Source organism: Falsiroseomonas sp. (assembly GCF_051860665.1).
In the GTDB taxonomy this organism is placed as follows: domain Bacteria; phylum Pseudomonadota; class Alphaproteobacteria; order Acetobacterales; family Acetobacteraceae; genus Falsiroseomonas.
Genome location: NZ_JBHYDM010000029.1, coordinates 13,452 through 59,396, shown reverse-complemented (window position 1 = coordinate 59,396; position 45,945 = coordinate 13,452). Strand labels below are relative to the sequence as shown.

Here is a 45,945-nt window from a genome sequence, read left to right as displayed (position 1 = left end):
GATGAGGGCCTGCGCTTCGCGATCCGCGAAGGCGGCCGCACCGTCGGCGCCGGCGTCGTCGCCAAGATCGTCAAGTAGGCGGGCCGCCGCTTCGGTCCGGGCGGGGCGGGGCGCTGGCGCGTCCCGCCCCTTTCGCGTTTCAGGGGAGGGTCACGATGTCGCAGCAGGGCGTGGAACTGGCGAGCTTCGGGCGGCGCCTGGCGGCGCAGCTGCTCGACCTGCTCTGGCTGCTGCCGCTCTCGGTGCTGCTCGGCACGCTGGGGGCGCTGGCCAATGGCGGCGAGCTCTCGGTGGCCGGGGAGGCGATGGCCAATGTCATCGGCGCCCTGGTGGTGCTGATCTTCTGGGTGGACCGCCAGGGCACCCCCGGCAAGCTGGCGCTGGGGCTGCGAATCGTCGATGCCGAGACCGGCGCGCCGCCGCCCTTCGGCCGGCTGGTGCTGCGCTATATCGGCTATCTTCTTTCGGCCCTGCCGCTGTGCCTCGGCTATCTCTGGATGCTCTGGGACCCTCGGCGGCAGGCCTGGCACGACAAGATGGGGCGCACCCTGGTGGTGCGGCTGCCGCAGGCTGCGGGCGGCCGCTGAATTCTCGTCGCCGCAGCATCTCGACAGGCTCCGCCGGCTGGGATAGAGGACCCCGCTCGCGCGGAGCCGTAGGGGCGTAGCTCAATTGGCTAGAGCGCCGGTCTCCAAAACCGGAGGTTGGGGGTTCGAGACCCTCCGCCCCTGCCAAGCGGCCGCGCGAGATCGTGGCCGAAGGCCCCTCCCCAAGGGAGGGGCCTGCGACGCGCATCCCGGAAATACCTTCGTTCGTCGTCCATCCGGAAAGGGGCCCGTCTTGGCCAAGTTCGATCCCACGCAATATGTCCGCGAGGTGCGGCAGGAAGTGGGTCGCGTCACCTGGCCATCGCGCAAGGAGACGCTGATCACGACCGGCCTGGTGCTCGCCCTCTCGGCCGTGGCGGCGGTGTTCTTCCTGGTTGTCGACCAGATCATCGCCTTCGCGATGCGCTGGCTGTTCGGTGTGGGAGCCTGAGGCGGGTCATGGCGGACAAGAAGTGGTACGTGGTCCACGTCTATTCGGGCTTCGAGAAGAAGATCGCCCAGCAGCTGCGTGAGCAGGCGGCCCAGAAGGGCCTGGCGGATGCCTTCGAGGAGATCCTGGTCCCGGCCGAGGAGGTGGTGGAAGTCCGCCGCGGCCAGAAGACCAACCAGGAGCGCAAGTTCTTCCCCGGCTATGTGCTGGTGAAGATGGACATGACCGACGACGCCTGGCACCTGGTGAAGAACACGCCGAAGGTGACCGGCTTCCTGGGCGAGAAGAACCGCCCGACCCCGATCCGGGAGAAGGAAGCCCAGGCCATGCTGCGCCAGGTGCAGGAGGGTGCGGAGAAGCCCAAGCGCCCCGCCATCATCTTCGAGGTGGGCGAGCAGGTCCGCGTCGCCGACGGCCCCTTCACCAGCTTCAACGGCACCATCGAGGAAGTGGACGAGGAGCGCGGCCGGGTGAAGGTTTCGGTGAGCATTTTCGGGCGCTCGACGCCGGTGGAGCTGGAATACGGGCAGGTCGAGAAGCTGTAGTCGACGAGACTTCGACAAAGCCAGGCGGGCCGGATCGCAGGATCCGGCCCGCTTTGCGTTTGCGGCTGGACTCAGCCCGGACGGGGGGCTATACGCCCGCCTCCGCTGACCGGCCCGGGGCTTACCCGGGCCGTTTCGCGTGGCCTGGAACGCGGGAGACCCCTCTTCGGGGGTCGCATGAACCGCGGTCCTCAAGAGAGGATGGATCGCCCGATGGCGAAAAAGATTGTTGGCTACATCAAGCTGCAGGTGCCCGCCGGCAAGGCGAACCCCTCGCCGCCGATCGGCCCGGCGCTGGGTCAGCGTGGCCTGAACATCATGCAGTTCGTGAAGGAATTCAACGCGGCGACGCAGCAGATGGAGCCGGGCACCCCGACCCCTGTCGTCATCACCGCCTATTCCGACCGTACCTTCTCCTTCATCACCAAGACCCCGCCGAACACCTACTTCCTGATGAAGGCCGCCAAGATCGAGAAGGGCAGCCTGACCCCCGGCAAGGGTGCGACCGTGGGCCGCGTCAGCAAGACGCAGCTGCGGGAGATCGCGGCCGTGAAGATGAAGGACATGAACTGCACCGATATCGAGAGTGCGGTGCGCATGCTGGCCGGTTCCGCCCGTTCCATGGGCATGACCGTGGTGGAGGGCTGAGCCATGGCCAAGCAGGGCAAGCGCCTGAAGGCGCTGATCTCCGGTCTCGACCAGAACAAGAACTACGCGCTGGAGGAGGCCATCGCACTGGCCAAGGCCAATGCCAAGGCGAAGTTCGACGAGACCATCGAGATCTCGATGAACCTCGGCATCGACCCGCGCCATGCCGACCAGATGGTCCGCGGCGTGGTCGGCCTGCCGAACGGCACCGGCAAGACCGTGCGCGTGGGCGTCTTCGCCCGCGGCCCGAAGGCCGAGGAGGCGCTGGCCGCCGGCGCCGATGTGGTGGGCGCGGATGACCTGGCCGCCGCCGTGCAGGAAGGCAAGATCGAGTTCGACCGCTGCATCGCGACGCCGGACATGATGGCGCTCGTCGGTCGCCTGGGTAAGGTGCTCGGCCCGCGCGGCCTGATGCCGAACCCGCGCCTCGGCACCGTGACCATGGACGTCAAGGGCGCCGTGCAGGCGGCCAAGGCCGGCCAGGTGGAGTTCCGCGCCGAGAAGGCCGGCATCGTGCATGCCGGCATCGGCAAGGCGAGCTTCGAGGCCGAGAGCCTGGTCGCCAATGCCCGCGCCTTCATCGACGCGATCCAGAAGGCCCGCCCGACCGGCGCCAAGGGTACCTATGTGAAGAAGGTGGCGCTGTCCTCCTCCATGGGTCCCGGGCTGAAGGTCGACCTGGCCTCGCTGTCCAGCGGCAGCTGATCCCTTTCCCGCCCCGGATCCGGGGCGGGCGCTATTCGGCACCTTTCGGGGTGCCGGGCAGGGCAGGGGCGCAAACCCCTGTCCGAACCTGTCGGAGACCTCCTGTGGCCTGACCCTTCGATGGGGCGGGCCTTGAAGCGGCGCAGGCCGCGCAGGTGAGAGATGGGGTGCCGAGAAGTTCTGCCGGTCCGGGTGCTTGGCACCTGGCCTGGCTTGGCTTGGTAGGTCCCGTTCCAGCAGGCCTTTCGGGGTGGTTTCCACCTCGCGCTTGAACCGGCCAGGGCCCCTCCACAAGGTCCGGCCAAAGACGGAGACGGACGTGGACCGTACGGAAAAGCAGGCCTTCGTGCAGGCCCTGCAGGCGGTGTTCGCGGAGACGTCCTTCGTCCTCGTCAGCCAGAACAAGGGCTTGACGGTGGCGGATGCGACGACGCTGCGGCGGCGCATGCGGGAAGCCGGCGCGACCTACAAGGTCGCGAAGAACCGGCTGGCCGCGCTCGCCCTCGATGGTACCAGCTTCCAGGGCATCTCGCCGCTGCTGAAGGGCCCGACCGCGCTTGCGTGGTCGCGGGACCCGGTGGCGGTGGCGAAGACGGCCGTGGATTTCGCCAAGGGGAACGACAAGTTCGTCATCCTTGGCGGGGCGCTGGGGAAGCAGACGCTAGACGCCGAAGGCGTCAAGGCGCTGGCAGCCCTGCCGTCGCTCGAGACCCTGCGCGCACAGCTTCTGGGCCTGATCCAGACGCCGGCGACGCGGATCGCGGGCGTTCTGCAGGCCCCGGGTTCGCAGCTCGCGCGGGTGTTCTCCGCGTATGCCAAGAAGGACGAGGCGGAGGCGGAGGCGGCGTAAGCCCCTCCCCAGCCTGACGATTCGGCCCGGCGGGAAGGGTTCCCGCTTGGGTCTTGCAAATACCAAGCCAAGCCAATATATCGAAGGATACACACATGGCCGACCTCGCAAAGCTGGTTGACGAGCTCTCCAGCCTGACCGTCCTGGAAGCCGCTGAGCTGTCCAAGATGCTGGAAGAGAAGTGGGGCGTTTCCGCCGCGGCGCCGGTCGCGGTTGCGGCGGCGCCGGCGGCTGCCGCCGCGGCTGCCCCGGTTGAGGAGAAGACGGAGTTCACCGTCACCCTGAAGGCCGGTGGCGACAAGAAGATCAACGTGATCAAGGAGATCCGCACCATCACCGGTCTCGGGCTGAAGGAAGCCAAGGATCTGGTCGAGGGCGCGCCGAAGGTCGTCAAGGAGTCCGCGACGAAGGACGAGGCTGCCAAGATCAAGAAGGTGCTGGAAGAGAACGGCGCCGTGGTCGAGATCAGCTGAGCCGATTGCGCGCCCAGCCCAGCCCGACCAGGTCGGGCCGGGCGTGCAAAATCCCGGCGGAGGGCCTTCGGTTTGCCGCCGGGCGACATATCTACGGGAACGGGCGGAACTCCGAAGCCGGAGTCCCGCCCGCGCCCGCGTTTGACGATGGTAGGCCGGGTGTTTGGGCCAGCAGGTCCGGGTACTTGGCGCAAACTGGCGAAATTCCTCCGGGCGCGGTGCGCTGCCGGCAGGCACGGGAAGCGGGACAGGCATGAACGCTATCACGAAGTCGTTCACCGCGCGGAAGCGCATCCGGCGGTCTTTCGGGCGGTTGCCCGAAGTGGCCCCGATGCCAAACCTCATCGATGTGCAGCGCGCCTCCTACGAGGCCTTCCTGCAGATGGGCGTGGATCCGGATGTGCGGCTTCATGCGGGACTTCAGGAAGTCTTCAAGTCGGTCTTCCCGATCGACGACTTCGGCGGCCGGGGCCGGCTGGAATTCGTCCAGTACGAGCTCGAGGAGCCGAAATACGACGTCGAGGAATGCATCCAGCGCGGCCTGACCTTCGCCGCCCCGCTGAAGGTGCGGCTGCGCCTGATCGTCTGGGACGTGGATGAGGACACGGGTTCTCGTTCCGTGCGCGATATCAAGGAGCAGGACGTCTACATGGGCGACATGCCCCTGATGACGGACAACGGCACCTTCATCGTCAATGGCACCGAGCGCGTCATCGTCTCCCAGATGCACCGTTCCCCGGGCGTCTTCTTCGACCACGACAAGGGCAAGACCCACAGCAGCGGCAAGTACCTCTTCGCTGCGCGCGTCATCCCCTATCGCGGCTCCTGGCTCGACTTCGAGTTCGACGCCAAGGACATCTGCTACGTCCGCATCGACCGCAAGCGCAAGCTGCCGGCGACCACGCTGCTCTATGCGCTGGATTCCGCCTGGACGCAGAAGCAGCGGGCGGAGCGGGCGGCCGCCGGCCTGCCGCCGCTCGAGATCAACGAAGTCCGCGGCATGGATGCCGAGGAGATTCTGAACAGCTTCTACGGCCAGGTGGTCTTCGCCCGCGGCCCGAAGGGCTGGTCGCGCCCCTTCGACCCCGATGCCTTCCGCGGCGTGAAGCTGCAGGAGCCGCTGATCGATGCCCGCACGGGTGAGGTCGTGGCCGAGAAGGACGTGAAGCTGACGCCGCGCGCGGCACGCAAGATCGCCGAGGGTGGCACGACCGAGGTGCTGGTCGGCCGCGCCGACCTGCTAGGCCGCTTCGTTGCCGAAGACATGGTCAATATGGAGACCGGCGAGATCTGGGCCGAGGCCGGCGAGGAGCTGACCGAGCCGAAGCTGACCGCCATCGAGGAGGCCGGGCTCGACCGGCTGGCGACGCTGGCGATCGACCAGGGCGCGGGCCCCTGGATGCGCAATACCCTCGCGGTGGACAAGAACAGCAACCGCGACGAAGCGCTGATGGACATCTACCGGGTGATGCGCCCGGGCGAGCCGCCCACCGCCGATACGGCGGAGACGCTGTTCCGCGGCCTGTTCTTCGACAGCGAGCGCTATGACCTCTCGGCCGTGGGCCGGGTGAAGATGAACATGCGCCTCGGCTTCTCCGCCGAGGAGGTGCCGGACACCCAGCGTACGCTGCGCAAGGAGGATATCGTCGAGACGGTGCGCGTCCTGTTGCAGCTGAAGGACGGCAACGGCTCCATCGACGACATCGACAATCTCGGCAACCGGCGCGTGCGTTCGGTCGGCGAGCTGATGGAGAACCAGTACCGCGTCGGCCTGCTGCGCATGGAGCGCGCGATCAAGGAGCGCATGGGGTCGGTCGATATCGACACCGTCATGCCGCATGACCTGATCAATGCGAAGCCGGCCGCGGCCGCGGTGCGGGAATTCTTCGGCAGCAGCCAGCTGTCGCAGTTCATGGACCAGACCAACCCGCTGTCCGAGGTGACGCACAAGCGCCGCCTCTCGGCGCTTGGCCCGGGCGGCCTGACGCGGGAGCGCGCCGGCTTCGAGGTGCGCGACGTGCACCCGACGCATTACGGCCGCATCTGCCCGATCGAGACGCCGGAAGGCCCGAATATCGGCCTGATCAACTCGCTTGCGACCTTCGCCAAGGTGAACAAGTACGGCTTCATCGAGACGCCCTACCGCCTGGTGAAGGACGGCAAGGTGACCGGTGCGCCGCGCTACCTCTCCGCCATGGAGGAGGAGCGCCTGGTGGTCGCGCAGGCGGATGCCGAGGTCGACACGGATGGCAGCTTCAAGTCGGAGCTGGTCAGCGTGCGCGATGGCGGCGACTTCCGCCTGGTGAAGCCGGAGGAGGTGACGGCGATCGACGTCTCCCCGAAGCAGCTGGTCTCCGTCGCCGCGGCGCTGATCCCGTTCCTGGAGAACGACGACGCCAACCGCGCGCTGATGGGCTCCAACATGATGCGCCAGGCGGTGCCGCTGATCCAGGCGGATGCGCCGCTGGTCGGCACCGGCATGGAAGCGGCGGTGGCCCGCGACAGCGGCGCCACCATCGTGGCGAAGCGCAACGGCATCGTCGACAGCATCGACGGCGCGCGTATCGTCGTGCGCGCGACCGGGGATGACGGCACCACCCGTGGCGTCGACATCTATCGCCTGCGCAAGTTCATGCGGTCGAACCAGTCGACCTGCATCAACCAGCGTCCGCTGGTGAAGGTCGGCGACCGCTGCAATGCCGGCGACATCATCGCCGACGGGCCTTCGACGGAATTCGGTGAGCTGGCGCTGGGCCGCAATGCCCTCGTCGCCTTCATGCCGTGGAATGGCTACAACTTCGAGGACAGCATCCTGATTTCGGAGCGCATTGCGCGCGACGACGTCTTCACCTCGATCCATATCGACGAGTTCGAGGTGAATGCCCGCGACACCAAGCTGGGCCAGGAGGAAATCACCCGCGACATCCCGAACGTCGGCGAGGAAGCGCTGCGCAACCTCGACGAGGCCGGCATCGTCTACATCGGCGCCGAAGTGCAGCCGGGCGACATCCTGGTCGGCAAGGTGACGCCGAAGGGTGAGAGCCCGATGACGCCGGAGGAGAAGCTCCTCCGCGCCATCTTCGGCGAGAAGGCCTCCGACGTGCGCGACACCTCGCTGCGGCTGCCGCCGGGCGTGGCGGGCACGATCGTGGATGTGCGCGTCTTCAGCCGTCGCGGCGTCGACAAGGACGAGCGCGCCATGGCGATCGAGCGCGCGGAGATCGAGCGCCTGGCCAAGGACCGCGACGACGAGAAGGCGATCCAGGAGCGGTCCTTCCATTCGCGCCTGCGCGAGCGCCTGCTGGGCCGCAAGGCCTCCGGCGGCTTCCGCGGCGTGAAGGCCGGCACCGAGATCACCGACGAGGTGCTGGACCAGTTCGCCAAGCAGACCTGGCGCCAGATCGGCGTGCAGGACGATGCGGCGATGGCCGAGATCGAGGCGCTGAAGCGCGAGTTCGACGCGGCGGTCGAGCGGCTGCAGAAGCGCTTCGAAAGCAAGGTCGAGAAGCTGCAGCGCGGCGATGAGCTGCCGCCCGGCGTGATGAAGATGGTCAAGGTCTTCGTCGCGGTGAAGCGCAAGCTGCAGCCGGGCGACAAGATGGCGGGTCGTCACGGCAACAAGGGTGTCGTCTCCCGCGTCGTGCCGATCGAGGACATGCCCTTCCTGGAGAATGGCCGTCCGGTCGACCTGGTGCTGAATCCGCTGGGCGTGCCGTCGCGCATGAATGTCGGGCAGATCCTGGAGACCCATCTGGGCTGGGCCTGCGCCAATATCGGCCAGCAGATCGGCGACCTGGTCGAGGAGTATCGCCGCGGCGGTGCGATGCGCGAGGAGCTGATCACCAAGCTGCGCGACGCCTATCCGGAGGAGACGATCAAGTCCGAGATCGAGCCGATGGACGACGACCAGCTGATCGAGCTCTGCGAGAACCTGAAGAAGGGCGTGGCCATCGCGACGCCGGTCTTCGACGGCGCCCGCATGGCCGATATCGAGGGCATGCTGACCAAGGCGGGCCTCGACAAGTCCGGCCAGTCCTGGCTGACCGATGGCCGCTCCGGCGAGCGTTTCGAGCGCAAGGTGACGGTCGGCTACATCTACATGCTGAAGCTGCACCACCTGGTGGACGACAAGATCCACGCCCGCTCCATCGGCCCCTATTCGCTCGTCACCCAGCAGCCGCTGGGCGGCAAGGCGCAGTTCGGCGGCCAGCGCTTCGGCGAGATGGAGGTCTGGGCGCTGGAAGCCTATGGCGCCGCCTATACGCTGCAGGAGATGCTGACGGTGAAGTCGGACGACGTGTCGGGCCGCACCAAGGTCTACGAGGCCATCGTGCGCGACCAGGACAACTTCGAGGCGGGCGTGCCGGAATCCTTCAACGTGCTGGTGAAGGAACTGAAGTCGCTGGGCCTGAACGTCGACCTCGAGAACCGTCCGACCTGATCGGCCGATTTGACTGCCCCGCGCCGGTTCCGGCTGGCGCGGGTCTCTCCCTTTTCGTGGCGCGAGGCCTTGGGCTGACGTGCCGGACGGAGTGGACCGCATGAACGAACTGATGAAGATCCTCGGCCAGACCGGCCAGGCCATGACCTTCGATCAGATCCGCATCTCGATCGCCTCGCCGGAGCAGATCCGCTCCTGGTCCTATGGCGAGATCAAGAAGCCGGAAACGATCAACTACCGCACCTTCAAGCCGGAGCGGGACGGGCTGTTCTGCGCCCGCATCTTCGGACCGATCAAGGACTACGAGTGCCTGTGCGGCAAGTACAAGCGCATGAAGTTCCGCGGCATCATCTGCGAGAAGTGCGGCGTGGAGGTGACGCTGGCCAAGGTGCGCCGTGAGCGCATGGGCCATATCGAGCTGGCCTCGCCGGTCGCGCATATCTGGTTCATGAAGTCCCTCCCGAGCCGCGTCGGCCTGATGGTCGACATGTCGCTCAAGGAGCTGGAGAAGGTCCTCTACTTCGAATCCTATGTGGTTCTGGAGCCGGGCCTGACCGACCTCAAGCTGCACCAGCTGCTGACCGAGGACCAGTTCCAGAACAAGCAGGACGAATTCGGCGAGGACGCCTTCAGCGTCGGCATCGGCGCGGAAGCGGTGAAGCAGATGCTCGCCGCCATCGACCTGCAGAAGGAAGCCGCCCAGCTTCGCGCCGACCTCAAGGAGACGACCTCCGAGGCCAAGCGCAAGAAGCTGGTGAAGCGCCTGAAGATGCTGGAGAGCTTCGGGGAGGGGGGTGCCCGTCCGGAGTGGATGATCCTGGACGTCGTCCCGGTGATCCCGCCCGAGCTGCGCCCGCTGGTGCCGCTGGATGGCGGGCGCTTCGCGACCTCGGACCTGAACGACCTGTATCGCCGCGTCATCAACCGCAACAACCGCCTGAAGCGGCTGATCGAGCTGCGCGCGCCGGACATCATCGTGCGCAACGAGAAGCGCATGCTGCAGGAGGCGGTGGACGCGTTGTTCGACAACGGCCGCCGCGGCCGCGCCATCACGGGCGCCAACAAGCGCCCGCTGAAGTCGCTGTCCGACATGCTGAAGGGCAAGCAGGGCCGGTTCCGGCAGAACCTGCTCGGCAAGCGCGTCGACTATTCCGGCCGTTCGGTCATCGTGGTGGGTCCGGAGCTGAAGCTGCATCAGTGCGGTCTTCCCAAGAAGATGGCGCTGGAGCTGTTCAAGCCATTCATCTACTCGAAGCTCGAGAAGTATGGCCACGCCACCACCATCAAGGCCGCGAAGCGGATGGTGGAGAAGGAGCGTCCGGAGGTCTGGGACATCCTCGAGGAGGTGATCCGCGAGCACCCGGTCCTGCTGAACCGCGCGCCGACGCTGCACCGCCTGGGCATCCAGGCCTTCGAGCCGACGCTGGTCGAGGGCAAGGCCATCCAGCTGCACCCGCTGGTCTGCACCGCCTTCAACGCGGACTTCGACGGCGACCAGATGGCGGTGCACGTGCCGCTCTCGCTGGAAGCGCAGCTCGAAGCGCGCGTGCTGATGATGTCCACCAACAACATCCTCAGCCCCGCCAACGGCAAGCCGATCATCGTGCCCTCGCAGGACATCGTGCTGGGCCTCTACTACCTCTCGCTCGAAACGCCGGAGTTCAAGGCGGCGGAGGAGGAGAAGTCCCCGGCCTTCGCCTCCATCGGTGAGATCGAGCAGGCGCTGGCCGCCGGCGTGATCAACCTGCACAGCAAGATCCGTGCGCGCCGCAAGGCCGCCGACAAGGACGGCAATATCGTCACCGAGCGTGCGGTGACGACGGCCGGCCGCATGTTCATGGGCGCGCTGCTGCCGCTGCACCCAGCCGTGCCCTTCAGCCTGATCAACCGCCAGCTGACCAAGAAGTCGATCTCCGACGTCATGGACGCCGTGTATCGCCACTGCGGCCAGAAGGAGTCGGTGATCTTCGCCGACCGTCTGATGGGGCTTGGCTTCAAGCACGCGGCCATGGCCGGCATCTCCTTCGGCAAGGATGACATGGTCATCCCCGAGACGAAGGACGCCATGATCAACGGCACCAAGGAGCAGGTGAAGGAGTTCGAGCAGCAGTATCTCGACGGCCTGATCACCGCCGGCGAGCGCTACAACAAGGTCGTCGACGCCTGGTCGCGATGCACCGAGGAAGTGGCGCAGGCGATGATGAAGGAGATCATGAAGCAGGAGATCGGCAAGCCCGCCAACTCCGTGTGGATGATGTCCCACTCCGGTGCGCGTGGCTCGCCGGCGCAGATGCGCCAGCTGGCCGGCATGCGCGGCCTGATGGCCAAGCCCTCGGGCGAGATCATCGAGCAGCCGATCATCTCCAACTTCAAGGAAGGCCTGACCGTGCTGGAGTACTTCAACTCCACCCACGGCGCCCGCAAGGGCCTGGCGGATACCGCCCTGAAGACGGCGAACTCGGGCTACCTGACCCGCCGCCTGGTCGACGTGGCGCAGGACTGCATCATCGTCGAGGACGATTGCGGCACCGAGCGCGGCATCACCGTGCGGGCCGTGATGGATGGCGGCGAGACCGTCTCCAGCCTGTCCGAGCGCATCCTGGGCCGGACGACGCAGGAGAATGTCATCGACCCGGCCGATGGCTCGGTGCTGGTGAAGATCGGCACGCTGGTCGAGGAGCCGGAGGCCGAGCTCATCGAGAAGGCCGGTGTGGAGGCGGTGAAGATCCGCTCCGTGCTGACCTGCGATGCGCGAGTCGGCGTCTGCGGCATGTGCTACGGGCGTGACCTCGCGCGCGGCACGCCGGTGAATACCGGCGAGGCCGTGGGCGTCATCGCGGCGCAGTCGATCGGCGAGCCGGGCACCCAGCTGACGATGCGCACCTTCCACATCGGTGGCGCGGCGCAGCGCGGCGCGGAAACCTCGGCGGTCGAGGCGATTGCCGATGGCACGGTGAAATTCCTGAACCGCCAGGTCGTCATCAACAGCCAGAACGCCGCCATCGTCATGAGCCGCAACTGCGAGGCGGTGCTCTATGACGTGAATGGGCGCGAGCGCGGCCGCAACCGCGTGCCCTATGGTGCGCGCCTGCTGACCGAGGAGGGCGAGAGCGTCACGCGCGGCCAGAAGCTGGCCGAGTGGGACCCCTTCACCCTGCCGATCATCACTGAGCGCCAGGGCAAGGTCGAATTCGCCGACATGCTCGAGAACATCACCCTGATGGACCGCACCGACGAGGTGACGGGCCTCAGCTTCAAGGAGGTGGTCGAGTACAAGTCGACCGGCCGCGGCGCCGACTTGCGCCCGCGCCTGATCCTGCGCGACAGCCGCGGCGAGGTGGTGAAGCGCGAGAACGGCGCCGAGGCCATCACCTTCCTGCCGCCGGGCTCGATTCTCTCGATCGAGAACGGCAAGGAAGTGAATGCCGGCGACGTCATCGCCCGCATGCCGCGCGAATCCTCCAAGACCCGCGACATCACCGGCGGTCTTCCGCGAGTCGCGGAGCTGTTCGAGGCGCGTCGTCCGAAGGATGCGGCGATCATCGCCGATGTCGACGGGCGCGTGGAATTCGGCAAGGACTACAAGGCCAAGCGCCGCATCCTGGTGGTGCCGGAGCAGGTGGGCGACGAGCCCTCCACGCCCCGGGAATACCTGGTGCCGAAGGGCAAGCATGTCTCCGTGCAGGAGGGCGACTATGTGAAGGCCGGCGATCCGCTCGTCGACGGTCCGCGCGTGCCGCATGACATCCTGCGGGTCCTCGGTGTGGAGGCGCTTGCCAATTACCTCGTGAACGAAGTGCAGGACGTCTATCGCCTGCAGGGCGTGAAGATCAACGACAAGCACATCGAGGTCATCGTCCGGCAGATGCTGCAGAAGGTCGAGATCCTCGATCCGGGTGACACGACCTACCTGGTGGGCGAGACGGTCGAGCGAATCGAGTTCGAGATCGAGAACGAGAAGCGACTCGCCGCCAAGGAACGGCCCGCGCGGGCCGAGCCGGTGCTGCAGGGCATCACCAAGGCCTCGCTGCAGACCACCTCCTTCATCTCCGCCGCCTCCTTCCAGGAGACGACGCGGGTGCTGACCGAGGCGGCGACGGCGGGCAAGGTGGATAACCTGATGGGCCTGAAGGAAAACGTGATCGTCGGGCGCCTGATCCCGGCTGGCACGGGATCCGTGATGAACAAGCTGCGGGCGGTTGCCGCGCAGCGCGACCGGGGCCGCCTGCCGGTGGCGCCGGCCCCGCTGGCCGGGCCTGCCCGGGCGGCGGAATAGGGTGGGGTGGCGCCCTTCCACCTCGGCGGGGGGCGCCACTTCGCTTGACTCAACCAGGGGCGCCGGATATTAGGCGCGACCTTGGTCGGATATGGCGCAGCCTGCGCCGACACGGCCGGGCTGATATTTGGTCTTTAGCTTCGCGCTTTCGGCACCGCTTCCTCAGGAAGCCTAGGCCGGGGGTCGGACAGGTGCCCGCAGGGAAGTGCCACTAGGCCTTTCACGCGGGCGGTTCTGTTTGCGGCGCCAAGGACAGACGAGACGAGCACGAAGGGGCGTCATGCCGACGATCAACCAGCTCATCGCCCAGGGGCGTGAGCCTATCGCGAAGCGGAACAAGGTTCCGGCCCTGCAGGGCAGCCCGCAGAAGCGGGGCGTCTGCACGCGCGTCTACACGACCACGCCGAAGAAGCCGAACTCGGCGCTTCGTAAGGTCGCCAAGGTGCGCCTGACGAATGGCTATGAGGTGGTGAGCTACATCCCCGGCGAGGGCCACAACCTGCAGGAGCACTCCGTGGTGCTGATCCGCGGTGGTCGCGTGAAGGACCTTCCGGGTGTTCGCTACCACATCCTGCGCGGCGTGCTCGACACGCAGGGCATCGCGAAGCGTCGTCAGCGCCGGTCGCTGTACGGCGCCAAGCGTCCGAAGTGAGGAACTGAGAGATGTCGCGCCGCCATAGCGCCACCAAGCGCGAAGTCCTGCCGGACCCGAAGTTCGGTGACCTCGTGCTGTCCCGTTTCATGAACGTGCTGATGTACGACGGCAAGAAGAGCACCGCCGAAGGCATCGTCTATGCCGCGATGGACACGCTGCGCCGTCGTGGCGGCGCGAATGCCGATCCGCTGAGCGTCTTCCACCAGGCGATGGACAATGTGAAGCCGGCCGTTGAGGTCCGCTCGCGTCGCGTCGGTGGCGCCACCTACCAGGTGCCGGTGGAAGTCCGCCCGGAGCGCCGTCAGGCGCTGGCGATCCGCTGGCTGATCGACAGCGCCCGCAAGCGCGGCGAGCACACGATGGAAGACCGGCTGTCCGCCGAGCTGATGGACGCCGCAAACAACCGTGGCTCCGCCGTGAAGAAGCGCGAAGACACGCACCGCATGGCCGAAGCCAACAAGGCCTTCAGCCACTATCGCTGGTAAGTCGCGCAGCTGCGCGACGTCGTAGATAAATCTGCGCTTCACCGCGCACCGCTGGTAACGCGATCCGATCTGAGGATTTGACACAATGGCCAAGGCGAAATTCGAGCGGAACAAGCCGCACTGCAACATCGGCACGATCGGGCACGTGGACCACGGCAAGACGTCGCTGACGGCGGCGATCACGAAGGTTCTGGCGAAGGCGGGCGGTGCGACCTTCACGGCCTATGACCAGATTGACAAGGCGCCGGAGGAGCGTGCGCGGGGCATCACGATCTCCACGGCGCATGTGGAGTACGAGACGGCGAACCGTCACTACGCGCATGTGGACTGCCCTGGCCACGCCGACTACGTGAAGAACATGATCACGGGCGCGGCGCAGATGGACGGCGCGATCCTGGTGGTGTCGGCGGCGGACGGCCCGATGCCGCAGACGCGGGAGCACATCCTGCTGGCGCGGCAGGTGGGCGTTCCGGCGCTGGTGGTGTTCCTGAACAAGGTGGACATGGCGGACCCCGACCTGCTGGAGCTGGTGGAGATGGAGGTGCGCGAGCTGCTGTCCTCCTACCAGTTCCCGGGCGACGACATTCCGATCATCCACGGCTCGGCGCTGTGCGCGCTGGAGGACAAGCAGCCGGAGATCGGCGAGCAGGCGGTGCTGAAGCTGATGGAGGCGGTGGACGCCTATATCCCGCAGCCGCAGCGGGCGACGGATCGTCCGTTCCTGATGCCGGTGGAGGACGTGTTCTCGATCTCGGGTCGCGGCACGGTGGTGACGGGCCGCGTGGAGCGCGGGATCATCAAGGTTGGCGAGGAAGTCGAGATCGTCGGCCTGAAGAACACGGTGAAGACCGTGGTGACGGGCGTGGAGATGTTCCGCAAGCTGCTGGACAGCGGGCAGGCGGGCGACAACATCGGCGCGCTGCTGCGCGGCACGAAGCGCGAGGACGTGGAGCGCGGGCAGGTGCTGGCGGCACCCGGCTCGATCACGCCGCACACCGGCTTCCTGGCCGAGGCCTATATCCTGACGAAGGAGGAAGGCGGGCGGCACACGCCGTTCTTCACGAACTACCGCCCGCAGTTCTACTTCCGGACGACGGACGTGACGGGCATCGTGAAGCTGCCCGAGGGCGTTGAGATGGTGATGCCGGGCGACAACGTGTCGATGGACGTGGAGCTGATCGCGCCGATCGCGATGGATGAGGGCCTGCGCTTCGCGATCCGCGAAGGCGGCCGCACCGTCGGCGCCGGCGTCGTCGCCAAGATCGTCAAGTAAGCGACGACAGAAGGGATACGGGCCACTCCGCCATGGACAGCCAGAACATCCGCATTCGCCTGAAGGCGTTCGATCACCGCGTGCTGGATGGCAGCACGCGGGAGATCGTCAACACGGCCAAGCGGACGGGTGCGCGGGTGCGCGGGCCCATCCCGCTGCCGACGCAGATCGAACGCTTCACCGTCAACCGCTCGCCGCACGTCGACAAGAAGTCGCGCGAGCAGTTCGAGATCCGCACGCACCGTCGCCTGCTCGATATCGTCGACCCCACCCCGCAGACCGTGGACGCGCTGATGAAGCTCGACCTCGCCTCCGGCGTGGACGTCGAGATCAAGCTCTGAGCGACGGATAAAGGACCGACATTATGTCCATCACAGGCCGTCAGGTTACGGGCCGTTCCGGGCTGATCGCCCGGAAGCTGGGGATGACCCGGCTTTTCAATGAGGACGGGTCCACCGTCCCTGTCACCGTTCTGCATGTCGACAACGTTCGCGTGATCGCGCAGCGCACGATGGAGAAGGATGGCTACGTCGCCGTCCAGATCGGCATCGGCGTGGCCAAGCCGAAGAACGTGACGAATCCGCAGAAGGGCCACTTCGCCAAGGCCGGCGTCGAAGCTCCCCGCAAGACGGTGGAGTTCCGCGTGGCCGAGGACGCGACGCTGGCGCCCGGTACGAAGCTCGGCATCGGGCATTTCGTCACCGGCCAGAAGATCGACGTCACGGGCGTGACCCAGGGCAAGGGCTTCGCCGGCGCCATGAAGCGCTGGAATTTCGCCGGTCTCGAAGCCTCGCACGGCGTCTCGATCAGCCACCGTTCGCATGGTTCGACCGGCAACCGCCAGGATCCGGGCAAGACCTTCAAGAACAAGAAGATGGCCGGCCACATGGGCGTCGAGCGCGTGACCACGCAGAACCTGGTCATCGCCGGGCACGATGCGGAGCGCGGGCTGCTTCTGGTGAAGGGGGCCGTTCCGGGCTCGAAGGGCAGCTACGTGCTGGTGCGCGACGCGGTGAAGCGCGCGCGCCATGCCGATGCGCCGTACCCGGCCGGTCTGGCCGCAGACGCTGGGGCGCAAGGGTAAAGATCATGGCGATCCAGCTTCCTGTCATCACTCTCGACAACGCCGCCGTCGGCCAGGTCGACCTGCCGGAGGCGCTGTTCGGCGTCGCCCCGCGGGCCGATATCATGGCCCGCGTGGTGCATTGGCAGCTTGCCAAGCGCCGCGCCGGGACCCACAAGGCCAAGGGCATGGGCGAGGTTTCCGGCACCACCAAGAAGCCGTACCGGCAGAAGGGCACCGGCAATGCGCGCCAGGGCTCCCTTCGTGCGCCGCAGTACCGCAAGGGTGGCGTCGTGCACGGGCCGGTGGTCCGCGACCACGGCTACAACCTGAACAAGAAGGTCCGCCGCCTCGGGCTGATCTGCGCGCTGTCCGCCAAGGTGGCGGCCGGCAAGCTGATCGTGCTCGACACGGCCACCGCCAGCGACGAGGCCAAGACCTCGGCGATGGTGGCGCAGCTGAAGAAGCTGGGCTGGGACAGCGCCCTGGTGGTGGATGCGACGGTGGATGCGGGCTTCGCCCGGGTCACCCGCAACATCCCGAAGATCGATGTGCTGCCGACCATCGGCGCCAATGTCTATGACATCCTGAACCACGACGTGCTCGCGGTGACGCGCGCCGGCCTCGAGGCTCTGGCGGCGCGGCTGAACGGCGCGACCAAGGAGTCCGAGGCATGAGCGAGACGGCAACCAAGCCGCGCGGCAAGGTCCTGTCCGCGGAGCGCCTGTACCAGGTCATCCTGGCGCCGGTGGTGACGGAGAAGGCGACGCGCCTGAACGAAAGCAGCCAGGTCACCTTCAAGGTGACGCTCGACGCGACCAAGCCGGAGATCCGGCAGGCGGTCGAGAAGCTGTTCAGCGTCAATGTCGAGGCGGTGAACACGCTGGTGATGAAGGGCAAGGCCAAGCGGTTCCGCGGTCGCAAGGGCCAGCGGTCCGATTGGAAGAAGGCGGTGGTCAAGCTGCAGGCCGGCCAGACCATCGACCTCACGACGGGGCTCGCGTAACGCCATGGCATTGAAGAATTTCAACCCGGTCACCCCGTCGCTGCGCGGGACGGTCCTGGTGGACCGTTCCGACCTGTGGAAGGGCAAGCCGGTCAAGGGCCTGACCGAGGGCAAGCCGCATTCGGGCGGCCGCAACAACCATGGCCGAACCACGGTCCGGTTCCGGGGCGGCGGACACAAGCAGTCCTACCGCATCGTCGACTTCAAGCGCCGCAAGTTCGATGTGGCGGCTGTGGTCGAGCGGCTGGAATACGACCCGAACCGCACCGCCTGGATCGCGCTGCTGAAGTATGCCGATGGCGAGCTGGCCTATATCATCGCGCCGCAGCGCCTGAAGGCGGGCGACAGCGTGGTGTCGGGCGAGAAGGTCGACATCAAGCCTGGCAATGCGATGCCGCTGGCGAATATCCCGGTCGGCACCATCATCCACTGCCTGGAGATGAAGCCGGGTGCGGGCGCCAAGATCGCGCGTTCGGCGGGCACCTTCTGCCAGCTGGTCGGCAAGGATGCCGGCTATGCGCAGGTCAAGCTGATGTCCGGTGAGGTTCGCCTGGTGCGGGCCGAGTGCATGGCCGCCATCGGCGCCGTGTCCAACCCGGACAACAGCAACCAGGAGATCGGCAAGGCCGGCCGCATGCGCTGGATGGGCTTCCGCCCGCATCAGCGCGGCGTGGTCATGAACCCGGTCGACCATCCGCATGGTGGTGGCGAGGGCCGGACCTCCGGTGGCCGCCATCCGGTTACCCCGTGGGGCAAGCCCACCAAGGGTGCCAAGACCCGTAACAACAAGCGTACGGACCGGCTCATCGTCCGGCGCCGCAACGCGACGAAGGGCTGACGGCAATGTCGCGCAGCGTCTGGAAGGGGCCGTTCGTCGACGGCTACCTGCTCAACAAGGCAGAGGCAGCCCGCGCTTCGGGTCGCAACGAGATCATCAAGATCTGGTCGCGCCGCAGCACGATCCTGCCGCAGTTCGTCGGTCTGACCTTCGGTGTCTACAACGGCAAGAAGTTCATCCCGGTGCAGGTGAACGAGAACATGGTGGGCCACAAGTTCGGCGAGTTCTCGCCGACGCGCACCTTCACCGGACATTCGTCCGACAAGAAGGCGAAGCGAGGCTGACATGAGCAAGCCGAAGCACGAGCGCGGGCTCGCAGAAACCGAGGCGCAGGCGATCGCGAAGAACATTCGCATCAGCCCGCGCAAGCTGAACCTGGTGGCGGGGCTGATCCGCGGCCGCACGGCGCAGGACGCCGTCGCGACGCTGACCTTCTCCAAGCGCCGGATCGCGCAGACGGTGAAGAAGACGCTCGAGAGCGCCATCGCCAATGCCGAGAACAACCACTCCCTGGATGTCGACCGCCTGGTCGTCACCAAGGCCGAGGTTGGGCGCGCCGTGGTGATGAAGCGTTTCCATGCGCGTGGCCGTGGCCGCTCCTCGCAGATCGAGAAGTGGTTCAGCCATCTGAAGATCGTTGTGGCGGAGCAGACCGTTGCGGCGCCGGCGGCACAGCAGGAGGCCGCGTAACATGGGTCACAAAGTCAATCCGATCGGTCTCCGGCTCGGCATCAACCGCACCTGGGACAGCCGCTGGTTCGCGGAGCGCGACTATGCGCGGATGCTGCATGAGGACCTGAAGCTGCGGAAGACGCTGCGCGAGCGCCTGAAGGGCGCCGGCGTTTCTCGCGTGGTCATCGAGCGTCCGGCGAAGAAGCCCCGCGTGACGATCCATGCCGCCCGTCCGGGCGTCGTGATCGGCAAGAAGGGCGCGGATATCGAGAACCTGCGCAAGGACCTGGCGAAGATGGCCGGGGCCGAGGTCTCGCTGAACATCGTCGAGATCCGCAAGCCGGAAATCGACAGCACGCTGGTCGCCGAGAGCATCGCGCAGCAGCTGGAGCGCCGCGTGGCATTCCGCCGTGCGATGAAGCGCGCCGTGCAGTCCGCCATGCGCCTCGGCGCCGGCGGCATCCGCATCAACTGCTCCGGCCGTCTGGGCGGGGCGGAGATTGCGCGCATGGAGTGGTACCGCGAAGGCCGTGTGCCGCTGCACACGCTGCGCGCGGATATCGATTTCGGCGTCGCCACCGCGAAGACCACCTACGGCACCTGCGGTGTCAAGGTGTGGATCTTCAAGGGCGAAGTCATGGCCCATGATCCGATGGCGCAGGACAAGCGCGCCGCGGAACAAGCCCCGCAGCGCTGAAGGTAACTGATCATGCTGCAGCCTAAGCGCACGACGTTTCGCAAGGCCCATAAGGGTCGCATCAAGGGTATCGCCCGTGGCGGCTTTACCCTGACCTTCGGCGGTTTCGGCCTGAAGGCGCTGGAGCCCGAGCGGGTGACGGCGCGGCAGATCGAGGCGGCGCGGCGCGCCATCACGCGCGCCATGAAGCGCCAGGGGCGGGTGTGGATCCGGATCTTCCCGGATGTGCCCGTCTCGACCAAGCCGGCCGAAGTCCGCATGGGCTCCGGCAAGGGCGCGCCGGAATACTGGGTGGCACGGGTGAAGCCGGGCCGCATCATGTTCGAGCTCGACGGTGTCTCTGGTGAGATCGCCCGTGAGGCGCTCGAGCTCGGGGCGGCGAAGCTGCCGATCAAGACGAAGATCGTGACGCGCCTCGGCGCCACGGCGGAGGCCTGAGATGGCGGAGACGAAGATCGCGGACGTGCGGGCCAAGACCCCGGACGAGCTGCAGGAGATGCTGGTGAGCCTGCGGAAGGAGCAGTTCAACCTGCGCTTCCAGCGGGCCACCGGTCAGCTCGAGGCGACGGGCCGCATCAAGCAGGTGCGGCGTGACATCGCGCGGGCGAAGACCATCATGGCCGAGCGCGCCCGCGCTTCGGCGAAGCAAGCTTAAGGGGTTCGGGCGATGCCGAGGCGCGTCCTCACGGGCCGGGTGGTCAGCGACAAGACCGACAAGACGATCACCGTCTTGGTCGAGCGTCGCGTGATGCATCCGCTCTACAAGAAGTTCATCCGCCGCTCCAAGCGGTACGCAGCGCATGACGCGGCGAACCTCTGCAAGGAAGGCGACCTGGTGTCGATCGAGGAATGCCGCCCGATCAGCAAGAACAAGTCCTGGCTCGTGATCGCGCGGAATGGCGATGCGGTGGAGCGTCCGGAGGGTTTCGAGGCCCCGGTCGTCGCCGCCAAGCCTGCCGCCGATGCGCCTGCTTCGGCCAGCTGAGGCGGAACGCACATGATCCAGGTCGAATCCAACCTCGACGTTGCCGACAATTCCGGCGCGCGCCGCGTCCAGTGCATCAAGGTGCTGGGCGGGTCGAAGCGTCGCACGGCTTCCGTCGGTGACATCATCGTCGTTTCCGTCAAGGAAGCGATTCCCCGCGCCAAGGTGAAGAAGGGCGAGGTGCATCGCGCCGTCATCGTCCGCACGGCCTATCCCGTGCGGCGCATCGACGGCACCGCGATCCGCTTCGACAACAATGCCGCGGTGCTGATCAACAAGCAGGGCGAGCCGATCGGAACCCGTATCTTCGGACCGGTCGTGCGCGAACTGCGTGGGCGCAAGTTCATGAAGATCATCTCGCTGGCGCCGGAGGTCCTGTAAGGCCATGGCCGCGAAGATCAAGAAGGGCGACCGGGTCGAGGTTCTCGCCGGTCGCGACAAGGGCAAGAAGGGCGATGTCATTCGCGTCGTGCCCGAGGAGAACCGCGCCTTCGTGCAGGGCGTGAACATGGTGAAGCGCCATACCAAGCCGCAGGGCATGGGCAAGCCGGGTGGGATCGTGGAGAAGGAGGGTCCGATCGACCTCTCCAACCTCGCGCTGATCGACCCGGTGTCCGGCAAGGCCACGCGGGTTGGCTTCAAGGTGCTTGAGGATGGCCGCAAGGTTCGCGTGGCCAGGCCTTCGGGTGAGGTGATCGACCGATGAGCGGTACCAAGAAGGGCGGCAAGGCTCCGGCCAAGTCCACCCCGCCGAAGAAGTCCAACGCGCCGGCCGCCGCCAAGGGTGGCGAGCAGCGCGTCGCGCCGGCCGCCCCGGCGGCGGTGGCCAAGGCCGGTGCGGCGCAGGCCTCGCCGTCCGAGCTGCCGCGCATGCGGCGCCGGTATGAGGACGAGATCCGCAAGGCGCTCTCCGCCGAGTTCGGCTACAAGAACCCGATGGAAGTGCCGAAGCTCGAGAAGATCGTCATCAACATGGGCGTGGGCGAGGCCGCCGGCGACCAGAAGAAGCTCGATGCGGCGGTGGCGGACCTGATGGCGATCTCCGGCCAGAAGCCGGTGAAGACCAAGGCGCGCAAGGCGATCGCGGGCTTCAAGATCCGCGAAGGCCAGGCGATCGGCTGCAAGGTCACGCTGCGCAAGGGCCGGATGTTCGAGTTCCTCGACCGCCTGGTGACGATTGCCCTGCCGCGCGTGCGCGACTTCCGTGGTATCCCGGGCAACCGTGGCTTTGACGGCCGTGGCAATTATGCCATGGGCCTGAAGGAGCAGATCGTGTTCCCCGAGATCAACTACGACAAGGTGGACACGGTGCGCGGCATGGACATCCAGTTCGTGACGACCGCCAAGACCGACAAGGAAGCCAAGGCCCTGCTCAAGGCCTTCGACCTTCCTTTCGCCAACTGATTTGGAAAACCGCCTGACATTGCGCCAGGCAGGTTCCGGAGGATTTTAGACGGCATGGCCAAGACCTCGTCTGTCGAGAAGAACAAGCGTCGTGAACGGCTCTCGAAGCTGCATGCGCCCAAGCGCGCCGCCCTCAAGGCGGTGGTGATGGACCGCGAGCTGCCGGTCGAGGAACGCTTCGAAGCGACGTTGAAGCTGGCGCAGCTGCCGCGCAACGGCGCGAAGATCCGCGTGCGCCTGCGCTGCGAGCTCACCGGCCGTCCCCGCGGTAACTACCGCAAGTTCAAGCTCAGCCGTAACCAGCTCCGTGATCTCGCCAATAACGGCCAGATCCCGGGTCTGGTTAAGGCCAGCTGGTAAGGAGGGCCGCGAATGTCGCTGTCCGATCCGCTGGGTGACATGCTCACCCGTATCCGCAACGCGCAGCGCGCACGGCAGAGCCGTTGCGTCGCGCCGGCCTCGAAGCTGCGGGAGAATGTGCTCGATGTGCTGAAGCGCGAGGGTTACATCCGCGCCTTCGCGACCGAGCAGCTCCGCCCGGGCATCAAGGTGATCAGCATCGAGCTGAAGTATTCCGAGGGCGAGCCCGCCATCAAGGAAATCTCCCGCGTGTCCAAGCCGGGACGCCGGGTCTACTCCAAGATCGCGGAGCTGCCGAAGTTCTACTCCGGCCTCGGCATCTCCATCCTGTCCACGCCGAAGGGCGTGATGAGCGACAATGAGGCCCGCGCTGCCAATGTTGGCGGCGAAGTCCTCTGCCGCGTGTTCTGACGGGAGGAGAAAGAATGTCTCGCGTCGGCAAATATCCGGTCCCGGTTCCGGCGGGCGTCCAGGTGGCGCTGCAGGACCGCAGGATCGTGGCCAAGGGCAAGAACGGCGAGCTTTCGCTGGACCTGACCGAGGAAGTTGATGTCACCATCGATGGTGGCCAGGTGGCGGTGGCGCCGCGTGGGTCGGACCGCAAGGCCCGGACCATGTGGGGCACCACGCGCAGCCTGATCCAGTCCATGGTGACGGGCGTCTCCACCGGCTTCACCCGGAACATGGAGATCACGGGCACCGGTTATCGTGCGGCCGTGCAGGGGAAGGAGCTGGTGCTCAACCTCGGCTACAGCCACGACATCCGCTATCCGATCCCGGCGGGCATCAAGATCACCTGCGAGAAGCCCACCTCCATCAAGGTGGAAGGCGCCGACAAGCGCCAGGTCGGCCAGGTGGCTTCCGAGATCCGCGCGTATCGTGGCCCGGAGCCCTACAAGGGCAAGGGCGTGCGCTACGACAACGAGGTGATCCTCCGGAAGGAGGGTAAGAAGAAGTAATGGCCCAGAAGAAGCTCGCACTGACGGAGCGCCGCCGTTCGCGGCTGCGCTACCAGCTCAAGATGAAGTCCGGTGGGCGCGTGCGCCTCTCGGTCTTCCGTTCTGGCCGGCACATCTATGCGCAGGTCATCGACGACAAGGCCGGCCGGACCGTGGCCGCGGCCTCCTCGCTCGAGAAGGCGATGCGCGATGAGCTGAAGACCGGCGCCGACAAGGACGCCGCGGCGGCCGTCGGCAAGCTGGTGGCGGAGCGCGCGCTCGCCGCCGGTATCGTGGAAGTGGTGTTCGATCGCGGGCCTTATATCTATCACGGCCGGGTCAAGGCGCTCGCGGAGGCTGCCCGCGAGGGCGGCCTCTCCTTCTGAGGAGTTCGGGAATGGCACGGGAACCCAGGAGCGGCGAGGGCGGCGGTGGCGGTGAGGGCGGCGATCGCCGTCGGGGCCGCGGTCGCGACCGCAACGAGAATCGGCAGGAGCGGCAGGACGGCGACGAGCTGAAGGACAAGCTCGTCACCATCAACCGCGTGGCCAAGGTGGTGAAGGGCGGCCGTCGCTTCAGCTTCGCGGCGCTCGTCGTCGTGGGCGACCAGAAGGGCCGCGTCGGCTGGGGTGCCGGCAAGGCGCGCGAGGTGCCGGAGGCGATCCGCAAGGCGACGGAGCGTGCCAAGCGCACGATGATCCGCGTGCCGATGCGCGAAGGCCGCACGCTGCACCACGACCAGGTCGGCGAGTTCGGCGCCGGCCGCGTCATCCTGCGCGCCGCACCGGCCGGCACCGGCATCATCGCCGGCGGCCCGATGCGCGCGGTCTTCGAGACGCTGGGCATGGGCGATGTCGTCGCCAAGTGCACCGGCACGACGAACCCGCATAACATGGTGAAGGCGACCTTCGCCGCGCTCGGCCGCTGCACCAGCCCGCGGGCTGTGGCCGCGCGCCGCGGCAAGAAGGTCTCGGACCTGCTGGGCCCGCGCAAGGATGCGGATCCGGCGGCGGAGGCGGTGGCCAATGTCTGAAAGCAAGAAGACCGTGAAGGTGACCCAGACCGGGTCGCCGATCGGCCGCAAGCCCGGTCAGCGCGAGACGCTGATCGGCCTCGGCCTCAACAAGATCCGCCGGAGCAGCGAGCTGGAGGATACTCCCGCGGTGCGCGGCATGATCCGGAAGGTCGCCCACCTGGTGAAGGTGGACGGGGAATAACATGAAGCTCAACGAAATCCGCGACAACGACGGCGCCCGGCCGAAGTTCAAGCGCATCGGCCGGGGCATCGGCTCCGGCAAGGGCAAGACCTCCGGTCGCGGCGTGAAGGGTCAGAAGGCCCGCACCGGCGTGACGCTGAATGGCTTCGAGGGCGGTCAGCTCCCGATCTATCGGCGCCTGCCGAAGCGTGGCTTCGTCAATCCCTTCCGCAAGCTCTACGCGCCGCTGAACCTAGGCGCGCTGGATAAGGCGATCGCCGATGGGCGCCTGCCGTCCGAGGGTGCGATCGATGAGGCGATGCTGCAGGCGGCGGGCGTGGTGCGCAGCGCGCCGCGCTATGCCGGCGTGCGGCTGCTGGCGACGGGCGAGATCACCCGCGCGGTGACGCTGACCGTCTCCGGCGCCTCCGCCGCCGCGGCGGCGGCTATCGCGGCTGCCGGCGGGACGCTGACCGTCCTGGTCGCGCCGGCCGAGACCGAAGCCACGGCCGAAGGCTGAGCCTTCAGCCAAGCTTTCGCCGCCCTTGCACCCACCGGGTGCGGGCGGCACGTTAGGGGAGCTGCGACGCGGCGTCCCGGGCCCGCCGTTCCGGCGAGGCTTGGGGGCGCCGCTTTCGCGAGGAGGGATCGCATATGGCGTCCGCCGCCGAACAGCTTGCGGCCAATCTGAATCTCGGGGTGCTGGCCAAGGCGACCGAGCTGAAGAACCGGCTGTGGTTCACCCTGGGTGCCTTGATCGTCTACCGGATTGGCTCCTACGTGCCGGTGCCGGGGATCGATGCCGGCGTCATGGCCGAGCTGCTGCAGCAGATGGGCGGCGGCATCCTGGGCATGTTCGACATGTTCACCGGCGGGTCGCTGGGGCGCATGACGATCTTCGCGCTGAACATCATGCCCTATATCTCGGCCAGCATCATCGTGCAGCTGATGACCGCCGCCATCCCGTCCTGGGAGGCCCTGAAAAAGGAAGGCGAGTCGGGCCGCAAGAAGCTGAACCAGTACACCCGCTACCTGACGCTCTTCATCGCGATCTTCCAGGCCTATGGCATCGCCGTGGGACTCGAGAGCCTGCGCGGCAGCTTTGGTGCCGCGGTGCATGATCCGGGCTGGTTCTTCCGCATCTCCTGCGTCATCACGCTGGTCGGCGGCACCATGTTCCTGATGTGGCTGGGCGAGCAGATCACCGCGCGCGGCATCGGCAATGGCATCAGCCTGATCATCTTCGCCGGCATCGTCGCCAATCTTCCGCATGCGCTGGCGGCGACGCTGGAGCTGGGCCGGACCGGGGCGCTGTCCACCTTCTTCATCATGGCCTTCCTGGCCATCGCGCTGCTGGTCATCGCCTTCGTGGTCTTCATCGAGCGCGCCCAGCGGCGCATCCCGGTGCAGTATCCGAAGCGCCAGGTCGGCAACCGGATGTTCGGCGGCGAGAACACGCACCTGCCGTTGAAGCTGAACACCGCCGGCGTGATGCCACCGATCTTCGCCTCCTCCCTGCTGCTGCTGCCGGCGACCTTCGCCGCCTTCCGCACGGACCAGACGGAGCAGAGCTGGGTCACGGATGTGGCAAACCTGCTGGCGCATGGCCAGCCGCTCTACATGGCGCTCTACCTCGCGCTGATCGTCTTCTTCGCCTTCTTCTACACGGCGGTGGTCTTCAACCCGCAGGAGACGGCGGACAATCTGCGCAAGTATGGCGGCTTCGTGCCGGGCATCCGGCCGGGCCTGCCGACGGCGCAGTATTTCGACCGGGTGCTGACGCGGCTGACGGCGGTGGGCGCCATCTACCTGGCCATCGTCTGCATCCTGCCGGAGCTGCTGATCGCGAATTACGGCGTGCCCTTCTATTTCGGCGGCACCTCGCTCCTGATCATCGTCTCCGTCACCATGGACACGGTGGCCCAGGTGCAGTCACATTTGTTCGCCCATCAGTATGAGGGGCTGATCAAGAAGGCGCGGCTGGGTGGCCGTGGCACGCAACCGGGGGGACGCGGTCGATGAGGTTGATCCTGCTGGGGCCCCCGGGCGCCGGCAAAGGTACCCAGGCGAAGCGGCTGGAGGAACGCTACGGCGTCGTCCAGATTGCCACCGGGGATATGCTGCGCGCCGAGGTGAAGTCGGGCTCCGCCATCGGCCGGGAGGCCAAGGCGATCATGGAGCGCGGCGAGCTGGTGCCGGACAGCATCCTGATCGGCATGCTGGCGGCCCGCGTGCAGGCGCCGGATGTGCAGAAGGGTTTCATCCTGGATGGCTTCCCGCGCACCGTGCCGCAGGCGCAGGCGCTGGACGGCATGCTGGCCGAGAAGGCGCTACCGCTCGACCAGGTGATCGAGCTGAAGGTGGATGACGCGGCGCTGGTCGAGCGAATCGCCGGCCGCTTCACCTGCGCCAAATGCGGCGAGGGCTACCACGACCGCTTCAAGGCGCCGAAGGTGGGCGGGGTCTGCGATGTCTGCGGCAGCACGGACTTCACCCGCCGCGCCGATGACAGGGCGGAGACGGTGGCCGCGCGGCTGGAGGCCTATCACCGCCAGACTGCGCCGCTGCTGCCGCACTACGCGGCGCAGGGGAAGCTGCAGCAGGTGGATGGCATGGCGGAGATGGACGAGGTGACGCGGCAATTGGCCGCGCTGCTCGACCGGAAACCGGTCTGACTTGACTCCCTTGGCGGGGGCGGTGTAGCACCCGGCCCCTGCGGTCCGGAGGTTCCTCCGGCCGCTCTTCGCCGTTGCATGCCTGATTGGGCCGGTCCGCAGAGTCGCGGATCCTGCCCAGGGTGGGCGGGGCCCCTGCGGGCCTGGTTGATGTCGGGCCGCAGGCCCAGTTTTTGGAGCGGGTCGTAGACCCGACGAGGAGAGAGGCACCGTGGCGCGTATCGCCGGCGTGAACATCCCAACCAACAAGCGGGTGCTCATCTCGCTCCGCTACATCTATGGCATCGGTCCGCAGAACGCGAAGGTGATCTGCGAGCAGCTCGGCATCCCCGAGGATCGCCGCGTGAACCAGATGACGGACGAAGAGATCCTCCGCGTGCGCGAGCTGATCGACCGGGAATACCGCGTCGAGGGCGACCTGCGGCGTGAAGAGGCGATGAACAAGAAGCGGCTGATGGACATGGCCTGCTACCGCGGCCTGCGTCACCGCAAGGGCCTGCCGGTCCGTGGCCAGCGCACGCATACCAATGCGCGCACCCGCAAGGGCAAGGCCGTGGCGATCGCGGGCAAGAAGAAGGTGACGAAGTAAGATGGCTCGCGAACCTCGCGCCGGCGCCGGCTCCCGCCCCCGCAAGAAGGAGAGGAAGAACATCTCCTCCGGCGTGGCGCATGTGCTCGCCTCCTTCAACAACACCGTGGTGACCATCACCGACGCGCAGGGCAATGCCATCGCCTGGTCGTCGGCCGGCAGCCAGGGCTTCAAGGGCAGCCGCAAGAGCACGCCCTATGCCGCCCAGGTCGCCGCCGAGGACGCCGGCAAGAAGGCGCGCGAGCACGGCATGGAGACGCTGGAGATCCAGGTCTCCGGTCCGGGTTCGGGCCGCGAATCCGCGCTGCGCGCGCTGCAGGCCGTCGGCTTCTATGTCACGGCCATCCGCGACGTGACGCCCATCCCGCACAATGGCTGCCGCCCCCGGAAGCGCCGCCGCGTCTGATGTGACGCGGCTGGTGCATCGGTGCAGGCAGGGGAATAGACCGTGATCGAGAAGAACTGGCGTTCGCTGATCGAGACCAAGAAGGACGTCGAGCTCGGCGCCGATCCGACGCGGCTCGCGACGCTGATCGCCGAGCCGCTGGAGCGCGGCTTCGGCATGACGCTGGGCAATGCGCTGCGTCGCATCCTGCTGTCCTCGCTCCAGGGCGCGGCCGTGACCGCGGTGCGCATCGACGGCGCGCTGCATGAATTCAGCAGCCTGCAGGGCGTGCGGGAGGATGTGACCGACATCGTCCTGAACGTGAAGCAGCTGGCCGTGCGCATGCAGGGCGATGGCCCGAAGCGCCTGCAGCTGACCGCGACCGGCCCCGGTGAGGTGACCGCCGGCCAGATCCAGACCACGGGCGACATCGAGATCGCGAATCCGGACCTGGTGATCTGCTCGCTCGATGACGGCGCCAAGCTGTCCATGGAGCTGACGGTCGACACCGGCAAGGGCTACGTGCCGGCCAGCGAGAACCGCCCCGAGGATGCGCCGATCGGCCTGATCCCGATCGATGCCATCTACTCCCCGGTGCGCCGCGTGGCCTACCAGGTGCAGCCGACCCGCGTCGGCCAGAAGACCGACTACGACAAGCTGGTCCTGACGGTCGAGACCGACGGCACGGTGACGCCGGAGGATGCGGTCGGCATCGCCGCGCGCATCCTGCAGGAGCAGCTGCAGCTCTTCATCAACTTCGAGGAGCCGCGCCAGCGTGTGGTGGAGGAGATCCGCGACGACCTCCCCTTCAACCGCAACCTGCTGCGCAAGGTCGACGAGCTGGAGCTCTCGGTCCGTTCGGCGAACTGCCTGAAGAACGACAACATCGTCTATATCGGCGATCTGGTTCAGAAGACCGAGCAGGAGATGCTCCGCACGCCGAACTTCGGCCGCAAGTCCCTGAACGAGATCAAGGAAGTCCTCGCCTCCATGGGCCTCGGCCTCGGCATCACCGTGCCGGGCTGGCCGCCCGAGAACATCGAGGACCTGGCGAAGAAGCTCGAAGAGCCCTTCTGAGGGCGGCTTCGGGCGGGCGGAGGGGCAGTCACGCTCCCCGACTAAGAGTGTGAAACTGCGCTGCACAAATACACCGGGTCCCCGCCGAGGCGGGGGTTCGGGTTCTCTAAGGAAACAGGACCATGCGTCACGGCGTATCCGGCCGTAAGCTCGGCGTTACCACCAGCCACCGGCTCGCGATGCTCCGCAGCATGGCGACCGCCCTGCTGAAGCACGAGCAGATCTCCACCACCCTGCCGAAGGCGAAGGAGCTGCGCCCCTATGTCGAGCGCATCATCACGCTCGGCAAGCGCGGCGACCTGCACGCCCGCCGCCAGGCCTATGCGCAGATCCGCGACCCGAAGGTGGTCGACAAGCTGTTCTCCACCATCGCGGATCGCTACAAGACCCGTGCCGGCGGCTATACCCGCGTGCTGAAGGCCGGCGTCCGCTACGGCGATGCGGCCGATATGGCGGTGATCGAGCTGATCGAGCGCGATGTCGCGGCCAAGGGCCTCGACAGCGGCCCGCGGCCGGAGACGGTGCCGAGCGAGGCGGACGAGGCGTAAGCCTCTCCCCCTTACCGAGCCGAGAGATAGGGCGCCGCAAGGCGCCCTTTTTCATGGGCGCCAGTTTCATGCGTGCCACCCATGGGTAAATCCTGTCACCGCCATAGGTTCATCCGGGGTTGAGGCCATGATTCCGGTTTCGCTATGGTTCGCGCAGCAGGCCGGCGCACGGGCGTTGTGGCCTGGTGGCAATGCAGCGGGATGCGTGGCGGATGGCGAAGGAACCGGCGGATCGGCTCAGCACGCTGAATGACAATCTTCTGGACCAGGTAACGGGCGGATGGGTGCCCCCGGGCCTGATCATCGCGACAAATCCGCACGCCTTCCCGGATGGCCCGCAACCGCCGAACCTCGACGACACCATCGTCAGCACCGACCGTGCGAACGTGATCAATGCCGGCGGCGGGGCCGATGGCATCGTCACGGGCGACTACCAGGACTTCATCCATGCGGGTGAAGGCGCCGATTCGGTGCTCGCGGGCGGCGGCGACGATGTGATCCGCGGGGAGCAGGGCGCCGACCTGCTCTTCGGCGAACGGGGCAATGACCTATTCCTCTGGCGCAGCGGCGACGGGGCTGACACCATCGTAGGGGGGCAGGGCACCGATACACTGGGGCTGACCCTCAACGCGCAGGTCTCGCTCGAGGATGTCTTCGCCGGCCTGCAGATGGCGCCCGGCGGCAGCGCGCGGATCGAGGGCGATCGCATTGTCCTGGAGGGCGAGGCGGCGACGCTGACCGTCGAGGGCACCCGGCTCTCCCTGTTCCAGATCGAGTATATCCAGCTCACGGTGGAATCTCTGGAAGGCTTCGCCGGCAACGACATCCGGACCGGCCATGACAGGGCCCAGATCCTGACCGGGGAGGGCGGGGACGATACGCTCGAAGGGGCGGGTGGGCAGGATACGATCGCCGCCGGCGCGGGCGATGACGTCATCGTCTGGTCGCCCGGCGACGGCAATGACTGGGTTTCGGGCGGGGATGGGCGCGACACGCTGCTGCTCAACCTCCCCATCTCCTATCCGCTGGAGCAGGTACTGGCGGGCATCGAGATGGCCGAGGGCGGTCCACGCCCCACAATCGTCGGGGACCAGATCTCGCTGCAGGGGGCGGGCACCCTCACCATCGGCGGCGAGACGATCCAGTTCTCCGGGATCGAGAGCATCCGCCTCTCGCCGGTCGCGGCGGGCACGGCGGAGCGTGACCTGATCCTCGGGCGCTCGATCGGCGAGGCGATCACGGGGGAGGCGGGCAACGACACCCTGATCGGCCAGGGCGGGGCGGACCGCATCGAGGGGGATGCGGGCTCCGACCTGATCATCTGGTCGTCCGGCGATGGCTCGGACACGATCGATGGCGGGACCGGCGTGGACACGCTGCGGCTGGAGGATTCCGGCTTCGCGACGGCGCAGGACCTGCTTGGCGCCATGGCTCTGCGGCCCGGCAGCCCGATGCCCCTGATCCTGCCCGATGGCCGCCTGCAGGTCGCTGGCGCGACAGGCACGATCGTCGTGCAGGGCCAGATCATCGAGTTCAGCAACATCGAATACATCGAGCTCGGCGGCTACATGTACTTGGAGGGCCGAGGGGGCTGATCCGCGGCGGCTGGATCACTCCTCCCGCGCCACATGCCGCCGCAGTTCCGGCCCGGGCACCAGGCAGGTCTCGGTCCGCCCGAACAGGCGGTAGCGGTTGCGGGCGAGGCGGTCATAGAGCCAGTCGCGCAGCCGCTTCGGCACATGCCGCAGATGCCGCGCCCAGCCATGGCGCGGCAGCCGGGACAGCACCTGGATCGCCGCATCGGACTTCATATAGGCGATGCCGTCGATCACCACGGCATTGCTCTCCGGCATCACCGGGTCGATGCCCAGCAGCCCCGCCAGGCGCCGGCCCAGGGGATCCTGCACGGCGGTGAATCGGAAGCGCGCGGCCGGGTCCCGCGCCGCAACGAAGCGGAAGGCGGCGGAGCAGATCACGCAGACGCCGTCATAGAGCACGGTGCCATCCGGGATATCCCGCACCGGCCGTGGCGCCCAGCGATCCTGGCTCATGGCCGCCGCGCCCCGCGCAACTCCAGCCGCGTCAGCCAGAAGCCCGCGCCGATGATGATGGCCACCCCCAGCAGCATCCCCGGCTCCGGCACCTCGTCGAAGACCAGCCAGCCGAAGAGGATGGCCCAGAGGATCATGGCATATTGCCAGGGCACCACGACCGGCGCCGGCGCCAGCGCCAGGGACCGGGTGACGGCCAGGTGCGCCGCCACCCCCACCACGCCCAGCAGCATCAGCAGTCCCGCATCCACCCAGCTCACCGGCACCCAGCCGAAGGGCGCCAGCACCAGGCCCAGGATCAGCGCCGCGCCCATCTGGTAGGTGGCCAGCACGGTGGCGGAGGTGCCGCGCAATTCCCGCGTCGCCAGCAGATAGCCGGAATAGAGCAGGGTCCCGCCGATCGCGACCAGCGTCGGCAGCACGCCATTGTCCAGCCCCGCGCCGAGGGCCACCACCACGCCGACGAAGCCCAGCACCACCGCCGCGAAGCGCCGGCGCTCCAGCCGCTCCCCCAGCAGCAGGGCGCTGCCGAGCGCGACATAGATCGGGGTGGCCATCCAGAAGGCCATGGTATCGGCCAGCGGCATCATGGAGACCGCCCAGTAGAAGGCCGAAACCTCCAGCGTGCCGCAGGCGATCCGCACCATCTGCAGCCGGGGGCGGGGCGGCCGCAGCAGGTGCTCCGCCCCCTCCCGCGCGATCAGCGGTGCCAGCACCAGCAGGGCGGCGAGGCTGCGCAGCACCAGCACCTGCGCCACGGCATAGGTGGCGACCAGCCATTTGCCGAGCACATCGTTCAGCGAGAAGCCCAGTACCGCCACCGACATCAGCAGGATGCCGGCGAGGTTGCGGTTGGCGGCCTGTCTGGGCATCCGATTCAGACCTCCGGTGCTCGGCCCGTGCCGGGCCTGCGCCCTGCGGTCATCGGATGCCTCACTCCGCGCGGATATTCGCCTCGCGCACCAGGCGCGCCATGCTCTCGCGCCCCTCGGTGACGAAGCGGGCGAAGTCGGCGGGGCGGGTGGCCATGGGAACGCAGCCGATCTGCACCAGGCGCTCCCGGATGGCCGGCACGGCCACCGCCTCCACCAAGGCATCGGACAGCGCCTGCACCACGGCCGGCGGCGTGCCGGCGGGGCCGAACAGGCCCGCCCATTCATTGGACTCGAAGCCCGCATAGCCGGACTCGGCAATGGTCGGCACATCCGGCCGGCTTTCCACCCGCGCCAGCGTCCCCACCGCCAGGAAGCGCGCCCGCCCCCCATCGGCCACCGGCCCGGCGGAGACGAGGGTGGTGAAGACCGCGTCGATGGCCCCCGAGGCCAGGTCCTGCGCCGCCGCCGCGCCGCCGCGATAGGGCACGTGGATCACCTCGATGCCCGCCCGCTTGGCGAAGGCCACCAGCCCGAGGTGGCCGGCGGTCGCATTGCCCTGCGTGCCCACCGTGATCGCCCCCGGCCGCGCCTTCGCCGCCGCGACGAATTCCGCCAGCGTGGTCGCGGGGAAATCGTTCTTCACCGCGATGGCGGAGGGGAAGGTGACGACCAGGCTGATCGGCGTGAAGGCCGTGGCATAGTCGAAGGGCAGCCGCGGCAGCAGCGAGGGATTCACGATGTGGGAGGAGGCATCCCACAGGAAGCTGTGCCCATCCGTGGCGCGCGCGATCTCCCCGCCGCCGAGGCTGCCGCTGGCGCCGGTGCGGTTCTCCACCACGAAATTCTGTCCCAGCTTCTGCCCCATATGCGGCGTGATCACCCGCGCCGCGCTGTCCGCCGCGCCGCCGGCGGCGAAGGGCACGATCATGCGGATGGAACGCTGCGGCCAGGCGGCCTGGGCGCGGGCCTGACTCGCCAGGGCAAGGGCAGGGGCGGCGGCCAGCAGGGCGCGGCGGGTCGGGTGCATGGGGTCTCTCCAGTCAGGGAATTGGGTCAGCCGACCTCGATCTTCGCGTCGCGCACCAGCCGGCCCATGATCTCCCGCTGCTCCGCCACATAGCGGGCGAAGACGGGGGGTTCGGTGCCGACCGGCAGCGCGCCCAGCGTCTCCAGCCGCGCGCGGACATTGGCATCGGCCAGCGCATGCCGGGCCGCCTCGTAGAGCCGCTGCGTCACGGCCGGCGGCAGGCCGGCGGGGGCATAGAGGCCGTTCCATTCGTTCAGCTCATAGCCGGCAAAGCCCTGCTCGGCGACGGTCGGAACCTCCGGCATGCTGGGGATGCGCGTGGCGGTGCTGACGGCCAGCGCCCGCAGCCGCCCGTCCCGCGCCAATTGCAGGGAGGAGGAGACGGTGCCGAAGACGAAGCTGATGGCGCCGCCGAGCAGGTCCTGCAGCGCCGGCGTGCCGCCGCGATAGGGCACGTGCTGGATCTCCAGCCCTGCCCGGTTGAGAAACAGCGCCGCCGCCAGATGCGCGGCCGTGGCATTGCCCGAGGACCCGTAGGACAGCGTGCCCGCTCGCGCCTTCGCCCATTCGACGAATTCCGGCAGCGTCTTCGCCGGCACCACGGCCGGGTTCACCACCAGCAATTGCGGCAGCACCACCACCTGGCTGACCGGGGTGAAGGCGGTGGCATAGTCGAAGGACAGGCCGCGCAGCAGGTGCGGGTTCACCGTATGCGCCAGGGCGTCGATCATGATGGTCTGGCCATCCGGCGCGCTGCGCGCCAGCTCCGCAGCCGCGATGGATCCGCCGGCCCCGGCCCGGTTCTCCACCACCACCGGCTGGCCGAGGAAGGCCCCCATGGGTGTGGCCAGGAGGCGGGAGGTGGTGTCCACGCCGCCGCCGGGCGGGTAGGGGGCCAGCAGGCGGATCGGCCGCGCCGGCGCCCATTGCGCCGCCGCGCCTCGCCCCAGGAAGGGCACGGCCAGCAGGCCGGCGCCGAGGCCGCGTCGGGTGAGGTTGGTCATGGCGCGATCCTCCGCATTGCTTGCGCGCAACATGCCCGGGCGCACCGGTTCCCGCCACCCTGGATCGGGCTAGAATGGGCCGATGAGCAAAGCGCCCGATCTCTTCGGCAGCGTCGCGGCCGAGGCCCCGGCCACCCCGCCCGGCCCCCGCCCCCTGGCCGACCGGCTGCGGCCGCGCCAGCTGGGGGAGGTCGTGGGCCAGGACCAGCTGGTGGGGCCGGAAGGCGCGGTCACCGGCATGCTGGCCCGTGGCAGTCTTTCCTCCATCATCCTCTGGGGGCCGCCGGGGGTGGGGAAGACCACCATCGCGCGGCTGCTGGCGGAAGCGGCGGGCCTGTCCTTCGTCGCGCTCTCCGCCGTCTTCTCGGGCGTCGCCGATCTCAAGCGCGCCTTCGACGAGGCGCGGGCCAGGCGGTCCAATGGCCGTGGCACGCTGCTCTTCGTGGACGAGATCCATCGCTTCAACCGCGCCCAGCAGGACGGTTTTCTGCCAGTCGTCGAGGACGGGACCGTCACGCTGGTCGGCGCGACGACGGAAAACCCCTCCTTCGCCCTGAACGGCGCGCTGCTGTCGCGCTGCCAGGTGCTGGTGCTGAAGCGGCTGGATGCGGCGGCGCTGGCCGACCTCATGGCCCGTGCCGAGGCCGAAGAGGCGCGCACCCTGCCGCTGACACCGGAGGCGCGCGACAGCCTGGCCGGCATGGCGGATGGCGATGGCCGCTACCTGCTGAACATGGTGGAACAACTGCTGTCCCTGCCGCCGGGCGGCCCGCCGCTGGACCCCGCGGCGCTCGCCGCGCTGCTGGCGAAGCGCGCCGCGCTGTATGACAAGGATCGGGAGGAGCACTACAACCTGATCTCCGCGCTGCATAAATCGCTACGCGGCTCGGACCCGGATGCGGCGCTCTACTGGTTCGCGCGCATGCTCACGGGTGGCGAGGACCCGCGCTACATCGCCCGCCGGCTGCTGCGTTTTGCGAGTGAGGATGTGGGGATGGCCGATCCCCGGGCGCTGCAGATCGCCCTGGCGGGGTGGGAGGCCTATGAGCGGCTGGGCTCGCCGGAGGGGGAGCTGGCGCTGGCGCAGGTCGTCGTGCATCTCGGCACAGCTCCGAAGTCCAATGCGCTCTATGCCGGCTTCGGGGCCGCGATGCGCGCCGCGAAGGAAACCGGCAGCCTGATGCCGCCGCCGAATATCCTGAACGCGCCGACCAAGCTGATGAAGCAGCTCGGCTACGGCGAGGGCTACGAATACGACCACGACGCCGACGAAGGTTTTTCCGGTGCCGACTACTGGCCGCCGGGGATGCAGAGACAGCGCTTCTACAGCCCGACCGAGCGCGGCGCGGAGGCGGCGGTGGCGGCGCGGATGGCGGAATGGGATGCGCTGCGCAAGCGGAAGCGCAAGCGATGAAGCCGTCACGCACCAAAAGCCCTCTCCCCCCAGCGGGGGGAGAGGGTTGGGTGAGGGGGGCCTCGGCGTCGCAGGCGCATCATCGCCCTCGCGCAGCCGAGGCCCAGCCCGCGTGAAAAACCTCCTCCTCGTCGCCCTCGGCGGCGCCCTCGGCTCCGTCCTGCGCTACGCCATCTCGCTGCTCGCCGTCGAACAGTTCGGCACGGCCTTTCCCTGGGGCACGCTCGCCGTGAATATCCTGGGCAGCGCCGCCATCGGCCTGGCGGCCGCGCTGGGCGTGCAGGGGGAGTTGCGGCTGCTGCTGGTCACCGGCGTGCTCGGCGGCTTCACCACCTTCTCCGCCTTCAGCCTGGAGACGGGGCTGCTCTTCGAGCGCAGCCCCTGGCTCGCCGCTGCCTATGTCGCGGCCTCCCTGATCCTCGGCCTGGCCGCCTTCGCGCTGACCTACGGGCTATTCCGCCGGTAGCCTATTCATCCGCATCCACGGCATTCGCCATGAAGCGGCGCCGATGCAGCGCGGCGCTGCCGAACTGGTTCGCCAGCACCATCGCCTTCCGCAGATACAGGCCGACATCGTATTCGTCGGTATAGCCGATGGCGCCATGCAGCTGCACCGCGGCGCGCGTCACCAGCAGCGAGGCCTCCGCCGCCCGCACCTTGGCCCGCGAGACGGCCGCGCGGCGCGCGGCGGGGGCCGCGCCGGCATCGAGCGTGGCGGCCGCGGCCTCCACGCTGGCGCGGGTCAGCGTCACCTGGATCTGCAGATCCACCGCGCGGTGCTGCAGCGCCTGGAAGCTGCCGATCGGCTTGCCGAATTGCTGGCGGGTGCGGAGGTAGTCGAGCGTCATCGCGAAGGCGCGCTCCATCACGCCCAGAAGCATGGCGGCGGTCGCCAGCGTCGCCTCGTCCAGCGCCTGTGCCAGCGCCGCTTCGGGCAGTGTGCCGATGCGGGTGCCGGGGCCGGCGACGGTGCCGTAGTGCCCGCCATCCTGGGTCTCGACGATCTCGGGCTTCGCCTCCACCGCATGCAGCGCGAGGCTGCCCTCCTCCCGCACCGGGAGCAGGAAGCGCGATGCGCCGGCCGCCATCGGCACGAAGAGTCGCGCCGCATCCGGCGTGCCCGGCGCCTCCAGCGTGTCGGCGCGTTCCTGCCAGGCGACCAGCGGCAACGCCTCGCCGGCCAGCAGCGCCTCCAGCCCCGTGGTATCGCCGCATCCCGCCAGCAGCGCGGCCGAGAGCACGCCCGGCACCAGCGGCTCCGGCGCCAGGCCGCGGCCGAGCTCCTCCGCCAGCGCGCAGTATTCGGCCATGCCGAGGCCGATGCCGCCGAGCTCTTCCGGCACGCGCAGCCCGACCCAGCCCATCTCCGCCATCTGCCGCCACAGCGCGGCATCGAAGCCGGGCCGCGTGAAGCGCAGCGCGCGGACTCGGGACAGGTCGCCGCCGCGCGGGGCGACGGCGCCGGCGCTGTCACGGATCATCTCGACCATGCTCATGCGACGATGCCCGCCTGGGCCAGCCGCTCCGCCTCCGTGGCCTCCGTGCCGAGCCACTCGGACAGCACCTCCGCCGTATGCTGCCCCAACCTGGGCGGCGCGCGGGTATAGGCGACGGGCGTGTCGGAGAAGCGCACGGGGTTGGCGATGGTCGGCGCGCCATCCGGCGTCTGCGCAAAAACCTCGCGGTGCCGGATCTGCGGGTCTTCCGCCACCGCGGCGAAATCGTTGATCGGGCCGGAGGAGACGCCGACGGCGTTCAGCGCATCCATCCACTCCCGCGCCCGCCGTTTCAGGAAGGCGTCCTGCAGGATCGGCAGCAGCACGTCCCGATGCGCCATGCGCTGCGGATTGGTGGCGAAACGCGGGTCCGCCGGCACGCCCAGCACCTGGCAAAGATTGGCGAATTGCCGGTCATTCCCCACCGCCACCATCAGCGGCCGGTCGGCAGTCGAAAAAGCCTGCCAGGGCGTGTTGATCTGCGAGGCCGTGCCCGCCCGCACCGGCATGCGGCCGGAGACCAGGTGGTTCATCGCGATATGCGAATGCGCCGCCACCTGCGCATCCAGCAGCGCCAGGTCGATATGCTGCCCCTTGCCGCTCACCGTATCCCGGTGATGCAGCGCGGCCAGGATGGCGACGGTGGCATACATCCCCGCATTGATATCCGACACGCTGTAGCCCACCACGGCGGGGCCTTCGCCCGGCTCGCCATCGGCCACGCCGGTCACGCTCATCAGCCCGGACATCGCCTGGAAGATCGGGTCGTAGCCGGGCAGGGCGGCATAGGGGCCGGACTGGCCGAAGCCGGTGATGGAGCAATAGACCAGCTTCGGATTCACCGCGGCCAGTGAGGCGTAATCCAGCCCGTATTTCTTCAAGCCGCCCGTCTTGAAGTTCTCGATGAAGACATCGGCCTTGGCCGCCATGGCGCGCAGCAGCGCCGCGCCCTCGGGCTTGGCGATATCCAGCGCGATGGAGCGCTTGTTGCGGTTCATCGCCAGGAAGGACGACGTCTCCCCGACCGGCTTCCCATCCGGCCCGGTCTTGCGAAACCCCATGCGCCGCACATCGTCGCCGCCGCCAGGCTGCTCGATCTTCACCACCTCCGCGCCGAAGTCGCCCAGCATCTGCGCCGCCCAGGGCCCGGCGAAGACGCGCGTCATGTCCAGCACGCGGATTTTTGGGAGCGCACTCATGCAGGAAGTTCCAGAAGGCTGCGGGACAGGACATTTCGTAAAATTTCGGAGGAGCCGCCGAAGATGGTCGAGGGCCGCGCCAGCAGGAATTGTCCGGCGGGATGCAGCGCCGGGCCGGGCATCGGATGCAGCAGCCCCGCGTTCTCACCTGCCATCTCCAGCTGCGCATCGGTGATGCGCTGGAACAGCTCTGTAGCGACGATCTTGAGGATCGAGACCTCCGCCCCCAGCGTCTCGCCGCGTTTCAATGCCGCCGAGTACCGCTCGTACAGCGCCTTCAGATCCGCCAGCTCCAGCCGGAAGCGCGCATACTGATCGAGGAAGGCCGGATCCTCCGCCCGCCCCATCGCCTCCGCCAGCCGCTTCAGGGCGGCCAGCCCGTTGGCGGAGAGGCGGGGGGAGCCGATGGCGATGCGCTCGAACCCCAGCAGCGCCTTGGCATAGGTCCAGCCCTTGTTGACCTCGCCCACCAGCATGTCCTTGGGCACGCGGACATTGTCGAAGAAGACCTCGCAGAACTCGTCATGCAGGTCGAGGTTCAGGATCGGCCGCACGCTGATGCCAGGGCTGTCCATCGGCAGGAGCAGGAAGGAAATGCCCTCCTGCTTCTTCACGGACTTGTCCGTGCGGGCGAGCACAAAGATCCAGTTGGCGTCGTTGGCGAAGGTGATCCAGGTCTTCTGGCCGTTCAGCACCCAGTGGTCGCCGGCATCCACCGCCTCCAGCCGCAGCGCCGCCAGGTCCGATCCCGCATTCGGCTCGGAATAGCCCTGCGCCCAGATATCCTCTCCCGAGAGGATGCGCGGCAGGAAGCGCGCCTGCTGTTCGGCGGAGCCGTGCTTGATGAGCAGCGGCCCCAGCATCAGCACGCCCATGTCGCTGATCCGCGGCGCGCCATGGCGCTCCAGCTCCTCGATCAGGATCAGCTGCCTGGCCGCATCCAGCCCCATGCCGCCGTGTTCCACCGGCCAGGCGGGCGCCAGCCAGCCCTTCTCGGACAGTTTCAGGTACCAGGGCTTATTGTCCCGCCAATGCAGGCGGCGCTGCGGGTGGCGCAGCTCGGGCGGGCAGTTCGCCTCGATCCAGGCGCGGACGTTTGTGCGGAAGGCCGCCTCGTCCAGCGCATCCAGGCTCTCGGCCATTTTTCCCCCGTTTAGGTCAATTGCATGACCTTTATCCAGCGCCTGCGCGACTGTCCATCCCGTGCTATGGCCCGTTGCATGACCGTGCAGTTGAAGAAAGTCGCCGCCGATGAGGGCGACACCCGTCTGGACCGCTGGCTGAAACGCCATGTGCCGGCCCTTACCCAGGGCGCCGTGCAGAAGATGCTGCGGACCGGCCAGATCCGCGTCGATGGCAAGCGGGCGGAGGCGAATACCCGCCTGCTGGCGGGTCAGGAGGTCCGCATCCCGCCCATCGCCGAGAACCCGAACGCCGCCTTGCCGCGCACGCCAAAACCGGTGGATGAGCGGGACGCCAAGGCCCTGCTGCGGATGATCATCCACAAGGATGCCGAGGTGCTGGTGCTGGACAAGCCGCATGGCCTGCCCGTGCAGGGCGGCCCGGGCATCACCAAGCACCTGGACGGGATGCTGGACGCGCTGCAGCTGGATGCCGCCGAGCGCCCGCGCCTGGTGCATCGCCTCGACCGCGACACCTCCGGCGTGCTGGTGCTGGCGCGCACCGTGGGCTCGGCCGCGAAACTCGCCGCCGCCTTCCGCACGCGGGAGGTGGAGAAGACCTACTGGGCCGTGGTCCTCGGCGAGCCCAGCCCGCCGGCCGGCCGCATCAACATGGCGCTGATCCGCCAGGGCGGCCCGCGCGGCGAACGCACGGCGCCGGCCGAGCAGGGCGATGACGGCGTCCATGCCATCACCGATTTCCGCACGCTGGACGCCGTGCGCCGCAAGGCCGCCTGGCTGGAGATGAAGCCGCTGACCGGCCGCACCCACCAGCTGCGCGTGCATGCGGCGGAGGCGCTGGGCTGCCCGATTGTCTCGGACGGCAAGTATGGCGGCATGGCCGCGCATATGGAGGGGCTGCCCGCGCAGCTGCACCTGCATGCCCGCGCGCTGCGCCTGCCGCATCCCACCGGCGGCTACCTGGAAGTGGCCGCGCCCCTGCCGCAGCACATGAAGGAGACCTTTGCCTTTCTCGGCTTCGAGGCGCCGCGCACGCCAAAGCCGCGCCGGGTGAGTTGAAGGGCGCGGCCGCATTCTGGTGACCTGGGGATGGTAGGATGGCGCCCATGATCGCTCCCACCGCCTCCCCCCGCCGCCGGCGCCGCTGGCCCTGGATCCTCCTGGCCGTCGTCATCGGCCTGTCGGCGATCGGCCTCGGCGCCGCGCTGCTGCTGCTGGATGCCGAGTCGCTGCGGCCCCGCCTGGTGTCCGCGGTGGAACGCGCCACCGGCCGCAGCTTCACCGTCGGCGAGATGCGCCTCGCCCTGTCGCTGGTTCCCACCGTGGAGCTGCGCGACGTCGCCCTCTCAAACCCCGAGGGCGCCAGCCGCCCCAATATGCTGACCGCCAGCCGGGTGCAGGTGCAGGCCGCGCTGCTGCCGCTGCTGTCGCGCGAGATCCGCATCTCCCGCATCGAGCTGGAGCAGCCGGACCTGCTGCTGGAGGTCGATGCCCAGGGCCGCGGCAACTGGCAATTCGCCCGCGCCCCGCGCGAGGCCGCCCCCGCCGACCCTGCCCCGGAACAGGCGGTGCGGGAGGCGCTGGCCCTTGGCGTGGACGCGCTGCGGCTGGAGCGCGGCCGCATCGGCTGGCGCGATGCCCGCAACGGCATGGCGGAGACGGTGGAGATCACCCGCCTCGACGCCACCGCGCCGCTCGGCGGCGGGATGACCGCACAGGGCGAGGTGGTTTTGCGTGGGCAGGCCGTTGCGCTGCGGGCCGAGACCGGCGGCCTCGCGGCCTTCGGCGGGGCTGAGGCCTGGCCGATCACCGCGACCTTCGGCATCGCCGGTGCCGAAGCGAAGGTGAACGGCACGCTCACCGGCCAGGCCTGGACCGGCACGGCGGAAGCGCAGGTGCCGGAGCTCGCGCGGCTCGCTCCCCTGGTGCCGGGCACCACCCTTCCGCCGCTGCGCGCGGTGACGGCCTCCGCCGCCGCCTCCGGCACCGGCGGCGCGGTGTCCGAAATCCGTGACCTGAAGCTGGCGGCCGGTGAATCGGATCTCGCCACGCTGCGCCCCGGCCTGGTCCTGCGCCGCGCCGAACTGGCTGCGCCGGGGCTGGAGACGCCGATCACCCTCTCGGGCGAGCTGGTGCTGGATGGCCAGCCGCTGCGCCTGGCCGGCACCGCCGGCACGCCCGCTCTGCTGCTGGCGGGCGCCACCGGCCCGCTGCCGCTGGATCTGCGGCTGGAAGGGCAGGGGATCGCCGGCACGGCCCGCGGGACCATCGCCCAGCCGCGCACCCTGCAAGGCCTGAACCTCGCCGTGACGGCGGAGGCGGCGGAGCTCGCCCCCTTCGGCCTGCGCGGCGCCGGGCGCATCGCCGGGCAATTGGCGATGCCGGGCCCGGGGCTGGCCGGCGGCGCCCGCCTCACCGGCCTGACCGCCAGCCTCCCGGCCGCCGAGATGCAGGGCGAGCTGGCGCTGGCCGGCGGCGCGCGCACCAATGTCACCGGCAGCCTGGCCTTCTCCCGCCTCGATCTCGATGCGCTGCTGGCGGCGAGGGCGCCCACGGCCCCGGCGGCGCCTGGCACCGCTGCGGCGCCGGCCCCCACGCCCGCCCCGGCGCCGGCCGACAGCCGGATGATCCCGGCGACGCCGCTGCCCTTCGCGGCGCTGCGCGGCTTCGATGCCGACCTCCGGCTGACGGCCCCTGCCGTCACCTATGGCGGGCAGTCCTGGCGGCAGGTCTCGGCGCGGCTGGTGCAGGAGGCCGGCAAGGCCCGGCTGGCGCCCCTCTCGGCCCAGACACCCGCCGGCCCGCTGGCGCTGGAGATCGAGGCCGATGCCACCCAGACCCCGCCGCAGCTGCGCGTGGTGGCGCGCTCGCCGGGCCTCGACCTCGCTGCGCTGTCCCGCGCGGCGGGGCGGGACCCGCTGCTGAATGGCCGCGCCCAGCTGGATGCGGACCTGTCCGGGCAGGGTGGGGATCTGCGCGCCGTGGCGGCGACGGCGGGCGGGCATCTGGGGCTCGCCTTGGTCGATGGCAGCGTGCCGCGCCGCCTGCTGCGCGCCCTGCCGCAGCAGGTGCTCGGCGCCGTGCTGCCCGCCGGCGATGGCGACATTCCGCTGCGCTGCTTCGCGCTGCGGGCGCCCGCCGGCGGCGGCGTGCTGCGGCTGGAGACTCTCTATGCCGAGGGCGCGCTCGGGCGGGTCGGCGGCCCCGGAACCATCGACATGCGGGACGAGACCCTGGCCGTGCGGCTGCAGACGGATCTGCGCACCGCGCGCATCGCGCTGCGCGCGCCGGTGAATATCGCCGGCCGCTGGAACGCGCCGCGCGTCGGCGTGGAGCCCAGCGCGGCGGCGGCGGCGGGCATCGGCGCCTTCCTCTCGCAGCAGGAAACGCCGGATCGCAACCTGCAGGCCCTCGCGCAGATCCTGGGCGCCGCCGGCAATCGCGGCGCGGCGGCGCCCGCCCTCGGCAGTTGCGAGCCCGCCCTGGCGGCGGCGCGCGGCGGCGCGGAGGGGCCGGCGCCGACCAGCGCCGGCGCGCCGGAAGCCCCGGCGGCGGAGGCGGCGCCCGAGCCGGCGCAGCGCGCCCCGAATGCGGCCGACCTGCTGCGCGGGCTGCTCGGCCGCTGACGGTTCCCAAGTGGCGGCTTCCGGCCTAAGGAAAAGGCAGGGAGTTGAACGATGAACTGGAACCGCGTCCTGGGCGCGCTGCTGAACGGGGCCACCCGTCCGCCGCGCCGCCGCCGCCGCACCGGCCTGTCCATGGGCGGCGGCAATGTCGCCCTGGCCCGCAGCCTGGCGCGGCTGGCGACGGTCGCCATCGAGGCGATGTCCCGCCCCAGCCAGCCCGCCCCGCCCGCGCCGCGCCAGGCGCCCCGAGGCCGCACGGTCGCCCCCCCGGCCCGCTCCGCCCGCCTGCCCGAATGGACCGCCGCCCCGGCGCCGGCGCCCAGCCCCTATACCCAGCCGGCCGCGGAAGCCGAGGCAGCGCCGCCGGTGGAGGAGGCCGAGGGCCTGCTGCTGATCCGCGCGATGATCGCCGCCGCCAAGGCCGATGGCGTGGTGGAGGCCGCGGAGCGCCGCGCCATCGCGGAACAGCTGGACGGTGCCGGGCTGGATGCCGAGGAACGCGACTTCGTCCTGGCCGATTTCGAAAACCCTCTGACGCCCGAGGCCCTGGCTGCACAGGCGACCGACCCGATGATGCGGGCGCGGCTTTATGCCGCCGCGGTGGCGGCGATGGACGAGATCACGGCGCCGGAGCGCGCCTGGCTGGACCGTCTGCGGCAGGCGCTCGGCCTGGACCGCCAGGCGGCCTCCACCATCGAGGAAAGGCTTGCGGCATGACCGGCACGGATGGGCTGACCCAGGACCAGCGCGCGCTGCGCGACCGCGCCCGCGAATTGGCCCGGGAAGCCGCGGCCCAGGCGGCGGAGACCGACCGCAGCGGCCAGTATCCCTGGCCGATGGTGAAGCGCATGGCGGAGTCCGGCTTCACCGGCCTGACCATTCCGCGCGAGTTTGGCGGCCCCGGCGGCTCGGTTCTGGATGCCGCGCTGGTGGTGGAGGAATTCTCGAAGGCCTGCGCCGTGTGCGGGCGGATCGCGGTGGAGGCCAATATGGGCGCGGTCGGCGCCATCATGGCCTATGGCACCGAGGCCCAGAAGAAGCTGGCCGCCGGCCTGGTGCTGGCCGGCGACAAGCCCGCCATCTGCATCACCGAGCCCGAGGCCGGCTCCGCCGCCACCGAGATGGCGACCACGGCGGAAAAGCGCGGCGACCGCTGGGTGATCAATGGCCGCAAGACCTGGATCACTGGCGGCGGCGTTTCCAGGCTACACCTGATCTTCGCCCGCGTGCTGGAGGACGGCGCTTTTCGCGGCATCGGCGGCTTCCTCGTGGTGCGCGATGAGGCCGGGTGTCCTGAGGGGCTGATCGTGTCCCGGCGAATCCCCTCCCTCGGCCTCTGCGGCATGCCGGAGGCGGAACTGGAATTCCGGGACCTGGAAGTGGCGGACGACATGGTGCTGCGCGCGCCGGGCGGCTGGCAGCGCGGTTTCGGGCGGCTGATCGATGCCTATAACGGCCAGCGCGTCGGCGCCGCGACGGTCGCCCTCGGCCTGGCCGCCGGCGCCTATGAACACGCGCTCGGCCGCGCCAATGACCGCCGGCAATTCGGCCGGCCGATCGCGGAATTCCAGGGACTCGGCTGGATGCTGGCCGATATGTCGATCGAGGTGGAGGCCGCCCGCGCCCTGGTGCATCGCGCCGCCCGCAGCGCCGGCCCGGCCGGCTTCCCGGACCGCCTGGCCGCCGCACAGGCCAAGGTCTTTGCCAGCGAGATGGCGATTCGCGTCACCAACAACGCGCTGCAGGTCTGGGGCGCCGCGGGCTATTCCAAGGACAATCCCATGGAGCGCTACCTGCGCGACGCCCGCATGTTCGCCATCGCCGGCGGCACCGCCCAGGTGCTGCGCACCCAGGTCGCCGAGCAGATCCTCGGCCGCAAGCTGCCGCAGACCCGCGACGGATTTCTGCGGGTCATCGCGGAGGAGGGGGCCGCGGGGAAGCTCGCCGCCGACTGAGGTTGACTCATCGCCACCCGCCGCCTATTTCGCCCGCCTTCGCAGGACCATGACCATGAAGATCCGCAATAGCCTCAAGACCGCCAAGACGCGGGACAAGAACTGCATCGTGGTGCGCCGCCGTGGCCGCACCTATGTGCTGAACAAGAAGAATCCCCGGCTGAAGGCCCGCCAGGGCTGAAGCTGCGGCCCCTTCCCTGAAGGGGTGGTTCGGATTCGTGGCGGCCCGCCGGGGGGCCCCCCCGCCGGGCGGGCCGCGATTTTGGGGCGCGCCCGGTAAAGCCCCACCCGGGCACCCGCGCCCCGGGGGCCCCCGGGGCGCGGCGCCCGGGGG

55 protein-coding genes and 1 tRNA gene are annotated in these 45,945 nt (G+C 68.7%); 49 read left to right on the top strand and 7 right to left on the bottom strand.

Annotated features, from left to right (window positions below):
- The 42 genes from ACTIF1_RS21705 to ACTIF1_RS21500 all read left to right on the top strand — a co-directional run.
- Positions 1-78, top strand: a 78-nt coding sequence (locus tag ACTIF1_RS21705; protein ID WP_439598539.1) for a hypothetical protein, incomplete at its 5' end; no start/stop codon positions are given.
- A gap of 77 nt (positions 79-155) precedes the next feature.
- Positions 156-587: an RDD family protein gene (locus ACTIF1_RS21700; RefSeq protein WP_439598535.1), complete on the top strand. Its 432-nt coding sequence runs from the start codon at positions 156-158 to the stop codon at positions 585-587.
- A gap of 70 nt (positions 588-657) precedes the next feature.
- Positions 658-734 (top strand) — tRNA-Trp (locus tag ACTIF1_RS21695).
- Between the two features lie 106 nt (positions 735-840).
- Positions 841-1,038 carry a preprotein translocase subunit SecE gene (gene secE, locus ACTIF1_RS21690; RefSeq protein WP_216837894.1) on the top strand — a complete coding sequence of 66 codons (198 nt, stop codon included), beginning with the start codon at positions 841-843 and terminating at the stop codon, positions 1,036-1,038.
- A gap of 8 nt (positions 1,039-1,046) precedes the next feature.
- Positions 1,047-1,583 (top strand): transcription termination/antitermination protein NusG, encoded by a 537-nt coding sequence (gene nusG / locus ACTIF1_RS21685; protein ID WP_439598534.1) that lies wholly within the window; start codon positions 1,047-1,049, stop codon positions 1,581-1,583.
- A 213-nt stretch (positions 1,584-1,796) separates the two neighbouring features.
- Positions 1,797-2,231: a 50S ribosomal protein L11 gene (gene rplK / locus ACTIF1_RS21680; protein WP_216837896.1), complete on the top strand. Its 435-nt coding sequence runs from the start codon at positions 1,797-1,799 to the stop codon at positions 2,229-2,231.
- 3 nt (positions 2,232-2,234) lie between these two features.
- Positions 2,235-2,936 (top strand): 50S ribosomal protein L1, encoded by a 702-nt coding sequence (rplA, locus tag ACTIF1_RS21675; protein ID WP_439598533.1) that lies wholly within the window; start codon positions 2,235-2,237, stop codon positions 2,934-2,936.
- A 319-nt stretch (positions 2,937-3,255) separates the two neighbouring features.
- The gene (rplJ, locus tag ACTIF1_RS21670) at positions 3,256-3,786 is read left to right on the top strand and encodes a 50S ribosomal protein L10 (protein WP_439598532.1); all 531 of its coding nucleotides are present in this window, start codon (positions 3,256-3,258) and stop codon (positions 3,784-3,786) included.
- A gap of 95 nt (positions 3,787-3,881) precedes the next feature.
- A complete protein-coding gene (rplL, locus tag ACTIF1_RS21665; protein ID WP_439598531.1) occupies positions 3,882-4,259 on the top strand; it encodes a 50S ribosomal protein L7/L12 in 378 nt (125 codons plus the stop codon).
- 253 nt (positions 4,260-4,512) lie between these two features.
- Positions 4,513-8,700: a DNA-directed RNA polymerase subunit beta gene (rpoB, locus tag ACTIF1_RS21660; protein ID WP_439598530.1), complete on the top strand. Its 4,188-nt coding sequence runs from the start codon at positions 4,513-4,515 to the stop codon at positions 8,698-8,700.
- A 100-nt stretch (positions 8,701-8,800) separates the two neighbouring features.
- Complete coding sequence (gene rpoC / locus ACTIF1_RS21655; protein ID WP_439598529.1) at positions 8,801-12,976, top strand: DNA-directed RNA polymerase subunit beta'; 4,176 nt, start codon at positions 8,801-8,803, stop codon at positions 12,974-12,976.
- A gap of 280 nt (positions 12,977-13,256) precedes the next feature.
- The gene (gene rpsL, locus ACTIF1_RS21650) at positions 13,257-13,628 is read left to right on the top strand and encodes a 30S ribosomal protein S12 (RefSeq protein WP_168034994.1); all 372 of its coding nucleotides are present in this window, start codon (positions 13,257-13,259) and stop codon (positions 13,626-13,628) included.
- An 11-nt stretch (positions 13,629-13,639) separates the two neighbouring features.
- Positions 13,640-14,116: a 30S ribosomal protein S7 gene (rpsG, locus tag ACTIF1_RS21645; protein ID WP_439598528.1), complete on the top strand. Its 477-nt coding sequence runs from the start codon at positions 13,640-13,642 to the stop codon at positions 14,114-14,116.
- Positions 14,117-14,201: 85 nt separating this feature from the next.
- Positions 14,202-15,389, top strand: a complete 1,188-nt coding sequence (tuf, locus tag ACTIF1_RS21640) for an elongation factor Tu (RefSeq protein WP_439598527.1) — start codon at positions 14,202-14,204, stop codon at positions 15,387-15,389.
- Positions 15,390-15,421: 32 nt separating this feature from the next.
- Positions 15,422-15,730: a 30S ribosomal protein S10 gene (rpsJ, locus tag ACTIF1_RS21635; RefSeq protein WP_092961082.1), complete on the top strand. Its 309-nt coding sequence runs from the start codon at positions 15,422-15,424 to the stop codon at positions 15,728-15,730.
- Between the two features lie 23 nt (positions 15,731-15,753).
- Complete coding sequence (gene rplC / locus ACTIF1_RS21630) at positions 15,754-16,473, top strand: 50S ribosomal protein L3 (protein ID WP_439598526.1); 720 nt, start codon at positions 15,754-15,756, stop codon at positions 16,471-16,473.
- 11 nt (positions 16,474-16,484) lie between these two features.
- Complete coding sequence (gene rplD / locus ACTIF1_RS21625) at positions 16,485-17,129, top strand: 50S ribosomal protein L4 (RefSeq protein WP_439598538.1); 645 nt, start codon at positions 16,485-16,487, stop codon at positions 17,127-17,129.
- Between the two features lie 32 nt (positions 17,130-17,161).
- Entirely contained in the window at positions 17,162-17,458 is a 297-nt protein-coding gene (locus ACTIF1_RS21620; RefSeq protein WP_439598537.1) for a 50S ribosomal protein L23, read from the top strand.
- 4 nt (positions 17,459-17,462) lie between these two features.
- On the top strand, positions 17,463-18,296 hold the full coding sequence (rplB, locus tag ACTIF1_RS21615; protein ID WP_439598525.1) for a 50S ribosomal protein L2: 834 nt from the start codon (positions 17,463-17,465) through the stop codon (positions 18,294-18,296).
- A 5-nt stretch (positions 18,297-18,301) separates the two neighbouring features.
- The gene (rpsS, locus tag ACTIF1_RS21610) at positions 18,302-18,580 is read left to right on the top strand and encodes a 30S ribosomal protein S19 (protein WP_216837906.1); all 279 of its coding nucleotides are present in this window, start codon (positions 18,302-18,304) and stop codon (positions 18,578-18,580) included.
- 1 nt (position 18,581) lies between these two features.
- Positions 18,582-18,986: a 50S ribosomal protein L22 gene (gene rplV, locus ACTIF1_RS21605; RefSeq protein WP_439598524.1), complete on the top strand. Its 405-nt coding sequence runs from the start codon at positions 18,582-18,584 to the stop codon at positions 18,984-18,986.
- A gap of 1 nt (position 18,987) precedes the next feature.
- Positions 18,988-19,665, top strand: a complete 678-nt coding sequence (gene rpsC / locus ACTIF1_RS21600) for a 30S ribosomal protein S3 (protein WP_216873728.1) — start codon at positions 18,988-18,990, stop codon at positions 19,663-19,665.
- A 12-nt stretch (positions 19,666-19,677) separates the two neighbouring features.
- Positions 19,678-20,103, top strand: coding sequence for a 50S ribosomal protein L16 (gene rplP / locus ACTIF1_RS21595; protein WP_216837909.1), 426 nt, complete (start codon positions 19,678-19,680; stop codon positions 20,101-20,103).
- A 1-nt stretch (position 20,104) separates the two neighbouring features.
- On the top strand, positions 20,105-20,320 hold the full coding sequence (gene rpmC, locus ACTIF1_RS21590; protein ID WP_439598523.1) for a 50S ribosomal protein L29: 216 nt from the start codon (positions 20,105-20,107) through the stop codon (positions 20,318-20,320).
- Positions 20,321-20,332: 12 nt separating this feature from the next.
- On the top strand, positions 20,333-20,650 hold the full coding sequence (rpsQ, locus tag ACTIF1_RS21585) for a 30S ribosomal protein S17 (RefSeq protein ID WP_439598522.1): 318 nt from the start codon (positions 20,333-20,335) through the stop codon (positions 20,648-20,650).
- Positions 20,651-20,662: 12 nt separating this feature from the next.
- Positions 20,663-21,031: a 50S ribosomal protein L14 gene (rplN, locus tag ACTIF1_RS21580; RefSeq protein WP_168034753.1), complete on the top strand. Its 369-nt coding sequence runs from the start codon at positions 20,663-20,665 to the stop codon at positions 21,029-21,031.
- 4 nt (positions 21,032-21,035) lie between these two features.
- Positions 21,036-21,356 carry a 50S ribosomal protein L24 gene (rplX, locus tag ACTIF1_RS21575; protein WP_216837912.1) on the top strand — a complete coding sequence of 107 codons (321 nt, stop codon included), beginning with the start codon at positions 21,036-21,038 and terminating at the stop codon, positions 21,354-21,356.
- A gap of 164 nt (positions 21,357-21,520) precedes the next feature.
- Complete coding sequence (gene rplE / locus ACTIF1_RS21570; protein WP_216838155.1) at positions 21,521-22,054, top strand: 50S ribosomal protein L5; 534 nt, start codon at positions 21,521-21,523, stop codon at positions 22,052-22,054.
- Positions 22,055-22,108: 54 nt separating this feature from the next.
- Positions 22,109-22,414, top strand: a complete 306-nt coding sequence (gene rpsN / locus ACTIF1_RS21565) for a 30S ribosomal protein S14 (RefSeq protein WP_439598521.1) — start codon at positions 22,109-22,111, stop codon at positions 22,412-22,414.
- A gap of 12 nt (positions 22,415-22,426) precedes the next feature.
- Complete coding sequence (gene rpsH, locus ACTIF1_RS21560) at positions 22,427-22,825, top strand: 30S ribosomal protein S8 (RefSeq protein ID WP_439598520.1); 399 nt, start codon at positions 22,427-22,429, stop codon at positions 22,823-22,825.
- A gap of 14 nt (positions 22,826-22,839) precedes the next feature.
- Complete coding sequence (gene rplF / locus ACTIF1_RS21555) at positions 22,840-23,373, top strand: 50S ribosomal protein L6 (protein ID WP_439598519.1); 534 nt, start codon at positions 22,840-22,842, stop codon at positions 23,371-23,373.
- Positions 23,373-23,738 carry a 50S ribosomal protein L18 gene (gene rplR / locus ACTIF1_RS21550; protein WP_439598518.1) on the top strand — a complete coding sequence of 122 codons (366 nt, stop codon included), beginning with the start codon at positions 23,373-23,375 and terminating at the stop codon, positions 23,736-23,738. The genes rplF and rplR overlap by 1 nt, the downstream gene beginning before the upstream one ends.
- Positions 23,739-23,749: 11 nt before the next feature.
- Complete coding sequence (gene rpsE / locus ACTIF1_RS21545) at positions 23,750-24,385, top strand: 30S ribosomal protein S5 (RefSeq protein WP_216837917.1); 636 nt, start codon at positions 23,750-23,752, stop codon at positions 24,383-24,385.
- Entirely contained in the window at positions 24,378-24,569 is a 192-nt protein-coding gene (rpmD, locus tag ACTIF1_RS21540; RefSeq protein WP_216837918.1) for a 50S ribosomal protein L30, read from the top strand. Before rpsE ends, rpmD begins: the two co-directional genes overlap by 8 nt.
- Before the next feature lies 1 nt (position 24,570).
- Positions 24,571-25,068, top strand: coding sequence for a 50S ribosomal protein L15 (rplO, locus tag ACTIF1_RS21535; protein ID WP_439598517.1), 498 nt, complete (start codon positions 24,571-24,573; stop codon positions 25,066-25,068).
- Positions 25,069-25,202: 134 nt separating this feature from the next.
- Entirely contained in the window at positions 25,203-26,570 is a 1,368-nt protein-coding gene (gene secY, locus ACTIF1_RS21530; RefSeq protein WP_439598516.1) for a preprotein translocase subunit SecY, read from the top strand.
- Positions 26,567-27,223, top strand: a complete 657-nt coding sequence (locus ACTIF1_RS21525) for an adenylate kinase (protein ID WP_439598515.1) — start codon at positions 26,567-26,569, stop codon at positions 27,221-27,223. The genes secY and ACTIF1_RS21525 overlap by 4 nt, the downstream gene beginning before the upstream one ends.
- A gap of 211 nt (positions 27,224-27,434) precedes the next feature.
- Positions 27,435-27,812: a 30S ribosomal protein S13 gene (gene rpsM / locus ACTIF1_RS21520; protein WP_216837922.1), complete on the top strand. Its 378-nt coding sequence runs from the start codon at positions 27,435-27,437 to the stop codon at positions 27,810-27,812.
- A 1-nt stretch (position 27,813) separates the two neighbouring features.
- Positions 27,814-28,218, top strand: a complete 405-nt coding sequence (rpsK, locus tag ACTIF1_RS21515) for a 30S ribosomal protein S11 (RefSeq protein WP_439598514.1) — start codon at positions 27,814-27,816, stop codon at positions 28,216-28,218.
- Positions 28,219-28,260: 42 nt separating this feature from the next.
- Positions 28,261-29,274, top strand: coding sequence for a DNA-directed RNA polymerase subunit alpha (locus ACTIF1_RS21510; protein WP_216837924.1), 1,014 nt, complete (start codon positions 28,261-28,263; stop codon positions 29,272-29,274).
- Positions 29,275-29,396: 122 nt separating this feature from the next.
- Complete coding sequence (gene rplQ, locus ACTIF1_RS21505) at positions 29,397-29,822, top strand: 50S ribosomal protein L17 (RefSeq protein ID WP_216837925.1); 426 nt, start codon at positions 29,397-29,399, stop codon at positions 29,820-29,822.
- 212 nt (positions 29,823-30,034) lie between these two features.
- A complete protein-coding gene (locus tag ACTIF1_RS21500; RefSeq protein WP_439598513.1) occupies positions 30,035-31,417 on the top strand; it encodes a calcium-binding protein in 1,383 nt (460 codons plus the stop codon).
- Between the two features lie 15 nt (positions 31,418-31,432).
- On the opposite strand, the gene ACTIF1_RS21495 is transcribed toward ACTIF1_RS21500, so the two are convergent.
- The 4 genes from ACTIF1_RS21495 to ACTIF1_RS21480 all read right to left on the bottom strand — a co-directional run bounded on the left by ACTIF1_RS21495 (position 31,433) and on the right by ACTIF1_RS21480 (position 34,779).
- On the bottom strand, positions 31,433-31,873 hold the full coding sequence (locus ACTIF1_RS21495) for a thiol-disulfide oxidoreductase DCC family protein (RefSeq protein ID WP_439598512.1): 441 nt from the start codon (positions 31,871-31,873) through the stop codon (positions 31,433-31,435).
- Positions 31,870-32,745: a DMT family transporter gene (locus ACTIF1_RS21490; protein WP_439598511.1), complete on the bottom strand. Its 876-nt coding sequence runs from the start codon at positions 32,743-32,745 to the stop codon at positions 31,870-31,872. The genes ACTIF1_RS21495 and ACTIF1_RS21490 overlap by 4 nt, the downstream gene beginning before the upstream one ends.
- A gap of 61 nt (positions 32,746-32,806) precedes the next feature.
- Positions 32,807-33,775: a Bug family tripartite tricarboxylate transporter substrate binding protein gene (locus ACTIF1_RS21485; protein WP_439598510.1), complete on the bottom strand. Its 969-nt coding sequence runs from the start codon at positions 33,773-33,775 to the stop codon at positions 32,807-32,809.
- 26 nt (positions 33,776-33,801) lie between these two features.
- Entirely contained in the window at positions 33,802-34,779 is a 978-nt protein-coding gene (locus tag ACTIF1_RS21480) for a Bug family tripartite tricarboxylate transporter substrate binding protein (RefSeq protein ID WP_439598509.1), read from the bottom strand.
- Positions 34,780-34,861: 82 nt separating this feature from the next.
- Here ACTIF1_RS21480 and ACTIF1_RS21475 point away from each other — a divergent pair, with 82 nt between their 5' ends.
- Positions 34,862-36,193, top strand: coding sequence for a replication-associated recombination protein A (locus tag ACTIF1_RS21475; protein WP_439598508.1), 1,332 nt, complete (start codon positions 34,862-34,864; stop codon positions 36,191-36,193).
- 112 nt (positions 36,194-36,305) lie between these two features.
- Positions 36,306-36,659 (top strand): fluoride efflux transporter FluC, encoded by a 354-nt coding sequence (locus ACTIF1_RS21470; protein WP_439598507.1) that lies wholly within the window; start codon positions 36,306-36,308, stop codon positions 36,657-36,659.
- Position 36,660: 1 nt separating this feature from the next.
- On the opposite strand, the gene ACTIF1_RS21465 is transcribed toward ACTIF1_RS21470, so the two are convergent.
- From ACTIF1_RS21465 to ACTIF1_RS21455, 3 genes are read right to left on the bottom strand one after another with little or no spacing between them, the layout of a single operon-like run.
- On the bottom strand, positions 36,661-37,689 hold the full coding sequence (locus ACTIF1_RS21465; RefSeq protein ID WP_439598506.1) for an acyl-CoA dehydrogenase family protein: 1,029 nt from the start codon (positions 37,687-37,689) through the stop codon (positions 36,661-36,663).
- Positions 37,686-38,888, bottom strand: coding sequence for a CaiB/BaiF CoA transferase family protein (locus tag ACTIF1_RS21460; protein ID WP_439598505.1), 1,203 nt, complete (start codon positions 38,886-38,888; stop codon positions 37,686-37,688). The genes ACTIF1_RS21465 and ACTIF1_RS21460 overlap by 4 nt, the downstream gene beginning before the upstream one ends.
- Positions 38,885-40,030, bottom strand: coding sequence for an acyl-CoA dehydrogenase family protein (locus tag ACTIF1_RS21455; protein WP_439598504.1), 1,146 nt, complete (start codon positions 40,028-40,030; stop codon positions 38,885-38,887). Before ACTIF1_RS21455 ends, ACTIF1_RS21460 begins: the two co-directional genes overlap by 4 nt.
- Before the next feature lie 78 nt (positions 40,031-40,108).
- Between ACTIF1_RS21455 and ACTIF1_RS21450 the strand changes: the two genes are divergently transcribed.
- From ACTIF1_RS21450 to ykgO, 5 genes are read left to right on the top strand one after another with little or no spacing between them, the layout of a single operon-like run.
- Entirely contained in the window at positions 40,109-41,089 is a 981-nt protein-coding gene (locus ACTIF1_RS21450; RefSeq protein ID WP_439598503.1) for an RluA family pseudouridine synthase, read from the top strand.
- Positions 41,090-41,136: 47 nt separating this feature from the next.
- Positions 41,137-43,656, top strand: coding sequence for an AsmA family protein (locus ACTIF1_RS21445; RefSeq protein WP_439598502.1), 2,520 nt, complete (start codon positions 41,137-41,139; stop codon positions 43,654-43,656).
- Between the two features lie 51 nt (positions 43,657-43,707).
- Complete coding sequence (locus ACTIF1_RS21440; protein WP_439598501.1) at positions 43,708-44,373, top strand: DUF533 domain-containing protein; 666 nt, start codon at positions 43,708-43,710, stop codon at positions 44,371-44,373.
- Complete coding sequence (acdA, locus tag ACTIF1_RS21435; protein WP_439598500.1) at positions 44,370-45,611, top strand: 3-sulfinopropanoyl-CoA desulfinase; 1,242 nt, start codon at positions 44,370-44,372, stop codon at positions 45,609-45,611. Before ACTIF1_RS21440 ends, acdA begins: the two co-directional genes overlap by 4 nt.
- A 55-nt stretch (positions 45,612-45,666) precedes the next feature.
- Positions 45,667-45,792 carry a type B 50S ribosomal protein L36 gene (ykgO, locus tag ACTIF1_RS21430; RefSeq protein WP_168050529.1) on the top strand — a complete coding sequence of 42 codons (126 nt, stop codon included), beginning with the start codon at positions 45,667-45,669 and terminating at the stop codon, positions 45,790-45,792.
- The last annotated feature ends 153 nt before the right edge of the window (positions 45,793-45,945 follow it).

Coding starts and splice junctions, on each gene's coding strand:
- ACTIF1_RS21700 (WP_439598535.1), top strand. CDS start 156: ATGTCGCAGCAGGGCGTGGAACTGGCGAGCTTCGGGCGGCGCCTGGCG.
- nusG (WP_439598534.1), top strand. CDS start 1,047: ATGGCGGACAAGAAGTGGTACGTGGTCCACGTCTATTCGGGCTTCGAG.
- rplK (WP_216837896.1), top strand. CDS start 1,797: ATGGCGAAAAAGATTGTTGGCTACATCAAGCTGCAGGTGCCCGCCGGC.
- rplA (WP_439598533.1), top strand. CDS start 2,235: ATGGCCAAGCAGGGCAAGCGCCTGAAGGCGCTGATCTCCGGTCTCGAC.
- rplL (WP_439598531.1), top strand. CDS start 3,882: ATGGCCGACCTCGCAAAGCTGGTTGACGAGCTCTCCAGCCTGACCGTC.
- rpoB (WP_439598530.1), top strand. CDS start 4,513: ATGAACGCTATCACGAAGTCGTTCACCGCGCGGAAGCGCATCCGGCGG.
- rpoC (WP_439598529.1), top strand. CDS start 8,801: ATGAACGAACTGATGAAGATCCTCGGCCAGACCGGCCAGGCCATGACC.
- rpsL (WP_168034994.1), top strand. CDS start 13,257: ATGCCGACGATCAACCAGCTCATCGCCCAGGGGCGTGAGCCTATCGCG.
- rpsG (WP_439598528.1), top strand. CDS start 13,640: ATGTCGCGCCGCCATAGCGCCACCAAGCGCGAAGTCCTGCCGGACCCG.
- tuf (WP_439598527.1), top strand. CDS start 14,202: ATGGCCAAGGCGAAATTCGAGCGGAACAAGCCGCACTGCAACATCGGC.
- rpsJ (WP_092961082.1), top strand. CDS start 15,422: ATGGACAGCCAGAACATCCGCATTCGCCTGAAGGCGTTCGATCACCGC.
- rplC (WP_439598526.1), top strand. CDS start 15,754: ATGTCCATCACAGGCCGTCAGGTTACGGGCCGTTCCGGGCTGATCGCC.
- rplB (WP_439598525.1), top strand. CDS start 17,463: ATGGCATTGAAGAATTTCAACCCGGTCACCCCGTCGCTGCGCGGGACG.
- rpsS (WP_216837906.1), top strand. CDS start 18,302: ATGTCGCGCAGCGTCTGGAAGGGGCCGTTCGTCGACGGCTACCTGCTC.
- rplV (WP_439598524.1), top strand. CDS start 18,582: ATGAGCAAGCCGAAGCACGAGCGCGGGCTCGCAGAAACCGAGGCGCAG.
- rpsC (WP_216873728.1), top strand. CDS start 18,988: ATGGGTCACAAAGTCAATCCGATCGGTCTCCGGCTCGGCATCAACCGC.
- rplP (WP_216837909.1), top strand. CDS start 19,678: ATGCTGCAGCCTAAGCGCACGACGTTTCGCAAGGCCCATAAGGGTCGC.
- rpmC (WP_439598523.1), top strand. CDS start 20,105: ATGGCGGAGACGAAGATCGCGGACGTGCGGGCCAAGACCCCGGACGAG.
- rpsQ (WP_439598522.1), top strand. CDS start 20,333: ATGCCGAGGCGCGTCCTCACGGGCCGGGTGGTCAGCGACAAGACCGAC.
- rplN (WP_168034753.1), top strand. CDS start 20,663: ATGATCCAGGTCGAATCCAACCTCGACGTTGCCGACAATTCCGGCGCG.
- rplX (WP_216837912.1), top strand. CDS start 21,036: ATGGCCGCGAAGATCAAGAAGGGCGACCGGGTCGAGGTTCTCGCCGGT.
- rplE (WP_216838155.1), top strand. CDS start 21,521: ATGCGGCGCCGGTATGAGGACGAGATCCGCAAGGCGCTCTCCGCCGAG.
- rpsN (WP_439598521.1), top strand. CDS start 22,109: ATGGCCAAGACCTCGTCTGTCGAGAAGAACAAGCGTCGTGAACGGCTC.
- rpsH (WP_439598520.1), top strand. CDS start 22,427: ATGTCGCTGTCCGATCCGCTGGGTGACATGCTCACCCGTATCCGCAAC.
- rplF (WP_439598519.1), top strand. CDS start 22,840: ATGTCTCGCGTCGGCAAATATCCGGTCCCGGTTCCGGCGGGCGTCCAG.
- rplR (WP_439598518.1), top strand. CDS start 23,373: ATGGCCCAGAAGAAGCTCGCACTGACGGAGCGCCGCCGTTCGCGGCTG.
- rpsE (WP_216837917.1), top strand. CDS start 23,750: ATGGCACGGGAACCCAGGAGCGGCGAGGGCGGCGGTGGCGGTGAGGGC.
- rpmD (WP_216837918.1), top strand. CDS start 24,378: ATGTCTGAAAGCAAGAAGACCGTGAAGGTGACCCAGACCGGGTCGCCG.
- rplO (WP_439598517.1), top strand. CDS start 24,571: ATGAAGCTCAACGAAATCCGCGACAACGACGGCGCCCGGCCGAAGTTC.
- secY (WP_439598516.1), top strand. CDS start 25,203: ATGGCGTCCGCCGCCGAACAGCTTGCGGCCAATCTGAATCTCGGGGTG.
- ACTIF1_RS21525 (WP_439598515.1), top strand. CDS start 26,567: ATGAGGTTGATCCTGCTGGGGCCCCCGGGCGCCGGCAAAGGTACCCAG.
- rpsK (WP_439598514.1), top strand. CDS start 27,814: ATGGCTCGCGAACCTCGCGCCGGCGCCGGCTCCCGCCCCCGCAAGAAG.
- rplQ (WP_216837925.1), top strand. CDS start 29,397: ATGCGTCACGGCGTATCCGGCCGTAAGCTCGGCGTTACCACCAGCCAC.
- ACTIF1_RS21500 (WP_439598513.1), top strand. CDS start 30,035: ATGGCGAAGGAACCGGCGGATCGGCTCAGCACGCTGAATGACAATCTT.
- ACTIF1_RS21495 (WP_439598512.1), bottom strand. CDS start 31,873: ATGAGCCAGGATCGCTGGGCGCCACGGCCGGTGCGGGATATCCCGGAT.
- ACTIF1_RS21490 (WP_439598511.1), bottom strand. CDS start 32,745: ATGCCCAGACAGGCCGCCAACCGCAACCTCGCCGGCATCCTGCTGATG.
- ACTIF1_RS21485 (WP_439598510.1), bottom strand. CDS start 33,775: ATGCACCCGACCCGCCGCGCCCTGCTGGCCGCCGCCCCTGCCCTTGCC.
- ACTIF1_RS21480 (WP_439598509.1), bottom strand. CDS start 34,779: ATGACCAACCTCACCCGACGCGGCCTCGGCGCCGGCCTGCTGGCCGTG.
- ACTIF1_RS21475 (WP_439598508.1), top strand. CDS start 34,862: ATGAGCAAAGCGCCCGATCTCTTCGGCAGCGTCGCGGCCGAGGCCCCG.
- ACTIF1_RS21465 (WP_439598506.1), bottom strand. CDS start 37,689: ATGAGCATGGTCGAGATGATCCGTGACAGCGCCGGCGCCGTCGCCCCG.
- ACTIF1_RS21460 (WP_439598505.1), bottom strand. CDS start 38,888: ATGAGTGCGCTCCCAAAAATCCGCGTGCTGGACATGACGCGCGTCTTC.
- ACTIF1_RS21455 (WP_439598504.1), bottom strand. CDS start 40,030: ATGGCCGAGAGCCTGGATGCGCTGGACGAGGCGGCCTTCCGCACAAAC.
- ACTIF1_RS21450 (WP_439598503.1), top strand. CDS start 40,109: ATGACCGTGCAGTTGAAGAAAGTCGCCGCCGATGAGGGCGACACCCGT.
- ACTIF1_RS21445 (WP_439598502.1), top strand. CDS start 41,137: ATGATCGCTCCCACCGCCTCCCCCCGCCGCCGGCGCCGCTGGCCCTGG.
- ACTIF1_RS21440 (WP_439598501.1), top strand. CDS start 43,708: ATGAACTGGAACCGCGTCCTGGGCGCGCTGCTGAACGGGGCCACCCGT.
- acdA (WP_439598500.1), top strand. CDS start 44,370: ATGACCGGCACGGATGGGCTGACCCAGGACCAGCGCGCGCTGCGCGAC.
- ykgO (WP_168050529.1), top strand. CDS start 45,667: ATGAAGATCCGCAATAGCCTCAAGACCGCCAAGACGCGGGACAAGAAC.